Raw genomic sequence first — 57,671 nt, forward strand, 5'->3', positions numbered from 1 at the left:
GATTCCTTATCTGATTCCTTATCTGATTCCTTATCTGATTCCTTATCTGATTCCTTATCTGATTCCTCTGAAGATTTAGGTTCCGGAACGATTGAATCACTATTGAATTCAAAAGGAATTGCCAAATTTTGAAAGCCTTGATTCATAATTGGGATGGTATTTAGCAGTGGATATAAATTATCAAACTCTACTTCTAACTCATAAACTTTCCCATGAATCTTTAAAGTGTCCAAATAGTCAGATAAAAACTGGTATCTATTTACTCGATGTAAAATAAGTAGAGATTCTTGTATAGGTTTTCTTTCTGTATTATTTTTAGCTGATGCTAACTTAGCCACTAAATCATTAGATTCTTTAGTGATTTTAATTTCATCATCCTTCTCTATAGCATTTTTCAGGTGTTCACTATCATGCTCACAAAGTCCAATGTAATAGCATGCATGAATATTCAACCAATTCCATGTGTCAGGAAACCCTCTATAATTTTTGGGTTCCTTTCTTAAAAAGATGGCTAATAATGGGCAACTAACAAATATGCTAAACAAACTAAAATCAGGCGTGTTCCTTAGGTTATTAAGGTTTTCGATGTGTAGTGCATGATCTTCATAATTGAAATACTTTCTATAGTTTTGGAAAAATTCACGTTCCGATGTAGAGATTGATTTATTACTGAGATCTGTCATATCCTTTCGCAAAGCATCTTCGATTAAGACGGCGTGAAAGAGACCTACTATCTGAAAGTGAAGTAAGTTACCTAATGCTCTGTCAGCTTTATTATCTTTAACAAACTGTAGAAAATTATCAGAAACTCTTAAAATCGAAGATGAAGAAATGCTGAGACTGGACCATTTCCCTTTAACTACATTAATCCAATTAAGTAATTTCTTTAAGAAATGATCGCCATAGTCAGAAATGAAGTTTTCATTATTATTATTATCATCATCATCATCATCAGATGATAAATCATCGTCAATTGTTGACCAGTCAGGTGTCATTGTTTTCGGGCTATTTTCTAATTCACCTAAAACTTTTTTTAAATCTTCAATATTTTCGATGTCGCTTTGAAGCAACATAATCAGATTTGAAAATAAAGCAGTGAATGACATGAAGCCAGTCAATTCACTTTTTCTATATCCTTCAACTTTAATGAGTGCTAACTCAACTAATTTACCTAAACTTCCAAAGGAAGAAGATATTGTATTTACACGGTTATATATTAACCCATTATTATACGTGATATTATTTTCATTACAGGCTTCACCAACCTGCTTCCACCATTCCCCTAGGTATTCATTAGATTGTATAGGTGTTGCTGAATCAAGATTGCTTTTAGAATTAACGTTCAGGTTAAACAACTTAGTCAGTTCTTTACGGTATACTGTTTTTTCAGATACCGTATAACTCTCTATTTCTTTTTGGGGTTTTATAAAAGAGCTAATATAAAACTTTGACAAAACAGTTTCTATTTTAAGACTAACCACATCATTAAATGGAACTCTATATAATCCATAAGCTTGAGGAGATGTTTTATTTTGTTTGATGGCAGCTATCATTAACTTATTATTGGTATCGTTAACATCAATAAAATCTTGACCTAAAGCTACAAACTTTAAAATACGTTCGATACTAATTGATGAGTCATTCATATTAATATCAATCGCTATATTTTTAACTTGAGCTATTAGTATCATCCACTCTAATGCGTTACCAATATTGAATTGTATTTGACTCTGAATCAATGGGGTAAAAGTCAAAACTCGATTATTATAATTTTCATCTGGTGAATTTGGCTTCAATCTAGAAAAGTTTTTCCATGAATTCTGTTTAATCCCCCAATTCCAAAATAGATCTGCTAGCTTACTCATCGAAAACTGAGACATTTGTAAATCTGTAGATTTAATGTTCAATTCATTCATGGATGATGTGTATATATCTGAAAATCGGGTGGCAAAGTCATTTAATGCATCTTGTGAGTTAACTGTCACAAACTCATTATTACTGTCAATTTCAACCAGAAACTTAGTCGCTGACATTGCTTGCATCAAAGTACGAGCAGGACTATTAAGAATCGAAGAAATAAAGGTTTTTTGTTCACTTTTACGGCTTATTCCAAAACCTATCTCTAGAACTTTACCCATGTATTCGCTTAAATTATTTTCAGCGGACTCTAAATATTTATTATTTATGACACCTATAGAACTGAATGTTTGATTATTCTTTACTCTCCTTTGTTCCAAAGTATGCATGTGAACTCGGTTTTCTGGCTTTAATACTTTCATTAAATATTGCTCTTCAAGCTCAGAGACTTTTCGCAGAACTGGATCTTCGTTATAGCTAGACATACTGCTTCGCTTATGAAATTGGCTCGAGGCTCTATCATATTCGAGGACATTCTTACCTAAAGAGTCAAATTGAGCAGCTCGAACTAAAGTTGTATATAACTCAATATCGCCTGAAATTAGAATAATCAATTTTTTAGAAGTTAAATTTTTCCTAACAGTTTCAAGAACTGGCCAACCACGGTCAAATTGAGTATCTATATCATCAAACGTGATCAAAAATGCGGTTTTTTTAATAGCTTCAAGTGCTTTATCGATAAAAATATTTAAATTTATTTCTAGATTCCGTCCTTCTCTAGCTTTATTAAGCCCAGTTTCTAAAATATAACTTTTATCTTCCCATTCATCGCCATAATTAGAAGAGCCAATCCCATCAATCTGACATAACCCACCAGCTAAATCTTTTAAGGCTTCTTCATACTCTCTATAAATTACTTCTGATATTGAACTTTTTATCTTATCTACTTTATCGCGAATCTGAGAAATCAAGATGATAAGAACGTGTTCTTTAGAAGAGATAAGAGTGGGGTCAATTACTTTTAGAACAGCTACATCATCAGGAATTTTTAATTTATCTTCAGGAGATAAAAAACTTGCATCACGGCTTGCTTCATCAATACTGCTAAGAATATGTCTAATTAAAGTAGATTTACCACTACCACGGGAACCACAAATTGTTATCGCGTTATGGTGTCGACTATAAAATATATCATCTTCGTTTGGTTTTTGAGATTCCTCTCTACTTTTCGACTTATCGGACCTTAATGAAACGACCTGCTCATAAATTTTGCTGAAAATGCCTTCTCGTGCTTCTTGTTGGAAAATTTGATCTTTCTTTAGATTTAAGACATCTGTAGGATTAGACAGATTTATGATGATCTTTTCATTTTTATGGTTTTGGGTAGTCATAACAACTCGTCCCTGTCATTAATTTTCATTATTAAATCACATCTTTAATCACCGTAAAACAATAACTTATAAAATTTGAATACTTGATCAGGTTTACATTAAAACTTATACCCAAAATACAGCTTTTAACGTTGAATTACACTGAGGTATGTATATAATTACGTACCTTTTTGATGATAACGTGTTAAGTAGTAATTATGAGCCAAGTCGACAGCAACTTTTTTTATTCATTTCCTGCCGTTAGGGGGCAGCAAGCGGATCGTCCTTTTTACATTGCGACCTGCCCACTGCGTATCATCCCGAAGATCTTCATGTTTGATGAAGAGGAAGTCCCCGCTGAATTGCGGGCACAGCGCTCAATTAATAAAGTCCGTATCCCAGAGATTACGCGCTATTTGGTTGATAACCCCAAGGGATATGTTTTTTCAGCATTAACAGCGTCAGTAGAAAAAAATGTCACCTTCATTCCATCTTCACAAGGTAGTGATTTAGGCACTCTGCATGTCCCAATGGAAGCAAGAATTTTAATCAATGATGGCCAACATAGACGTGCTGCAATTGAAGAAGCGATAAAAGAAAAACCAGAGCTAGGCCAAGATAATATTGCAGTGTTATTTTTTGTCGATGAGGGCCTTAAACGCAGCCAACAAATGTTCGCCGATTTAAATAAGCATGCCGTAAGACCCAGCCCTTCACTTAGTTCATTATATGATTTTAGAGATTCCTCTGCGGCTGTTGCCCGACATCTTGCTCTGAATGTTGCACCCTTTGTAGGTTATACAGAAATGGAAAAGTCATCGGTTGCACTGAAAAGTAATAAATTATTTACTTTAAGTAGTATTAAACAAGCAACTCAAATATTACTAAATAAAGGATCAAAAGCCTCATTCTCAGATCAAGACCTTGATCTCGCTAGTGAGTTTTGGACACTTGTTAATGTGCATATTGCTGAATGGCAGATGGTTCAAGCAAAAGAAATATCACCAAGTCAGTTAAGGCAAGAATTCATCAATGCCCACGGAGTTGGTTTGCAAGCACTTGGTATGCTTGGACATTCTCTTATTCAACAATGCCCTAAAGATTGGCAACAAAGAATAGTAAAAATACATGATATTGATTGGCGTAAAGCTAATCCTATATGGGACAATAGAGCTATGCATCATGGGCGTTTATCCAAAACCACTACGAGTATAAAGCTAACCGCGAATTTACTTCGAAAGGCCCTTTCTATCACATTGACCACCCAAGAGCAGCAACTTGAAGATGACTTTAAACAATAATATGCACCCGTTATATCAATATGAAGATCTATACGCCTATCTGGATTTTATTAATGACCAAACATATGCAGGTCGTAAACTTAGCGAGCAGATAGCTGAATTACAATATTTATATTTAGAAGAGAGCCAACCATGGGTTGTTGCATTTAGTGGTGGTAAAGACTCTACTGCTATTTTGACACTCATGTTTTTTGCATTATTAGGTTTATCGCCAGAGCAACGTAAATACAAAGTGTATGTGGTGTTTTGCGATACGCTTGCTGAAGTGCCCATTTATTTGAAGAAAACACTCAGAACAATTAAAGCAGTTCAAAGAACAGCTAACTTACTTGGGCTACCAATTGAAACTAAAATTATCACGCCTAAGACACAAGATACATTTTGGTCGCGTTTATTAGGTCGTGGTTATCCTGCCCCTAATTTACGTTTGAATCGATGGTGTACAGAAAAAATTAAGTTAAATCCATTCAAGCATTTTGCTGAGACCCAGTTTACAGACAATGAAAGCCCCATTGTTATGATAGGTTCCCGTTCAGCTGAAAGCGCAAACCGCCAAGCTATATTAGATAAATATCACTCTGGTGAAAGTTACTTTGACGATACCGACCCAACTTATCGCCGTTATGCGCCCATTAAAGATTGGAGTGTGAATGAAGTGTGGCATATTTTGGGGCAGCGGATCGCACCTGGCCAATACGAAGATATGGAACCATGGGAAAGCCCTTGGGGCACAAGTAACATCGGTTTAGTTGAGCTGTATGACAGTACTAATTCAACAAGTGGTGAATGCCCGTTAGTTGAGACAGCAAGCTCACCAGGCTGTGGTAAATCTCGTTTTGGTTGTTGGACATGTACTGTCGTTACTAAAGATAAAGCGATAGATGGGTTGATTGCTAATGGTGAAACTTGGTTAGAACCATTGGCAAAGTTCCGTAACTTCTTACACTCAACAACAGAGCCGAGTGTAAAAAAACTATACCGTCAAGATAGACGTAGAGACGGAAAAGTAAGTGTTAAGCACGGCTTACAAGAAGAGAAAAATGTCGAATTTATTCAAGGTCCCTACTTTCTTCATTTAAGAAAAGAGTGGCTAGCACATCTACTAAATATGGAAAAAGATCTTAATTTAGCTGGCCATGAAGTAAGCCTTATAACAGAAGATGAACTTCATGAAATACGTTATCAGTGGCGAAATGACCCCTTAACTCCAGACTGGGCCGACGAACTCCCTACTATTTATGCATCTGTTTATGGCGAAAATAAGATCACGTTCCCTAAAGACGATGTTAGTAATTTTGGTGAACTTGAAGCAAACATTATCAATCGTCTTGCTGAGCAACATGATACTTCACCAGATTTAGTGAGAAAGTTAATAGAACTAGAAGTGAGTTTGAGTGGTTTAGGTAAACGCCAAGGCTTATATCAACGGATCGATAAAATCCTTGCTCAAGACTGGGGCTCAGTAGAAAAAGCCAAGAGTAAGAGAGAGAGTGAGAAAGCAATTCATTTTGCGCTTACTCAAGATCTTATCGACATCGGCGCAGAGCTCGATGGTATAACAGCAATGCTAAATAAAGAATTTTAATACCATGATAATTAAAAACCTAATTTTAGAAAATTTTCGAGTCTTTTCTGGTCACCATGAGGTTAATTTAAAAACAACGATAGGTTCGCCTATTGTTATTTTTGGTGGCCTTAATGGTGCTGGGAAAACGTCCATTTTAACGGCTATTCGTTATGTCCTTTTAGGACGTATGGCATTTGATCATGTTACAAGCCACAAAACCTATATTGAACACCTTTCAAGCTTAATTCACCAGTCTTCGTTGGTTAGCGATACCTTAAAAGCAAAAGTAGAAATTACGTTTGATTATGTACGTGAAGGCAAAGCGGTAGAATATAGCGTATCGAGAACTTGGAATTCAGGTGAGGCTGATGCGCTAATTGTTAGAGAGAATGGACTCATTCGGGATGAGCTTAACTATGAACAAGCTCAGGCATTTTTATTCGAACTTGTTCCCCCAGGTGTTGCCAATTTTGTTTTTTTCGATGGGGAAAAAATTGCTGATTTGGCAGAAGACAATAATGGCTTTGCATTAAAAGATGCCGTTAACAAATTACTCGGTCTTAATACAGTTCAACGCTTGCAGGAAGACTTAAGAATATATCTTAAAAAAGTTGGGATCTCATCAGCGACAACTCAGCTACAGGCGGAATTCGAAAGATTAGAGTTTGAAAAATACGAATATTTACAACAAGCAAGAAAGTTGCGTAATAATGCTGATAATCACTATAACGTGATAATCGAACTTAGCCATTCAGTTAAAATAGCTGAACAGAAATTATTAACTGGTGGTGGTGCTTGGGCAAACGATCGAGAAGAAACAAAGAAAGAAGTCGATACCCTTATTAGCACAAAGCATGATGCTGAAGCCTTAGTACTAAAGGAACTCGATGGCTGTTATCCATTGAGTCTTGCACCTAACACGCTTAGCTTGCTCACTGAATATTTAAAGAAAGAGTCTGATTATCGCCTAAGACAGAACTTTTCCACTCAATTTGATCAATTCTTGCCACAATTAGAAGCCGCTTTGTGCAAGTCACATTTACAAAGCAGCGATACAATCTGTTTACTTCAAACTGAGATTACTGCATTCATGGGTAATATGGCCTTACCTGAGGTTGAATTTGGTTTGTCTGTTCAGCAAAGTGGTTTGCTACACGCTCAAATCGAAGAGACTTGCAAGCACTCATATCAAAGGGTCACAAAGCAAAAGTTAATTATTTCATCACTTGAAAATGCAATTGATAACGCAGCCGTAAATATTGAAAGAGCACCTGAAAAAGAGCAGCTTAAGATTGCTTTTGATGAACTACGTGAATTTGAAAAAACAAAAAAAGAAGCGGTTAAGAATTACACCGATACTCTTATCGATGCAAAAGATAAATTCAGTAAAGCGCAACAAGTAGCCCAACGTTTGTTGAAATTGCATACTGATATGAAACGTGCGTTTGGTGATAATGATTCAGCATCTCGCGCACTCTCAGTAATCGAGTTATTAGAACAATTACGTGAACAATTGAGTCAAACTCGTCTATCGCAACTAGAATCTGAGTTTAATACTTCATACCATAAGCTAGCCAGAAAGAATGATTTAGATATTCATGCAAAAATAGACCGTAATAGTTTTGATGTTTCTTTATATGACAGCAATAAACGACTTGTTGATAGGAAAGCTATATCTGCGGGCGAAAAGCAAATTTATGCGATAGCGATGCTAGATGCATTAGGAAAAGTCGCAGGTAAAAAACTACCGGTTGTTATAGATACACCTCTTGGTCGTTTAGATTCAAAACATAGAAATAAATTAATTAGCCATTATTTTCCAGAGGCTTCAGAACAGGTCATAATTCTTTCAACAGATACAGAAGTGGATGCTGGATTTTTTGATGCTCTTGAAAGCAGTATCCATCATAGCTACCAAATTATTTTTAATACTGTAACTCAATCTTCGTCAATCGAGAATGGATATTTCTGGAAAGATACTAATTTTAAGGAAGTTATTTAATGTTACCAACTCGCGGCCTAAAATTGACAAAAGAAACTGAAGAGCTATTACGTCGTCTTAAACTTAAAGCGAAAGTAACTCCGAATGTTGCATCTAGATTGGCTTTTTTCAAATCTGTTGAAAGTGGCTACCGCTACCATGATCCATCGATCAAGTTAGATGGTTCACTTGTTTTAGATAAAGTCACATGGTTAGGCGATTTGACACTCGCCATTGATTGTACTTTAAAGATGCTCTATCCGTCATTAGACAGTAAAGAGCTTGAAAAGGCTTGGGCCACTCATGTTCAACATGGGGTTAAAACGTTACGTTCAGCCAAATCTATAGTGGATATTATTTAAAGAATGATTTGAAATTTGAAACTAAAAAAGATGTCAATAAATTATTTTTTATGCCTTAGTTTTAATTTATCAAAGGCATTTCATTTAGCGGTTAGAATCATGTCATAAATTTATATCGACCTTTTACCTTAAGGTGAAGCATCTTTTGATAGTAATGACATATCTTTAAGCCCTGTGGAGATTAAAGATATGTCATTCAATTAATTTTATTTCACTCTTAGAATTGCTTGCAATCATTTCAAAATAGGTATTGACGGTGATAGTGATACCCTGAGGCTATATTCGACCTTTAGTAAACTCACTAATGGTCAGTATTAACTTAATGCCCATAATCCAGCGTACTTACCAATACTAGTAAATGACTCAATGCAGACCTTTGCGAGATTAAAGCAGGTTCTGGATAAGTCTGATTTGGTGTAAATAATCGATTTTTAGTAATAAATCACTCTTTATCAAGCCACTCTCGAGTGGCTTTTTTATGGGTTATATCTCAGCATTAACACTCGCTTCATTATGCTAAAACCGCTCACCCGATAACTATCAGCTAATACAAATTGATACATAAAATAACTACGATTAAATTTAACAAGTGGTTAATATAATTTAGCCCTCATCATTGATTTTTTGCACCGCTAACCTCAGTTCTGCCACTTATTGGTTCAATTAATAATGAAATGCATAACAATAACAACACAGGATTTTAAAAATAACTATGCCTTTAAAAAACAATAAGATTAATGCAATTTCATTCGCCCTTAGCCTAATTTTAGGTACCACTTTTATCACTCCAGCGTTTGCCCAAGACACCTTGATTTTGGCCGATGCCTATATCGATGTAGCTAAAGGAAAAAGCGTTGATAATGCAGCGATAATTATCTCTAACAATCACATCGTTAAGGTTACCACCGCGGCAAACATTACGAATAAAGCCGATTACACCTTGATTGATCTTAAAGGTAAAACGCTGGTGCCAGGAGTGATGGATATGCATGTGCATTTATCTGGCGATGCTGAAGATAATTTTTTAGAGTCGATGAATTATTCAGTACCAAGGCAAACTGTTAAAGCGGTTAAAAATGCTCAGAAAACCTTGCTCGCAGGCTTTACCACAGTACGAGACTTAGGTGCATCTGGCTATTCAGTCATTGCCACCCGAGATGGAATAGATGCTGGCGATATTCCGGGTCCACGTATTTGGGCCGTAGGCCACGCGATTGGTATCACCGGCGGACATTGCGATGATAACTTTCCTGCTCCAGAAGCCCATGCTAAAGCTCAAGGTGTTGCCGACGGTCCTTTAGAAGTGCGCACCAAAGTACGTGAAAACATAAAATACGGTGCCAATGCGATTAAAGTCTGTGCCACTGGCGGAGTTTTTTCTAAAGGTACTCAAGTAGGTGCGCAACAAATGACTTACGAAGAACTTAAATCTGCCGCAGATGAAGCGCATATGCGCGGCCTTGTTATCGCCGCCCATGCACATGGCACTAGTGGCATTAAAGATGCGATACGCGCGGGTATCGATAGTATTGAGCATTGTAGTTTTATGGATGATGAAGCCATTAATATGGCAATAAAAGCAGGCACTTACTTGTCTTGCGATATTTATAACACCGAATACACCCTCGCCTATGGTGCTGCTAACGGCGTACCAGAAGCCAATATCAATAAAGAAAAGCAAGTGTCGCAAGCCCAGCGTGACAGCTTTAGAAAAGCCGTTAAGGCAGGCGCTAAGATGGTGTTTGGTTCAGATGCGGCGATTTATCCCCATGGAGACAATGGTAAGCAATTCTCACGCATGGTGACCTTTGGTATGACGCCAGTTCAAGCGCTTCAGGCTGCAACCATAAATAGTGCCGCCTTGATAAAACAAGACAACTTAGGTCAAATTAAAGCCGGATTCTTGGCTGACATTATTGCTGTTGATGGCAATCCGCTAGATAACATTAGCTTGATGGAAAACGTCACTTTTGTTATGAAAGATGGAGTTGTGTACAAAAAGCGTTAAGGCATTAGCTAACCGCTATTGGTTATGCCACAGCCCGATTGGCTTGGATAGCTTTAGCAATCAAATACCAAGGCCTACCTTAAACGCTAGGTCTTTTTTATATCTAACAGATAGACCGTCAGATCTCAAAAGCATGTTGATTCGTTCAATCATTATGGTTCAAGTCTTTTTATCTATCGCAGGCTATACATTAAGCGCTGGCTGACTGTCCCGATTGTGTTTATCAAACGCTATCCCTAAGGGTTCGAAATAGGCCAATAGTGCTTGATAGATTTCACGGCGGTGTTGGGTATCTGGGTAAGCACCATGTTTGGCCAATGGTGAGTTAATCGTGCTGTTAACGAGATATGGATTAGATATTTCGGCATTAGCCTGTGAGTACATTTCAATACTGGCTTCGAATGCGCGCGCCATCATTTCGGTTGGTTTAGCAAAGTAATGACAAGCTTGCAGTTTATCTAACGCGATTGACCGTCTCACATACTCGTGTGGCTCTTGGCCATTGCTGTTTAAAAAAGTGATTTCAAATAGCTTAGATAATTGTTGGTTCAGTGGATGAGCAACTAATGGTTTGTCTGCAAGCCAGTGGTCGGTAGCACATGCATACCGGTTAGCCGGACTCATGTACCCATCTTGGCTCAGTAGAGTGTCATCAACAAACATTTTGTCGGCTATATAATGATCGAACGCATGCCAAAACTCATGAGCTAACGACCCTGCGCCGGCATTTTTGGCTAATGCCAGTTCTCGATATGCTGGTGAATAGTGTGCCTGCACGCCCTTTTGGCCGCCATGGCCAAAGGCAAACCGTAAACTGCCGCGCAGGCCAATTAGCTCTGGTGGTACGCAGAGTATATTGGCCAGATCGGCTAATGAATCAAATATCAAGTTAGCCGCTAATGCCGACTCCTCGCGATTAACCCATTTGCCCACTCTTATGTGCTGTAAACCAAAAGTATGCTTGATATCTAAAAAGCTCACCGAATCACCATTGCGATAATCGGGACCAATGCGCTCAAAATGACGCTGATGATTTAATAATGAATGATGTGAAGCCAAACAAACCTCTATTACACGAAAGCGATTATAAACACGTTTACAAAAAACGAATGCTGAACTCAGTGGATAATTATGCCATGTTTAACGCCATCAACCGTGCAATAAAAAGGCTAATGGTGGTAAAAGTCTCCTTGGCGCAACCTCATCCACCAGTATGTTAAAAGCATTTTTATTCAGCTTTATGCAAAAATAAAAGTATTACCCTCGGTAAATTTTTAACCTTTATTCATTTAAATGCTTATTTAATCAAAATAAGGCTAAACAGATTAAATTAAATGCGCTCCATAATCACCGAGTTTATTTTACTCTTCTATTATGTGGCCCATTAAGAACCGATTAAGTGGCTTAGTACGGCCACCAGCACTTAATGGATCGTATACGTTACGACTGTTTATGACGATATGCGCCTGAAGAGTAAGCCGGTGTATTTGGGGGCCCTTTTAAGTATCGCTCATTGAATGTCTATTTAACCCTGTTCACAGTACAGTGGTTTAAGCGCAATTGTTTATGGAGGATTTATGATTTATACCACAACAGAAACCATTCCTGGTCGGGATATTATCGAGATTGTCGGCATTGTAACGGGTAATGTTGTTCAATCTAAACATATTGGCCGAGATATTATGGCTGGTTTAAAAAGCATTGTCGGCGGCGAAATCCGCGGTTACACCGAAATGTTAAGTGATGCCAGAGATGTCGCCATTGAGCGCTTAGTTGCCAGTGCAGCTGAAAAAGATGCCGATGCGATTGTGGGTATCCGCTTTACAACAAGCGCCATTATGGATGGGTCGTCGGAAATAATGGCTTTTGGTACCGCAGTAAAATTAGCGCCGCGCTGATAAATAGCTCGGTTACTTAACCTAAACTTAGCTCATATTAATATCGCTCGCGAAGAACAAAGGCTGAGATAAGTACTTCTCACCATGTTGTTAACCTGTTTGTTTGTCCGAGTTTAGGCCGCCATATCGCGAGTGTTCAACATAACTAATAGGTAACTTTATGATTAAAAATATTTCCTTAGCCCTTGTCACCTTGATAGCCTCAACTCATGCCCTGGCGCTAGAAAGCCTTATTACTGTTGAAAGCCATTACTCGGCCAAAGAAACCGCTGATAGGTTTGAGTCGATCATAAAAGATAAAGGGTTTACGGTTTTTGCCAGAATAGATCATCAGAAAAATGCGGCGGGGGTTAATTTAACGCTAAGACCAACTGAAGTGATTGTGTTTGGCAACCCGAACATTGGCACTCAATTAATCCAGTGTAACCAACTGGCGGCAATTGACTTGCCCCAGAAGGCATTGATCAGTGAAGACGCTGATAATAAGGTTTGGCTGTCGTATAACAATCCGCAGTACCTTAAGCAGCGTCATAACATTACAGGCTGCGATAAGGTTATGAATAAAATAGCCGCCGCGCTCAATACATTAAGCATTGCTGCAACGTCCAAACCGCTATAATGTAGAATGATATTAATCAATAACTTATATAGCATATTTATCAGCAGTGCTGCGTATAAGGATATATTTTGAGGTGTTAAATGAATAACCAAGTGGTATTAATTACAGGTGCAAATAGAGGCATTGGTTTGGCCTTAACTGAGCAATACCTTATTAACGGCTGTCGGGTTATTGCGACCTGTCGCGATGATGCCACAACGACTGAGCTAATGTCGTTACAGGCGCAGTTTGCTGATAAATTATTGATTGAATCAATGGATATCACATGCCCAGATACCATTCACCGTTTAGCCAATAATCTTTGCCAGCAAAATATTAGTATTGATTTAATCATTAATAATGCGGGCTATTTGGATCGCGATAATCACAGTATTCATGCTATCGATTATGCTGATGCTGAAATGTGCTTTAAAGTGAATGCGCTCGGGCCATTATTTTTAATCCATTGCTTATTATCTCTATTGAATAAAACACGTTTATGTAAAATCGCTATTATCTCATCGTCCAAAGGATCATTAACAGAACCACAAGGTGTCGATTGGTATGGTTACCGAATGTCTAAAGCCGCTGCCAATATGCTCGCGGTGAATTTATCTCAAGAACTTGTTGATGATAATGTTGCTGTGGTATCGGTTCATCCTGGCTGGGTTCAAACTGACATGGGCGGTAGCGCTGCACGGGTTAAAGTTATCGATTCTGCATTGGGGATTATAAAGGTGATTAACCAGTTATCGATTGCTAACACGGGTGAGTTTTACAATTTTAACGGTGAGCAACTGCCGTTCTAATATGTGGCAGCTTGAATGTGTGACTACTCAGCGTACTTTTTGCCTAATGTTTGCTTATTATTGAACGCGTGTTATCAAGGGTATTGGTTTTGTGGGCGGGTGCGATTAATCAATTTACCGCTTAATATGGTCTAGGATAAGTTTGAGGCTGTTTTTAGGTCGACAATAGTGGGCGAATTATGTTTTTTGACCATGATATTGAGGCTAATTTAACCGGTTACACTTAAATACAAAATAATATCCAGCGATATTTACTGCTGGCTTGCCTTACCGGTTTAAGTTGGTAAGAAGTTGTTTTGATGACTGTATCATTAATATCATTATGATACTTTGGTATTAATAAGCATAGTTAGACAATATTAATTAAGTCGATAGTTACAATATTGACTACGACACAATGAAGATGTGTTTATCTTCTTCTTGCCGCTTAGCGGCTTAATTCAACGAACACTTTAAGTTAATTTGTAACCTGCTGCATTTGTACTTTAATCAGTACGACGTCAAGCAAAACCTAGGTTGCGTTACTGCATAGCTTAAGCGGGCGTTATATTTAGTGAGGTTGCGATAATGGAAACAAAGCCGATAATTTATGACAGATTTTCTTGTAATAAATGTTTTGATAAAAGCAGCCTTGATTTTGATTTCACCATGGCTTTTCAGCCAATTATTAACTGTAAAACCAATACTATATTTGGCTATGAAGCATTAGTTCGCGGTTTACAAAATGAATCTGCTTTTTCCGTTATCGATCAAGTCAATGATGATAATCGTTATTTATTTGACCAGCTTTGCCGAGTGAAAGCCATCGCACTGGCTGCTAAGCTCAAACTAGACTCCATGCTTAGTATCAACTTTCTTCCCAATGCCATTTATAAACCTGAGCGCTGTATTCGAACCACCTTAGAAGCCGCGAAAGAGTATGGTTTTCCAACCAATAGAATCATGTTTGAATTTACTGAAAATGAGAACATCAGCGATACAGAATTTGTTAAGGGTATTGTTGAGTATTATAAGAAATCAGGATTTATCACCGCACTAGACGATTTTGGTTCTGGCTATGCCGGTTTGGGATTATTGGCTGATTTTCAAACCAACATCATCAAATTTGATATGAAGCTTATTCGTAATATCGACCAGGATAGTACCCGACAAGCTATTATTAAAAATTGTGTCAACTTGTTTGCTGAGCTTAACATTACCTCGTTAGCTGAAGGCGTAGAAACCATCGAAGAAATGCTCTGGTTGCGCGATTCTGGCATTGACCTGATGCAGGGCTATTTGTTTGCAAAACCTGGCTTTGAGTGCCTACCGCAAGTTGATTTTGATGAAATATCCCGCTATGAAAGTAAAGCTAAACATTCCCACAAGCAAAGTTTACATGATGGTGCAGGTATTTAAACCTCAGCTTAAGGGGTTAAGATCATTATCCTTAGGCCGATTTTTTTTAGCGATTACTGACTCGAGATAGTCATCGAGATAGTCACTAAGATACTACACCGCTAAGCGGGCTAACTTAAGGTTTTGACTGACGTTTATAAGCGTTTTATGCCCATTTCAACCAATACATTTACCTATGTCTTTGCGTAATCCTGTATCATTGAGCGGTGCCAAACTCTTGGCCCCTTTCCCTCCCCTATGCTGGAAATATCATCGATGAAAACAGACGCTTTACGCGGCAAACTATTCTTATTACTGGCCACTATGCTTGCTGGTGTAGGCTGGATAGCCTCTAAACTTGTTATTTTACACATGCCTGGTGAGGTGTTTATTGCAGCTCGCTTTTTAATCGCCAGTCTGATTTTATTGCCATTTTGCTATCAGCAGATTTTGGCTCTGCGAGGCAAACAAATTGCCGCGCTGTGTGGCGTTGGCCTTGTATTAGCGGCATCGATTGAAGTATGGGTACATGCGATTACCATTTCAGATACCCTGTCTGAAGGCGCGTTTATCATGAGTTTAGCAATGATTATTGCGCCATTTATTTCTTGGCTATTATTCAAAGTTAGACCCGACCGCATGTTTTGGATAACGCTGCCTATAGCCTGCATTGGTATTATGTTATTAACCATCACAACGGGCTGGGAGGTGGATAACAGTCAATGGTTTTTCTTATTGTCGTCGGCCTTACTGTCATTACATTTTGTACTTAACAAGCGAGTTCTGACCAATATAAAGCCATTAACATCCATCTGCATTCAATTATTCATGGTGGGGGTTGCTGGTAGTGTGATTATGGCGCTGGTGTCACCTGAGCATTTTGAACTCAATGGCCAGCTGTTCTTTTGGTTTGCAGTGTCCACTGTGATTGCCACCAGCGTGCGCTACTTATTACAAACCCTTGGCCAGTTTAACGTTAAATTAGAAACGGCCTCATTGATCATGATTTTAGAACCCATTTGGACATTAATCTTGTCTATTAGCTTTCTTAATGAAGTGGTTGAGGTACAAAAGCTTATCGGTGGCGGAGTGATTCTGCTGTCACTGTTTATTTATATCAAATTTTCTAAAAAGTAGTTTTGACTAAACGTTATGGCGCGCTCGGTTTATGTTAATCGGGCTGCGCTTTGCCTCACCTGTTATCAGCAAAGATTCGACTACCAACAACAGATACATTTACCAGTCTAGCCACTTAAACACCTTGCCGCTTTTAGTTCATTGGCGATGAGACTATAATGATGGGTAATCGCAAACCAATGAGTCATTAATGAACAGTAACATAGAGATAGTCGATCTTCTCCGCGAGCGTATTCCTTCATTTAAATGTGTGCCGGGTTGTCACGATTGCTGTGGCCCAGTAACGACCTCGTCTGAAGAAATGTCGCGTCTGCCAGTCAAAACGGCCGCAGAACATGAAGCCGCGCTAAATGAGTGGAACTGCGTATATTTAGGCCCTAATGGCTGTGAAGTGTATGAGGAACGCCCTTTGATATGCCGAGTATTTGGCACGACACCGCGTATGCCTTGCCCTGAAGGTCGTGGTCCTGAAAAGATGATTGACTCAAAAGTAGAAGCTCAGATCCATCACTATATTGCCAATACCCGCCAAGTATTAGTGTAAGCGCATAGCAACATCTAACCGATAATGGTCTGTAACAGCAGACGAAAACCCGGATTGACGCGTAATATTAATGTGGTCGTGAATAACACAGCTTACATAAGAGTTAGCCGCATTAAAGCTTAATGAAGTAGCATGACTCGCCTCAGTATGACACTGAGACTCGTCATGCTCTGCGGTGTGAATCATTACCGCCAGAGAGCGTTAACTGGATTAGCCAAAGTGTTCTTGAAAAGCAATCATAAAGTCTTCTCTTATGAGCTGCTCTAAATGTATCGCGCGTTCAGTGGGGCAAAAAATCATGATATGTACATTCTGCTCACCATTTATGCCGCTGGTAATATGAATGTGTGGTTCACTGCCCGGTAAATCGACACCTGCGTGTTTTTCTATCACGCTATTGTAGCGCTTGGCCACTTCAATAAAATCTTCACAGTGCTGTTCTATTTGACGAGTTAGCCCAGGAAACAGCGGATACAGGTTAACAAACTGCACCAGAGTAATAGTAATATTATGATAAACGTAACGTTTCATAAAATTAAGGTTTTTAACCGCATAGGTAAAAAACATACTATTTGGCAGCGTGGCGGTTTTACCTGTGTAATGGTATTGGCCTTGGTCCAGATCAATCTCTTGGATCACTGTGGCCATTAAGTTATGTTCTATTACTTCACCGTATATCTTACCCACTTCAATCCAATCACCAATCACAAATGAGCGTGAACTCGCGCGTTGTATCGAGCCGGTAAAACACAGAATAATCTCTTTTGAGGCGATGACTAAAGCAATTGCGATGGCTGTTACTGACAATGCAAATTTGCTGACTTCGGTCTGCCAAAGTACAAATAACACCACCAATATTAAGATAAATGTGCCATTTTTAGTACGCGACATCCATTTGCGTTGCACATCAGAAAGAAATGCGACATCGCCACGTATACTTGAAATGATAAAGCGTTTAATCACTGAGATGAGTATTATTATCAACACTGTTAACAATAATTTGTGCTCGAGAAGAAAATCGACTGCTAATGCTATTTTATCTACCAAACCTACAACCTATATCAATTTTGTATTCATCATGCTGAACCAATATTATTCAGCCCAGTACTTTATGGGGAATACCAACATAAAACAAGGTAATTAACCTATACATTGGATAACAAACACCTCTCAAACAGTGCTTTTTGTTGCGAATAGCGTTGAATTAACTGTCATAGACCCGCTATTAATGCGTCCATTCGCCTTATGAGTAACACCAATCATGAGTTTGTTTTTGGTTAACGTCTAAGGTGATGATCTTTATCATCATATCCTCATCTATCATCCCGATTTCAGGTTAGTGAGCAGATAACTCAGCATTGAGAATAGGATTAGACAGCTTTGATTGTTGATGTCACTTGAAAGTATTCAGCCTTCAGAAAATCATCCGTGAAAAAATATCTCTACTGTGTTGAGTCGCAAACGTCACATTTACAAAATAGTTATCAACGCATTAATGACATCGCTAATGATCACAAGCTTGGGCATTAATCTAATATCTTTCTACTCTAGGCATTTTTGTCAGTTGGCGTATATATAGGGTGCTTGTTTAGCGACAAGGAGTTAAATTAGTATTAAGCTCAATCAATGATATTTTACATAAAGTTACATTGTTGTTAAATTAGCTAATTATATGCTTTTATTATGTCAGACACGGATGCATCTTATGGAAGCTGGCTCTCGTAGAATACTACTTTTTTCTGTTCCCCTAACCTTGCTCATCATGGCAATCGTTTATTACTCCTTCAACTCCGGTCGTGATATCGCGTTTCGTTACTCCCCGCTGATCGATGCCGCTATCAAAATTAAGCTTGAGGCGACAACAGGACACTTGTGGTTTGAAGAGGCGATTAGTGGTGATAGCAGCATCGATATTGACACTGTATGGGCGCATTTTGATAAATCACTATGGTATGCACATGTCATGCTTGAGGGCGGTAAGAATGGCGATACCGTCATCATGCCTCTTGATAATCCTGATTTACGCCAGCAAATTGACCAAACCATAGTCGACCTGCAAAAATTTCGCCACATGGCCCAACAACGTTGGGATGCACAATCCACATCCGCTATTGGTTCTGATATTGACCAACAATTTGACCAAGCTTTTATCGCGTTTAACCTTGCGGTTGATCATGTGGAAACCGCCCTGCAACAAGTTATCAATGACGATCTACACACCTTTAAACTCATGCAACTATTGCTTGCGGCTCTTATCTTGATGGTAGGGATTGTTATTGTGAGTTTGTTGTTGCGTTACAACACAAGAATAAACAAACACCTGCTGACGTTATTTAAACAAGAAGAAAGACTGCGGATTACCTTAAGCTCTATCGGTGATGCAGTAATAGTTACCGATACCCATGGCACGGTGACCTATATAAACCCTGTAGCAATTCAACTTACCGGCTGGACATCTCTTCAGGCATTAGGACAACCGCTTACAAAAGTGTTTAATATTGTTGATGCTTACACACTTGAATCGGTCAATAACCCGGTAAAAAGAGTCCTCGATACTGGCTCAATCGTCGGCCTAGATAATCACACTAAGCTTATCGCTAAAGATGGATCTGAATATCACATTGCCGACTCAGCTGCGCCAATGCGCAATCCTGCTGGTGATATCAGTGGTGTGGTACTTGTGTTCAGGGATATTACCGAAGAGCGGACATTATTTTCTGAGCTTGAATCGAGTCAGGCAATGATAAAAGCTTTATTAAACACTGTGCCTGATATGATTTGGTTGAAAGATACCCAAGGAAGTTATTTAGCCTGTAACACCAAATTTGAAGAAATGTATGGCGCCAAGGAACATGAAATCATCGGTAAGACCGACTTTGATTTTGTCAGCCATGAGCTTGCTACTTTTTTTCGCCACAATGATGCCAAAGCACTCCACGCCGGTGAATCCACCGTCAATGAAGAATCGCTGACATTTGCCAGTGACGGTCACGTTGAACAGGTCGAAACCATAAAAACACCGATGAAAGACAATCATGGTCACTTAGTCGGTATTTTAGGTGTAGCCAGAGATGTCACTAACTATAAGAAATCATTGGAACAACTTAAGCAAAGTGAAACCAGACTAAAAGAAGCGCAAGTTTATGCCAAAATTGGCTATTGGGAATTACTGCCCGACCAGAAAACCGCCGTTTGGTCTGATCAAATGTGTGCGTTATTTGGACTGGTTGAAAACGCCAAAGCAGATCCGCAAACCCTTTGTAACGTGATGAATAAAAGTGACATGGACACTTTTATGGCATCAGTTAAAGAATGCTTCTTGACAGGCCGAGAACACCATGTTGAATATCGGATCATTAGACCCAAGGATGGTGAAGAGCGCTGGATAGAATGTCGAGGACAATTGATCACAAATAGCGTAGGTGAAGTGCAAAAGATAGCCGGTTTTATCCAAGATATTACTGAGCGCAAAAAAGCTGAAGATACCTTACGCAAAAGTGAAGCAACTATCCAAAACAAGCTCAAAGCAATATTAGAACCCGATGCAGACATTGGTGCCTTATCGCTATCGGATATCATTGATGCTGAAGCGCTGCAATCTCTGATGGATGATTTTTATGATTTGACCGGCATGTTAGGCGCAGTACTTGATATCGAAGGAAATATTCTCGTCAGCGTAGGTTGGCAAGATATCTGTACCCAATTTCATCGCTGCCATCCTCAAACACGAAAAAATTGTATTGAGAGTGATGCAGTGCTCACACACAATGTGGAGCACAATACATTTAAGGAATACAACTGCAAAAACAATATGTACGAAATGGTTGCCCCTATTGTTATTGGTGGCAAGCATCTCGGCAATGTGTTTATTGGTCAGTTCTTTTATCAGGATAAAATCCCTGATGTTGAGATATTTCGCCAACAAGCACACCAATATGGCTTTGATGAACAGGCGTACCTTGCCGCTCTCGATAAAGTGCCGCGCTTTACCCGTGATGAGGTCGCCCATGGAATGCGATTTTATACCAAACTCACCGATATCATTTCTGCGTCAAGTTTCAGTGCCATCAAACAATCAAGGTTACTTGCGGAGCGAGAAAAAGCGCAAGAAAGACTGCAATTATTCTCTAGAGTGTTTAGTGATACCCATGAAGGCATCATGATTACCGACGCCAAACAACAGATACTTGATATTAACCCAGCATTCACCCAAATAACCGGTTATAGCCGAGGAGATATTATTGGTAATACACCAAACATATTGAGTTCGGGTAAACAAAGTCCGCAATTTTATGCACTGATGTGGCACACAGTTTCAGAAAATGGATACTGGCAAGGCGAAGTTTGGAACAGGACAAAGCAAGGGCAACTCTATGCAGAGTTACTCACGATTTCATCATTGACCAATAGCCAAAATGAAGTGACTCATTATGTTGGGATGTTTTCTGATATCACCAACAGTAAGCTACAACAAGACCAACTGAATTTAATGGCTCACTATGATGTTCTGACGAAACTGCCTAATCGCGCGTTATTTGTAGACCGTTTTCAACAATCCATTGCTCATAGTATGCGCACAGGACATCAACTTGCGGTGTGTTTCCTAGATTTAGATGATTTTAAACCCGTAAATGATAACTATGGTCATGATGTTGGAGATCGCTTATTAATTGAAGTCGCAAACCGCATTAGTGCCTGTATTAGAGAAGAAGATACCGTATCGCGGCAAGGCGGCGATGAATTTGCCATATTACTCAATGATATTAAGTCTGCTTCACAATATGAAGTAACCATAGACCGTATCCATAAAGCGTTAGCAGAACCTTATATCATTGATGATATACAACATCGTATTACCGTTTCTAGCGGGCTGACCTTATATCCTGCTGATAATGGTGATATCGATACTTTATTGCGTCACGCTGATCACGCTATGTACCAATCGAAATTAACCGGTAAAAATCGTTCTCGATTATACAGTGCCGATTCTGACCAGCTTATTATCCAAAAAAATCATCACCTCGAAGAAATTCAACAGGCATTTGCTAACCATGAATTTCAGCTCTACTATCAGCCGAAAGTGAATATGGTCAGTGGACATGTATTTGGCGTAGAAGCCTTAATACGTTGGAACCACCCACAGAAAGGGCTCACTTCACCGGGAGATTTCTTACCATTTATCGATGGTACCGTATTAGAAATCGACATCGGCGAGTGGGTTATCAATCAGGCTTTACAACAACTTGATGATTGGCAAAAACAAGGTATTAAACTTGAAATTAGCGTTAATATTTCGTCAAATCATCTGCGTACGCCAACGTTTGTTGCTCATCTTGAAGATAGTTTAAGCCAGTATCCCAATAATAATGCTCAATATTTGCAACTAGAGATACTGGAAAGTTCTGCTTTTGGCGACATCAATACCATTAATCATATTATTGAGGAATGCCAAAACCGGCTGGGGGTGAGTTTTGCACTGGATGATTTTGGTACCGGGTATTCATCGTTAACTCATTTAAGAAGTTTACCGGTGAATACGATTAAGATAGATCAGAGTTTTGTGCGAGACATACTCGATGACCCAAGTGACTACTCCATTATTGAGGGAGTCATTGCATTAACGAAATCATTTGACCGCAATGTTATTGCCGAAGGCGTTGAAACAACCAATCATGGTCTACTGCTGTTACTCATGGGCTGTGAGCAAGCTCAAGGCTATGGAATAGCCAAACCTATGCCTGCAAAAGATTTTTTACCATGGCTAAGCAACTATATTCCAAATAAAAGTTGGCGTATTGGTGGTAATCAAAATCACAGTAACAAACAAACTAGCCTAGATATATTTAAACTGATCACTGCACAGTGGAGAGAGAAATTTGCCAAAAAGATTTTATCCTCTGCAGATGAAGGAATTCCTTGGCCCATTCTTGATGATCAGACATGTCAATGCGGCAACTGGATCCGTCGAGAAAAGCAAGGGCAGTTATTTGAATCGCAATATATTCAACTATTTGAACACCATCATAGTAAGATTCATTTTATTGCTGATGGGATAAAGCATCAATATCTACAAGGGCATCTTGATGCCGCCTGTGAGAGTCTGGTTGATTTAGATCTCGCATTCGATGACGTCGATAATACTGTTAGCTTATGCCAATAGCCTTGCTTGATTTTGCTCAAAGCACAGGGCTAACTTAAGTCTAGCGCGGTGAACATAAGTCGATGAGCAGAGCTTGCCTAAACTGATGGGTAATCTTAAATACATCATACTCTGGCAGTATACTCTGGCAGTAGTCAGTTATTTTACACCAGCTTATTGCTATTCAAAATAAGCATCAAGCTTCACCCGTTATCCCCATCTAGCTGATAATGGTCGCAAACGTTTTTCATTCTCACTGATTCATTTTGATCTATAAGCAAAATGAATCAGTCACGCCATACAATCTCAACTGAATCACTGTCGTTCACTGCGCGATCACGTCCTGAGCTAAAATATGATCTGAGACAATTTGTCCAAATTGAGTTTTGTTAACTTGATCAACCTCATAAATTAGAAGCTACAAGCTTATTTTTGATAAGGAAATTTCTTACAAGTTGATTTACATCAAAGAGGATTTTTAGCCGAGTTCTAAAATTGATACCGATAGATTGCAACTCATTATTAGCAACTGAGCTAACTTAAGCAGAAGGTATCAACATGGACACACATGCAGCCCTTTATAAACAGGGTCAAGATCGCCTTGATTATTTACGCCAATTTGCCCAACGTCAGCCTGTCTCATTACAAGAAAAAATGGCTAACCTTGGGATATCTCGTCGAGACTTCATTAAGTGGACCGCATCGGTCTCTGCAATGTTTGCCTTGCCCCTACCCTTTAGTAACTTGGTCGCTGAAGCAGCTGAATTAGCCGACCGAGTCCCACTCATTTGGTTACACCTAGCCGAATGTACTGGTTGCTCCGAGTCATTAATTCGCACTGACTCCCCCAACCTTGACACGTTAATTTTCGATCATATCTCACTTGAATATCATGAGACGCTGATGGCGGCCTCTGGTTGGCAAGCAGAAGAAAACTTAGAAAATGCCCTTGAAACCTACAAAGGTCGCTATTTACTTGCGGTTGAAGGCGCTGTGCCGACGGCTAACAATGGCACCTTTTTAACCGTCGGCTGTAAAGGCCATACGGGTCTGCACATTGTCAAAGAAGTGGCTGAAAATGCTGCGGCAATTGTCTCTGTTGGCACCTGTGCCGCCTTTGGTGGTGTGCAAGCCGCAGCGCCAAATCCGACAGGGGCAAAAGGGGTTTATGAAGTGGTCGATAAGCCGGTGATTAACTTAGGCGGTTGCCCTCCGAGTGAAAAGAACATTGTTGGCACAATAATGTATTTCATTATGTTCGGTAAGTTGCCAGCCCTGGATATGTTTAATCGTCCTAAATGGGCCTATGGCGCACGGGTACATGATAATTGTGAACGTCGTGGTCGCTTTGATGCCGGCGAGTTTGTTGAAGAATTTGGTGATGAAGGCGCAAAAGCTGGTTACTGCCTTTATAAAGTCGGTTGTAAAGGTCCTTACACCTACAACAACTGCCCAACGGAGCGTTTTAACCATCACACGAGTTGGCCTGTGTTAGCCGGTCACGGATGTATGGGGTGCTCTGAGCCTAATTTCTGGGATGACATGGCCGATTTTGAAAAACCACTCGGACGCCAACTGTTACACGGTGTTGATGCTACAGCTGACACCATAGGTGCAGTCATTTTAGGCGCAACCGTTGTCGGTATTGGCGCCCATGCAGTAGCAAGCGTATTTGCTAAGCCTTTGGAGGAATAATCATGAGTAAACGTGTCGTTATCGACCCTATCACCCGCATCGAAGGCCATTTACGTGTCGAAGTTGAAGTGGATGACAATAATGTCATTACTAAAGCTTGGTCTTCGTCGACCTTATGGCGCGGCATTGAGGTGATTTTAAAAGGCCGAACTCCAATGGATGTGGGCTTAATTGTGCAACGTATTTGTGGCGTATGTACTTATTCGCACTATCGTTGCGGTACTGAGGCGGTTGAAAATGCCCTCGGAGTTAAGATCCCTCTTAATGCAAAATACTTACGCAGCTTAATGCAGTCGTCATTATATATGCATGATCATATTGTGCATTTTTATCATCTACACGGATTAGATTGGGTGGATGTGGTATCGGCATTGAGCGCCGATCCGGCACTGGCGGCACAAGTGGCGATGAAATACTCTGATACGCCCATTGCTGCTGGTGAAGGTGAACTTAAAGCCGTACAAGCCCGCGTAAAAGGCTTGGTTGAAACCGGAAAACTCGGGCCATTCGCGAATGCTTATTGGGGTAATAGTACTTATCGCTTTAGCCCTGAACAAAACCTCATTGCGTTATCGCATTATTTAAAAGCCCTTGAAGTGCAACGTGTTGCCGCTGAAATGTTAGCGATATTTGGTGGTAAATCGCCACATCCACAGTCGATTGTTGTGGGCGGCGTAACCTCAGTGCGTGACATGTTAAGCCCTGCCCGTTTACAAGAATGGAAACAAAAACACGCTATCGTACAAGATTTTATTGAGCGAGCTTATCAAGCCGATATTGTGATGGCGGCAGAAGCATTTGGCTCTGAACCCAGTGTACTTGGCGGGGTAAATGTTAGCAGCTTCTTATGCGGTGAAGACTTTATTACCTCCGATGGCGAGTATTTATTCCAACAAGGGGTGATTTTAAACGGTGATTTAGCCAATGTGTCAGATATCGACCCTAGCTTAATTAAGGAAGACGTCACCCATGCTTGGTATCAAGCTGATGGGCCGCAACATCCATATGTAGGTACCACAATTCCTGATTACACTGGCTTTATTGAGCGCGATACTGTCTACGGCAAATTGCCAACCATTAATGGCGACGGTAAATACTCTTGGGTTAAATCACCACGCTATCAAGATGAGCCGTTAGAAGTAGGTCCATTAGCCTGTTTACTGGTTAACTATGCCCGCGGAAATCAGGTTGTTGTCGATGCGGTAAACGGCTTGTTAGCCCGTACCGGCTTACCTCTTGAGGCGCTATTTACCACCTTAGGTAGAACAGCTGCACGTATGCTGCAAACGGTATTAGTCGGTCAAGCGAGTTTACAAACCTTTGATGCCTTACTGGTCAATATGCAGTCAGATGAATCAACTTATGTGAAGCCTGAAATTGATCCAGACCGCGTTTATGAGGGCTTTGCGATGATTGAAGCACCTCGCGGTATGTTAAGTCATTGGATCCGCATTAAAAATGCTAAAGTTGAAAACTACCAAGCAGTGGTCCCCACTACCTGGAATGCTGGCCCTGTGGATGCTAATGGAAAAATGGGCCCTTATGAAGCATCCTTGATTGGTTTGAAACTTGAAGACCCAACTAAGCCTTTAGAAGTCATTCGCATCATTCATTCCTTTGATCCTTGTATGGCGTGTTCAGTTCACGTGATGGATTACAAGAAACAGACTCTAGGTCAATTTAAAATTGATCCAAATGGGTTTTAATCAGAGGTAATGGATTAGGAGGGATAAAAGTATGCAACATATTGCAACCCACGACCGGCAGTTGATATTTACTCCAGCGATTCGAATATTTCACTGGTTACGTGCCTTGTCTATTTTAATATTAGTGATCAGCGGATTTTATATCGCATGGCCATTTTTAGTGGCACCGGCTAGCACAGATGTCTTGGTGCAAGGTTGGATCCGCTTTGCGCATATCATTTTTGGATTTTTGTTAACCAGCATCACCTTAGTGCGTTTTTACTTGTTTTTCTTTAGTCGAAATAGCATCGAACGACGTTCGTTTAAAGATGTGTTGAGTGTAAAAAGCTGGATAACGCAAATAAAATCCTATTTTTGGATGGGCAGTTTAGACAAAGCTGGGGTTTACGGACCATTACAGTTTATGACTTATGTGGCCATTTCGTTTGTTGCCTTGATTATGTGCATCACTGGCTTAGTGCTTTACGCCAATGTGTATCACTTAGGTGTTGGCGGAATGCTAGGTGATGTATCAGCATGGATAACTGGTCTTTGTGGCGGATTAGCACCACTGCGAACTTATCATCATTACCTAACATGGGCCTTCATTATTTTTGTGGTGATCCATGTGTATATGGCGGTGTGGTCTGGTATTCGCTTTAAACATAATTCAGTCGATTCCATTGTATCTGGTTACGACTATCACAAAGTGCGTAAATAGGATGAATCAATAATAGTGAAAAAAATATTGCTGTTAGGTATAGGCAATGTATTGTACGCCGACGAAGGAGTCGGCGTGCATTTTGTCAATTATATCAAAGACAAATATCAAATTAGCCATCTAACTGACAGTATGGATATTGTCGATGGTGGCACCCTCGCCCAAGGGCTAATTCCAATGATCAGTCGTTATGACCATTTAATAGTGGTTGATACGGTTAACAGTGTTGGTGTGAAGCCTGGCGAAGTGTATTTTTTTGATTTTGACCACGCCCCTGCTGAAATTGATTGGCAAGGCAGTGCCCACGAAGTAGAAATGCTGCAAACACTCAACATGATGGACATTGTCGGTGACAGACCGCTCACATTTGTTCTCGGCGTTACCCCAACGGTAATTGAACCAATGACATTAGGATTGACGCCAGATTTACATGCCGCCATTCCTGTGATGGAACACGCACTATTATCCCATTTGGCCAGCTTAGGATTTAGCCTGGAAATTGTGAATAATATAACCATTGATCAGGTGATTCCTGACGCTTATAAGCGAGGTTGCTATGTCGATGCATAACATTCGATTTGACTTTGTATGCCAGAGGCATGTGCCATTATATGAGCACTTGTGTAATCAATATCTGGACCGGACTGAACTTAATATTAGTATTGGTGCAGAATCTGACCCGCAAACAAGTACCACACGTTATTTTATTGAAGCCTTTGCCACACAAGCTCAACTTGAAGCGTTAGCAGACGATATTGCCAGTGATTTTTTACTGTCGGTTTGGTTACTCAGCACTCATATTGAACGTATTGAGCAGCACAGTGGCCAGCGAAAACCTTTGGCGATGTCAGCCAAATCTTCAGGGTTACCTTTGTATTTTTGCCAACATTGCCAACCACTTTTTGGCGATAATCAACAGCCCTCTTTTGGTAATATAAACCTGCACTGTGAACACTGCATGGGGCATGAGAAGCTAAGTCGCGATGAAAAATCGTTAACTCAGGCCGATATTGTGTTAATGGCCAACCGTTTAATTAGCCATAAATCACTGCCCTTACCTATTCTCGGGTTAACCTTGTGGTTAACGCCACCCAGCCCATTAACAGATGAGCAAGCCAAAACGCCAACGCAGACTGAAACACGCCAAGCGAATCAATACCAAAGACCACACATATTAATTTGTAACCCCAATTCACTTAATAGCCATTTTATCGTCAATGACAGCCAAGTGTTGGCTTTATCGAGTATTGAAAAACCGTTAATTTGCGTTCGAGCAAGTAGCGATCATCCCAGCTTATTGGCGCCCTTGTATGAGATCCAATTCGCTGAAAACCGTTTGTTGGTGATCCTCACCGAAGTGCTGCGCCAAAAAGGCATTCATTGGTTATACGTGAGCAAGAATAGCGATCAACAAACCAGCCACGATGGCGTACTGAAAGCGCCATTGCGTTTAGCGATGATTAATCATCAGTGGTTGCCCATTACCAGCCTGAGTAATGGCACTATGCCCTTGCCCTCTACTATCACTTGTTTACATGATGAAAATAACTATCAATATGGTCATTTTGCGTTTCGTGCTCACACCACAAACACCAGCATAGACTGGCAAGTCAGCCCTGCTGAGCCACCAGCAACAATGTTAGAGAATGTCATAACTGACGATTCAAGTGATGTCAGCACCTCAATAACGACCAGTTTATGTGCATTAAATGCCGCACTATTACGTTGTGACCTGACCAAAAAAATTCGTAAAGCGCAATTTGTAAAACATGCTGCGGTACTATATTTCAGCCAACATAATGCCAGCCAAATCGTCACCCTAGATAGCCAAAATCAGCCTGAGTTGTTTTTTGAAATCCCCAAACTGCCTTTATCTGGTTATGAGATTTGTCATCGCTTATCTGAGTCGCCACAAAAAAGTCTGTTGGATAAGTTTAAGCAGTTATTTCCTGCAGAGTATAACCAACTGTTGGATCTGCACATTCAAGCAGATGATGGCGCATTGTCACAATTAATGGCGGTTGCAACGCTTATTATTGGCGGCTATTCGGTTGAGACCGCTCAGCGAGTCACTGTCACTGAACTTGCCGATAAATTTATCGCCCTGGCAATGGCGCATCAGGGTAACAACGCTCCACGAATTGACTTTCCGCTCACCAAGGGAGCCGCGCATCGAGGTCTCAATTGGTGTAAAACGTTAGGCACATTAATGAGTTTCAAGCTAGCGGGTGAAACTAACTTAGCCAAATTAGCCTTTGCATTTCATGATTCGTTTGCAGATTATTTAAGTCATTGGATAGAGCATTTAGATCAAAATATTGGCATAAAACAATTAGTGATTGCTGGCAGTGACTTTGCCAATCCGGTGTTAACTGAACGAGTGCAAATACGCATTGGTAAAAACTTTCCCCTAGTGGTTAATCCGTTATTGGATTTTGATGGCGTTAATATCGCAATAGGTGGTCTATATCTCAAACAACGCCGCGGATAAAGGGTATCTTTAGGTATTTCAGTTTTTGCTTATCCTCGTTTGAGATTGAGTTTTTATGAAGCCATTACGACAAGTTACCGTTATTGTTAAAGGTATTGTACAAGGAGTTGGATTTCGTCCCTTTGTGTTTCGGCTGGCACACCAATTGAATTTAGTGGGCAGTGTGCTCAATAATCATCTTGGGGTGACAATTATTTTGCAAGGCAGTAACCAACTGATTGAGCAGTTTATGGATAGTTTGACTCAATCACCTCCGCCATTAGCGCGAATTGATGCCATTGAAGTCATAAATCACCGCCAATTAAGTCAATTTGACGGATTTAGTATTATCGATAGCCACATTCTAGACGGCGAACATGCCAACGTCGCTATTTCAGCCGACATGAGTATTTGCCTAGATTGTCTCGATGACATTAACGATCCTCATAACCGTCACTATCAGTACCCGTTTACCAATTGCACAAATTGCGGCCCGCGTTATAGCATTATTGATTCACTCCCCTATGACAGATGCAACACTGCGATGGCGGATTTTGTGATGTGCGATCGCTGCCGCGCGGCTTATACCGATCCACTCAATCGACGCTATCATGCTCAGCCAGTGAGTTGTCCCCACTGTGGCCCACAATTAACCTTTAGTACCATCAATGCTAACGCCGAATTTCTCTATGACTCGTCGATGCTAATCGCATTAGAGCAAGCCGTTGAAATGATTAACCGTGGCGGCATTGTGGCCATTAAAGGCTTAGGCGGATTCCATTTAGTCTGCGATGCCACTAATAATGACGCTGTGGCAGCACTGCGCCAGCGTAAACAGCGCCCAGCAAAGCCTTTGGCGATTATGGTAACCAACTTAGCTCAAGCTCAACGGTGCGTTAGTGGTACGCCAGCAGAATGGCAAGCATTAACCAGTCCTGAGAAACCCATCACCTTGATGAATAAACGTCATACTCGTGCAAAGAGTGATAACAATGATGCTGCAAGTAAACATAATAACGCTATCGCACTTAGCTCATTGCTAGCACCAGGTATTGATCGCCTTGGGATCTTTTTGCCCTACACCCCATTACACCATTTATTAATGCAGCGTTTAAACAAGCCCATTGTGGCAACCAGTGCCAATCGCAGCGGCGAGCCGATTATCACGAATAAGACTGATATCGAAAAACATCTAGCCCATGTTATTGATGGGATACTTTACCATAACAGGCCGATTATTAATGCCTGTGATGACAGTGTGGTGCAAGTGATCGACGAGCAGGTGCAAGTGATTCGATTGGCCCGTGGCTATGCGCCACTGACCGTCAACCTTCACTCTCCCATGCTATCTAATAGTCAACACAGCGTATTAGCAGTTGGTGGGCAACAGAAAAACACCGTTGCATTTGGCTTTGACGATAATCTGATTGTTTCACCGCACATTGGTGATTTATTCAATCTAGAAGCACAGCAATATTTCAACCAAAGTTTAGCAACGTTCAGTCGCCTATATGATTTTAGCCCAAGCCATATTGTGCATGATAATCATCCACAATATGCACCGACTCAATGGGCGTTGAATTATCAATGTGAGCATCAACTGCCGCCATCTCATTGTATTGGCGTACAACATCATTTCGCCCATGTACTGTCGGTGATGGCAATGCATCAACATACTGATCAAGTTGTAGGATTTAGCTTTGACGGAACCGGCTTAGGCGATGACAGCGTACTATGGGGCAGCGAAGTGATGCTGGCTGATATACACGGTTTTACCACTTTGGCACACTTTAGTTCCTTTAAGCTTATTGGCGGTGAACAAGCGATTAAGCAGCCAGTGAGAATTTTACTGGCATTATTATTTGAGCAGATGTCACTGCAACATGTGCTCACACTTCCCATTGCTGCGATACAAAATTTAGGCCGACATAAGGTAATGAATTTGTATCAGTTATGGCGTAACAATAGCCATTGTATTGAATGTCGCTCTGTTGGACGCTTATTTGATGCACTGGCGGTGGCATTAGACTTTATTGGCAGCTCACAATATGAAGGCCAAGCCGGTATGATGATTGAAGCCGCTGCAAATGACTATCTTAACAATGTCGGTATTGAGGGCTTACCGGCACTCTTACCGGTAACACTCAACAGGTTAAGCTGCACGGGTAATCAGACGGATAAAGCAATTGAGCCAGTGCAATGGCACAGCAGTGACTTTATCGCTCAGTTAATCAATCATTTGCTCACTCACTCACAAAGCACTTCAATTAAACAGCAAATATGTTGGCATTTTATTCATGCCATTAGCCAGCAAGTTAACCAAGTCGCTCAACAGTATCCGCAGCTACCACAGGTATTTTGTGGTGGTGTATTTCAAAATAAACTCTTACTTAGTCAATGTCTTGATGATTGTCATCAAGGTGGCAGGCGCTTTTTACCCAGTGGTCATATTCCTATCAATGACGGTGGTATTGCATTGGGACAATTGTGGTACGCCATTCATCACATGGCTTAGTATTAAATGCTAGAGGTTTTTTACCCTGCCTCTGCAATCGACTTACCGTGAATTAGATAATGCTTAATTGCTAATTGACGGTGGTATTGCATTGGGACAATTGTGGTTTGCCATTCATCACATGGCTTAGTATTAAATGCTAGAAATTTTTTACCCTGCCTCTGCAATCGACTTACCATGAATTAGATAATGCTTAACTGCTAATTGACGGTGGTATTGCATTGGGACAATTGTGGTATGCCATTCATCACATGGCGTAGTATTAAATGCTAGAGGTTTTTTACCCTGCCGCTGCAATCTAATTACCATGAGTTAGATAATGCTTAACTGCCAATAATTGCGCTATTGATCACATAATTTACTCAATAGCACTTTTGTTCACAGTCTTTATTACAAAATCTGATGTGCATCAAAGAATGCAGCAACCAATTAACCGACACTTATTGATAATCATAACAATAAGGTTAGGGAACATCATATGTGTAAAGATTGCGGTTGCTCAATGACTCATGACCATACTCTTCATAGTAATCCTCAGCTTAACGACAAAAAGACGTTAGCGGTTATCCATAAGATATTGGATAAAAATGACGTAGAAGCACAACATAATCGTGATCATTTTGCCGCTCATCAGGTAAGCGCATTTAACTTAATGAGCAGTCCCGGTAGCGGTAAAACCAGTCTGTTAGAGTGTTTACATGAATATCTCGATGCTCGTTATGCGGTAATTGAAGGCGACCTTGAAACCTCACGCGATGCCGACCGCTTAATAGCCAAAGGCATCAATGCCTATCAAATTCAAACCGGCTCAGCCTGTCATCTCGACGCTTTTATGGTTCACGGCGCACTGCATCACATTAATTTAGATGATGTAGAGATTTGTTTCGTTGAGAACGTCGGCAATCTAGTGTGCCCAGCCAGTTATGATGTCGGCACCCATAAAAATATTGTGTTGTTATCAGTGCCTGAAGGTGACGATAAAATTGAGAAGTATCCAGTGATGTTTCGCCGTGCCGATTTGGTCGTTATTACTAAATCTGATCTGCTGCCTCACTTTGATTTTAGTATTGATGAGGCTAAAGCACAGTTAAGTAAATTAAATCCCAACGTTGAATTATTAGTTGTATCAGTGAAAAATTCTGATTCAATGAAAGCATTGGCGAGCTGGTTTGATAAGCATCAGGAATATTAATTATGTGTTTATCAATCCCATCAAAAGTTGTTGAAATTCATAGTGATGAAACAGTAACAGTTGATACGCTTGGCGTAAAACGTCGCGTGAGTTGTCATTTAATCAGTGATCCGCTCGCCATTGGTGACTTTGTCTTGATTCACATTGGTTTTGTGATGAATAAAATTGACCATAAAGATGCTCAAGAAAGCCTCGATTTGTATCGTCAAATAGTCACCGCGATGCAATTGGAGTCAGAGCAATGATGACCCTCAATGACTTTTATCAAGGATTTCGAGATCCACTGACGATTCGTCATTTGGCGCAATTAATTGCGCAACAAGCAGCTAAAACCAACGAGCAAATAAACATCATGGAAGTGTGCGGTGGTCATACACACACCATTATGAAATACGGCTTATTACAATTATTACCCGCCAACATTCACTTTATTCATGGTCCTGGTTGTCCGGTCTGCGTTATGCCCAAAGAACGCATTGACCATGCTGCCGCCCTTGCCTCCCAGGCCGATACCATATTAGTCACCTTAGGCGATATGATCAGAGTTCCCGGTTCTGTGGGCAGTTTGGCGCTATTTCGCTCAAAAGGCTGTGATATTCGGCCAATATACGATCCACTAGATACCCTAGCGATTGCCCGTGATAATCCTGATAAAACGGTGATTTTTTTCGCCATTGGTTTTGAAACATCAACGCCAATGACAGCGGCATTATTAGCGCAAGCTGAAGCGCTAAAGATCGACAATTTATTGTTTCATATTAACCATGTGCTAGTGCCACCAGCCATTGATGCTGTGATGTCTGATAGCCGCTGTCAAGTCAATGCCTTTATTGGACCAGCACACGTGAGTGTAATTAGCGGCGCCCAAATTTATCAATCTACCGTGGATAAATACAAGACACCGGTTGTGGTGTCTGGCTTTGAACCTGTGGATGTTATGGAATCTATTTTGCGCATTGTGCGTCAAAAAGTAGCAGGCAAAGCGGAACTTGATAACCAATACAGCCGCTCAGTGAGCTACGAGGGCAATATTGCCGCACAGCAACTGGTCGACAAATACTTTATGGTTCGCGACAGCTTCCGTTGGCGTGGACTTGGGCCGATTGCTAACTCTGCGCTGACGCTGCGGCCTGAATATCATCACCGTGATGCTGAACGTATTTATGCCAAGATATTGCCCACAGAGGAAATTGATGATCATAAAGCCTGCATGTGTGGCGATATTTTGCGTGGTTTGGCCAATCCTAAAGACTGTAAAGTGTTTGGCCGAGGTTGTACGCCACAAAGCCCGCTTGGCAGCTGTATGGTGAGCTCTGAAGGAGCCTGTAATGCTTATTATCGCTATGGAGAAGTGAGTCATGTCGACTAAAAAAACCATTCAGCTTAGCCACGGTGGTGGCGGTAAAGAGATGGACCAATTGATCCATGAGCTGTTTTTTAAAGCCTTTGATAATCCCATTTTGACCGCGCAAGAAGATGCGGCCACATTGAACATGTGTGGTCATATTGCCTTTACTACCGATTCATTCACAGTTTCACCGTTGTTTTTTGCTGGTGGCGATATCGGCAAGTTGGCGATTGCTGGCACAGTAAATGATTTAGCTATGATGGCCGCGCAACCTGAATATTTGAGCTGCAGTTTTATTATTGAAGAGGGATTTCCTCTTGATGACTTAAAAACCATTGTTAACAGCATGGCGACTGAGTTACGTAAATCTGGCGCTCGAATTGTCTGCGGTGATACTAAAGTGGTGCCTAAAGGCTGTGCAGATGGCTTGTTTATAAACACGTCTGGCGTAGGGCGTATTTTACGTCCTGATATTTCAGCGCGTAACTTACAAGTCGGAGATGCGATTATTGTCTCTCGGGATATTGGCTGCCACGGCGCGGCCATTTTAATGGCTCGCGATGGCTTAACGCTTGAGTCTGAATTGCACAGTGATTGCGATACTTTATGGCCTATTATTGAGCAGTTACTTGTGGCCAACATTAACATTCATGCTATGCGCGACGCCACTCGGGGCGGCTTATCCGCTGTATTAAACGAATGGGCTAAAGCGTCGCAAATTGGCATTAACGTTGACGAAGCCAGTATTCCTATTTGTGATGAAGTCAAAGGCTTATGTGAATTATTTGGCTTTGAACCTTTTGATTTAGCCAATGAAGGCACCTTTATTATGGCCTTACCAATGGATGTAGCCGAAGGCGCAATTGAAGTCATGCAGCGTTATGGTCATTGTGAGCATGCGGCGATAATTGGCCAGGTGACTGACGGGCATCCCGGTAAAGTGGTGCTGCAAACCCCTTGGGGCAGCACTCGCTACTTAGATTTACCACAAGGTGAATTGCTGCCAAGGATTTGCTAATGCATGAATACTCGATTGTGATGGCGTTAATGGAGCAGTGCGAAGCCTTAGCTTTGGAGCATCAAGCCACAGGCATAGAGCAAGTGGTGCTTAAGATTGGTATTTTAAGTGGCGTCGAACCCGCTTTATTATCCCAAGCATTTGAGACCTTCAAGCTTGAAACGGTATGCCATAACGCTAAATTGATAATGAATATTCAACCGTTAGTGTTGCAATGCCGCGACTGCCAAACGCAATCAGAAGTCAATGAGCGCACTGTGATATGCCCTGAGTGTGGCGGCAATAACACTCTAGTGATCGATGGTGAAGACATGATGCTGATGCAGTTGGTGCTCGATACCTAGCATTGATACAGATAACAATTAACAGATTATTGAACGACGCGTTAACTCAATCAAAACGATGATAACAAAAGTAAACCCAACAGAAGGACTCCACCATGAAATATTTATCTCTTGCCTTTATTCTTGCCACCATTCCATCTATTGCCATGGCACATGAGGGACATGGAGGGGTAGGACTTTTTCATCATTTCACTCAACTCACTCCAGCCATCGTACTTGTGGCTATTGTGGCCTTTATCTATTGGAAGCGAAGTAAGTAATCAAGCGACTCGTGGTTAAGCGATAGGTAACGCCAGTTTAGGCTCTGTATTGCTAAGCAAGAACAAACTGATTGCCTTCACGAGTTAACCTGAACTCAAGTTAGTGAGTGTATAGCTGCAATAAAAAAGCCTTCCAGTGGAAGGCTTATTGTGTGGCTGCAATTTATCAGCAGCGCATAATGGACTCAGTTATCGACTCAGTTCAGCGGTAACTAGGCTTAGAACATGTCAGCTGGCATAGCCATAATCGATTTATCACCTTGATTAACTTGTGATAAATGATACTGAGATTTTGATAGTAGCTTATCCATGTAGAAATCTGCCACAAATTGCTTTTGCGCCGCAAAGCTTTGATCTTCGTGGCTTGATGCTTTATCGGCCATTAATAACCAGAAGTAACCGTATACTGCGTAACCAAAGGCATCTAAAAAGTCGACCGCACAAGAGTTTACTAATGCTGGTTGAGTTTTCTTGTTAGCATTAATGTAGTTAGCGGTTGTTAGCAACTCATCAAATACTTGGCTTACCATCGCTTTATGATCGCCATTTACCTGAGTTAACTCAATAAGACTCGCATTCACTTCAGCGACAAATTCAGTCAAGGTGGCAACGTCATCACCGGTAATTTTACGGCCTAAAAAGTCGATAGCCTGAATACCGTTGGTGCCTTCGTATATTTGTGCAATACGGGTATCACGCACAAACTGCTCAATACCTGTTTCACGGATATAACCATGACCACCAAAGACTTGCTGGCCCATGATGGTGGCATCTAAACCGCGGTCAGTTAAAAAGGCTTTTGATACTGGGGTCAGTAAACCTACATATCTGGCCGCCTTTACTTGTACATCTCCACTAGCATATTTTGCTAAATCTAGCTGCTTACCGGTATATACCGACAATGCTCTACCCGCTTCGGTCATTGCGCGAATCGTTAATAGCATACGACGCACGTCGCCATGAACAATAATCGGATCAGATGTTGCACCCGTGGCAGAACCCGCTGCAGCGATACCTTGTAAACGATCTTTAGCATATTCACTGGCCATTTGATAAGCCGCTTGCGCGTTACCTAAACCTTGTAAGCCAATGGCTAAACGCTCATAGTTCATCATGGTAAACATACACACTAAACCACGATCCGGCTCACCGATTAAAAAGCCTTTAGCATTATCGTAGTTCATCACACACGTCGCGGATGCTTTCAGCCCCATCTTGTGTTCAATAGAACCTACCGTTACACCATTAGGTTCGCCTAAGCTACCGTCGCTGTTAACGCGAATTTTAGGCACTAAAAATAATGAAATACCTTTTGAACCGGGTAGTTTAGCTAACACTAAGTGGATAACGTTTTCAGTTAAATCTTGATCGCCGCCAGTAATAAAAATCTTGTTACCCGTAATGGCGTAGCTGCCGTCATCAAGTGGTTCTGCTTTAGTGCGAATACCACGTAGATCAGAACCAGCATGAGGCTCGGTCATGTCCATGGCACCAGCCCATTGGCCAGTATACAAATTAGGTAAATAGGTTTGTTTTAACTCGTCGTTGGCATGAGCATTAATACACAAGGCAGCACCTGCGGTCAGTGAACTGTAAAGCGTAAATGAGTTACATGCGCTATAGCCCATTTCATCTACCAGTACACCGAGCATTTTGGGCATACCCATGCCACCAAAATCCGCCTCGCCGCATAATCCCACCCAACCGCCATCAGAAAACTGCTGATACACTTCTTTAAAACCATCAGGGGTAATAATGTCGTTACCTTTATGAACCACACCTTGCTCGTCACCGTTGCGATTTAAAGGGTGAAGCAGATCACGGCTGATCTTATTGGCTTCCTCTAGAATGGCGAATGCAGTATCAAGGTCAACAACATCTGCCATCGCAGGAAGCTGTTCCCATGTTGCTTTTGCATCAAATACCTGTGCCAACAAGAATTGCATGTCCTTTAACGGTGCTTGGTATGGGTTCATAAGAGTCTCTTAAACGAATAATTAAAACAGTTGTTTTAATTTATACTAAAGCGTCACAAAAGGAAAAGCTTTTTAGCAATTATCTAACCATATTTTGACGAATGTTGGCTTCTCACTTGCCTTTATGTTGATTGTTTAGGTTTCTCAACCCAATAGGGTTTCAATGAGTTACAATTGGTCGAACGCTGATTGGGTGAGCAACTTATTTGATTAACAACTATGGTGTGTTTAAAGCACATTGTTCACCACAATAAACAGACCTTAGCATTAGATAATAGCAAGTGACACTTTATGCATACTCGCAATGACTCGCAGGCCTCATCACCGATTTTATCTGAATACTTTCAGCAAGTAACAGTTATTGGTAATGCAAGTGGTGATTGGCAACCCGCTCAAATTGGACATACTTTCATCTTTAATGGCACTCAACATGAAGCCGATAAAGTGATTAATATTTGTAATGGGCCTTATGCTGGCTCACATTATGCTTTTGTGGTCAGTAATAGCCCGGATAACGATCAATTAGTGTCACTGCTTACCGAAGTAGGCGAAACTCTCGAGGTGCAGTTAACCTGTTGGCCATCATCAGGACTGGTGACTATTTTATTAATGTCCCTAATGGCACAACAGGTCAATGTACAGCGGATGTCTTTATTACCCTCTTTAGCCAGACCTGATGACATGCCGGCGAATGAGTATTTACCCTGCATGGTGCATAATTGGTTAGGCGAACGTCGTATCGCCTTAGGATTACAGCTCACCAGCTATAATATTCAGTGGCCAGCGTTATTTCTCGATGATGCATCTCCCCTATTGCCGCAGGATAACGAACCCGTTGATATTAATCCATTTGAAGTATTACTGAGTGATGCGGTCCGTCGCCGGCAAAATAAGCTATTAAGTCCAGACAATACCGACCCACAATTTAAGGTGGCGCAACGCTTAGCCCTGCAAGTCAGCTCGGATACACCAGATAATCTTGAGGTGCAATATGCGTTACTCGCCGCATTAAGTAACTTACCTAGTGTGCAATGGTTAACCTACGCCAATCAAAGCGACTTAATCTTGGCTGAGTCGTTGTTTTATAATCAATACCCAGACAGCCAAGCCAGTTATTGGTACCTAATTGATTATCAAGCATCACAATACTTAGACACTATCCGCCATCACCTTGCTTATTGTCAGCAAGTCATAGCGTTAACGGCCAAGCAGGCTAATGCAGAATAGTAAACACCACACAAAAAACGCCTCTATTTAGAGGCGTTTTTTGTTAATGATTAATAATTACCACATTAAATCGTCTGGAATTGCGTAGTCGGCATATGGATCATCAGCGCCGCTTACCTGCGCCACAGAATCTTTAGCCGCTTTATCCCACAAATAACCACACCACTGCGGCACAAGTAACTTCACTCGTTCAGCAAGCTTATGCGGCACTATGTAGCTTTTATCTTCATGACGGATGATACCTAAGGTGCCATTTAATAAATCAGCTTGAATTTTGTCGGTGATGTAAACCGAATAAATTTTGTTTTCTAGGGTGTAGTTGAATTTCAGCTCTGCATCTCTAGAAACGGTAATGGCAAATTTAGCAAACTCGCTGATTAAGCCACGGACTTGTCCTTTTTCAGTTGCTGCGGCAAAGCGCTGCTCATTTAAGGCTTTATCTTTTTTGGCTTGCGCTAATTTTTGCTCAGCAATCTGTTGCTTGAGCGCTGAACTGCCGTCATCTACCTTTGATTTTTTATCACGACGCTTTTGGGTTTTAACGTCGCGCACTTTTTGTTTACTGGCAAGACCTGCTTTAAGCAATTGATCTTGTAATGCATTGGCCATGTTATATACCTTTAATTTATCGATTTTTATAAACCGTGCTTCGCGGCAATGTCACCTAATTCGGTCATTGCAATACTGGCGCCACCTAATGACCAACCGCCATCAACGGGTAATACTACACCGGTAATATATGATGCCATATCTGATGCGAGGAATAAGGCAGCGTTAGCAATGTCCTGACCCTGGCCATTACGTTTCAACGGCACGCTATTTGCCACCCGTTGCTGTAACTCATCAGTGGGGGCTAAACGGTTAAAGCCTTCAGTATCGGCTATAGGTCCTGGCACAATAGAGTTAATTCTAATGCCTTCAACGCCCCACTCTAACGCTAATGTGCGAGTGAGCATATCAATACCGGCTTTAGCGGCGCAAACATGCACTTGCAATGGCATGGCGATATAAGCTTGTGGCGCAGAAATTTGAATAATGCTGCCATTTGGACGAGATAACAATGGATAAGCATGTTTCAATACTTGAAAACTGCCAATTAAATCAATATCAATAACCGATTTAAAACCATTAGGAGACAATTTTGCCGCACTGGCAGGGAAATTACCTGCAGCACCACTGATCAACACATCAATGTGCCCATAAGTGGAAGCAATTTTATCAAACCCAAGGGTTAACGCATCGTTGTCGCGCACATCAAAACTCACCCCTAAATGAATAGCATTTGGATTAGCTTGATTGAGTAATTCAACGGCGGCATTGACCTTATCAACACTGCGACTGGCAACGGTAACATTGGCGCCGGCTTTTGCAAATTGAATCGCAACTTGAAGATTAATGCCAGAGGTACCACCCACCACGACAACATTTTTAGCCGTGTAATCAAACCTTGTATTATCAGACATAGTCATCCTTTATTTCTGTGTGATTGCTTGATGTTGATAAGTGTACTTTGCTGGCATCATTGCTAGAGAATATCTCTGTTTCAATAATGCCTTTACATCAAACATGTAGCGATTGGTAAATAGCCTTGAGCGCCGCTAAGGGATCGGCAGCTTGAGTGATTGGGCGACCGATCACCAAATAATCAGACCCAGCAGCAATGGCTTGTGGAGGCGTCATCACCCGATGTTGATCACCGGCATCACTGCCAGCCGGTCTTATCCCTGGGGTCACTAAGGTAAAGTCTTGGCCAAATGATGATTTTAGTAATTTAGCTTCTTGAGCTGAGCATACCACCCCGTCTAAACCAGCTTGATGAGTCAGCTTAGCTAAGCGCAGTACATGTTCAAATGCTGGCACATTGATACCCAGTAAGGCTAAGTCTTCATCTGACATTGAGGTTAAAACGGTAACCGCAATCAGTAGTGGTGCTTCTTTACCAAATGGTATTAGTGCTTTTTTAGCGGCCTGCATCATAGCAAGTCCACCACTGGCATGCACATTAGTCATCCACACGCCTAAATCCGCTGCAGCGGCAACGGCTTTGGCAACGGTGTTGGGAATATCATGAAATTTCAAATCAAGGAATAAATCAAAGTTTCGGCTGTGAATATCATTAACCAACTCAGGCCCAAATAAGGTAAACATTTCTTTGCCAATTTTTAACCGACATATCTCTGGGTCGAGTTTATCAATAAAGGTCAATGCGTCATGTTTATTGTCATAGTCGAGGGCGACTACAATTGATTTCTCAGTCATTGGAACTCCAGCGGTAATATGGTGTTACTGCATTAATTATAGGGTTGGTATTTTACGATGGCCACGTTATTCACCATCTAGGCCTTTTATCCGCTTGATACTGCCCCATTGTTTGCATGATGGACAATGCCAATACAAACCGTGAGAAGGAAAACCACAAGCAGTACAGCGATAACTTGGGCGGAATTTAATTTGTTGTTCAACAAGTTGCTCTAGCATAGATAAACTTTGCTTAGCTTGACCATCTTCAGCTTGTTGAATGTGTAACTTCATTAAATGCTGAAAACCTTTCATGGTTGGATGACGATATAAACTATCCAGCATCATGGTTTCAGCACTTTGATGTTGATCTAGGCTTATTTTGTGCTCAGCTAATGCCACCACTACACTTGCTCCGGCGCCATCGGCAATGGCTTTGGCGAGTAGTTCGTGAAAACCATTAGGATCTTGCGTGTCGCGATAAACTTGTTTTGCTATTGAAACGCCATCAGCAAATAAATCAATATCAGCCACTTTCAGCTCTTGTAACGCGTGCTTACATAAGTCAACTTGGCCAGCATCAAGATAAATCTTGGCGAGAGTTAACCAAGCTCGACCACATTGAGCATCTTGCTTAATGGCTTGTTGCAGCTTTTTGATTTTATCTGTTTCATTATGAGCTTCATCAGCTAGCTGGCAATAAAAATGGGCTGTGGTGCGCTTAAGCACTTGCTGACGTTTACGAGGAAGACGCTTAGTGATATCGATGGCACTTTGCCATTCTTTAGTCACTTGATAGATTAATAACAGCTGAGTTTCGGCTTCTTCACTGTGATCATCTTGGCTGACCAAGTTAATAAAAATTTCTTCGGCGCGGTCATAAAACCCAGCAGCCATATAATCTTTACCTAACTCCATCATCGCTATATCGCGCTGCTCATTGGTTAAGCTCGGTCTGGCAATCAAGTTTTGATGGATACGAATGGAACGATCCACTTCACCTCTTTTACGGAATAACGAACCTAACGATAAATGAGTGTCGATGGTTTCGTCATCGACATCCAGCATGCTGATGAATAAATCAACCGCTTTATCAGACTCGTTAGACAGTAAAAAGTTAAGCCCAGTAAAATAATCTCGGCTTAATTTTTTACTCTGCTGGCTATCGCTATGACGAATACTGCGTCGTCCCATATACCATCCATAACCGGCAGCGATAGGTAATAACAAGAACAAGATTTCTAGCATACTAGACAGCTTGATCCTTAGGCATTACAGCAACACTTGTTGCATCTGCAGCAGTGAGCTTTTTAAGGGCTTTATTGCTTTTACGCAACGCCAGCTTTAGCTTGACGATATGGTAACTTGCAAATATCCAGCTGATAATAAACCCGCTGAAAAATACCACGGCAAGCACAATAGGTAATCGATATTGCCCTTCTGCAATAAAATAACTTAAGGTGACAACTTGCTCATTTTTAGCACCAAATAATAATGCTAAAACAAACAATAGCCCAACTAGTACAACGACAATAAATGATCTCACGCTATTCTCCATGAAGGTGCATCAATATAATGATTATCCAAGAAATTTACTGGGCTGACCAGCATTGACTGCCATTAGATACAAAAAAGCCTCCAAGAGGAGGCTTTTTATTAAAGCGTTAATCAAGGATTAACAGCATCGACACGTTCGCGCAGTTCTTTACCCGGCTTAAAGTGTGGAACATACTTGCCTTCCAAATCAACTGAGGTACCAGTTTTTGGGTTACGGCCAGTACGTGGCGCACGATAGTGAAGTGAAAAACTACCAAATCCACGGATTTCTATACGATCACCGCTTTCTAATGTTGTTGCCATTTGCTCCAACATCTCTTTGATTGCACTTTCCACTTCTTTCGCCGACAGTTGCGACTGCCTAGTGGCGAGTTTTTCGATAAGTTCAGATTTTGTCATCTTAGCTATCCCATATTATCAAGCCAAACACAGTCGCCTAATGGGGACCACGTCCCCATACAACAGACGATTTTCGATTACTTACGAGCTGCTTTGAATGCTTCAGCCATTGCGCTGCTCATTACAACTTCGTCTTGCTTGTTCAAAGTAGCGATCGCTTCTTTCTGTTCAGCTTCATCTTTCGCTTTGATAGATAAGCTGATAGAACGGTTCTTACGATCTACGCCCATGAACTTAGCTTCGATAGCATCACCTACTGAGTATACAGTAGATGCATCTTCGATGCGGTCTGCTGAAATATCAGCTACACGAATGTAACCTTCAACAGTTTCTGCTAGTTCAACTGTAACACCTTTTGCGTCAACAGCAGAAACAGTACCGTGAACTACGGTGCCTTTCTTCTTGTCAGCTAAGTATGCGTTGAATGGATCGTCTTCAGTTTGCTTAACACCTAAACTGATGCGCTCACGCTCTGGGTCTACTGAAAGCACTACAGCGTGGATTTCATCGCCTTTCTTGTATTCAGAAACTGCGTCTTCGCCAGTACCGTTCCAAGAAATGTCAGATAAGTGAACAAGACCATCGATTCCACCGTCAAGACCGATAAAGATACCGAAGTCAGTGATTGACTTGATCTTACCAGATACTTTGTCGCCTTTGTTGTAACGAGTTGCGAAGTCATCCCATGGGTTAACTTTACACTGTTTCAGGCCTAGAGAAATACGACGACGCTCTTCATCGATGTCTAGTACTAACACTTCAACTTCATCACCTAAGTTAACAACTTTAGATGGGTGAATGTTCTTGTTAGTCCAATCCATTTCAGAAACGTGTACTAAACCTTCAACGCCTTCTTCGATTTCGACGAAGCAACCGTAGTCAGTTAAGTTTGTTACGCGACCAGTTAGCTTAGTGCTTTCTGGGTAGCGCTTGCTGATTTCTAACCATGGATCTTCGCCAAGTTGCTTAAGACCTAGTGATACGCGAGTACGCTCACGGTCATACTTAAGTACTTTAACGTTGATTTCGTCACCAACATTAACGATTTCAGATGGGTGCTTAACGCGTTTCCAAGCCATATCAGTGATATGTAAAAGACCGTCAACACCACCTAAGTCTACGAATGCACCGTAGTCAGTAAGGTTTTTAACGATACCTTTAACAGCTTGGCCTTCTTGTAGATTCTCAAGAAGAGTATCACGTTCTGCACTGCTTTCAGATTCGATAACAGCACGACGAGAAACAACAACGTTGTTACGCTTCTGGTCAAGCTTGATAACTTTGAATTCTAATTCTTTGAACTCTAAGTGAGCGGTGTCGCGAACTGGGCGCACGTCAACTAGAGAACCTGGTAAGAAGGCACGGATACCGTTTAATTCAACAGTGAAACCACCTTTAACTTTACCATTGATGATACCGATTACAGTTTCAGCATCTTCGTACGCTTTTTCTAGAACGATCCAAGCTTCATGACGCTTAGCTTTTTCGCGAGACAATTGAGTCTCACCGAAGCCATCTTCAACAGAGTCAAGGGCTACGTCAACTTCATCACCTACTTGGATTTCTAAAACGCCTTGTGCGTTTTTGAATTCGTCAGCATTGATTGGGCTTTCAGACTTAAGGCCTGCGTCAACAAGTACCATACCGTTTTCGATGGCAACAACTGTACCACGAACGATAGAACCTGGACGGAACTCTAGGGTTTGAAGGGATTGTTCAAATAGATCAGCAAAAGATTCAGTCATGTTTTAGGTTACTTTCATTAAATAAACCACCATCCATCCTAGATGTGGAGTCTAGTAATATTATTCGTGTCATCCTTAACACGAATACCTACTGCACAGTAATCGACAATTCGGTTACGCAACAGTAATTTTTTGTCTAACGTACTCAAGCACTTGCTTCAATACATCTTCAATGCCAATGCCGCTTGTATCAATAACAAGTGCATCTTCAGCTGGGACCAGCGGCGAAGCGGCGCGATTGATATCACGGTCGTCTCGTTCAATAATTTCAGCTAAAAGGCGGTCGATTTTAACATCGAAGCCCTTGTCCTGCAACTGATTATAGCGTCTTTGCGCTCGTTCTTCGGCAGACGCTGTTAAAAATATTTTTACCGGGGCTTTTGAAAAAACTACGGTGCCCATGTCACGTCCATCAGCAACCAGACCTGGCGCGGCACTAAAAGCCCGTTGACGACGCAATAATGCCTCACGTACCCGTGGAAGCGCCGCGACTTTAGAGGCTGCATTAGAGCATTCTTGAGTACGAATGGTCGTGGTAACGTCTTCACCTTCAAGAATCACTTTAATGGCATCAATGTCGGTGCCAGTTAAAAATTGTACATCAAGGTGAGCAGCTAATAAGGTAAGTGCTTCTTCGTTTTCTAGCTCAACGTCATGATGAATAGCGGCTAAGGCTAAAACACGATAAATCGCCCCGCTATCTAATAAATGCCATCCTAAATGTTGTGCCAATAATTGGCATATTGTGCCTTTCCCTGCACCGCTAGGGCCATCTACTGTGATCACTGGAGATCGTTCTGACATAGTTTCCTCCGAAAATAATCTATCGTCCCTGAAAAAGATAAAGGGTTCATCAAAATAAGCGCGCGCATTGTATAACAAAAAAATGTTAATTACTGATGAATTTTCGGTTATTAAAACCAAGATCGCTCTTTTATATTGCAAGACAACATAAAAGAGCAAGTGACAATCTGGTTAGGTGGATTATTTTGCTAGACGAGCAAATTGCGCAAAATAATCTGGAAATGTCTTAGATGTGCAGTCTGGATCGTTAATGGTGATACCGCTGTCAGCAAAAGCCATCATTGAAAAGCACATCGCCATCCGATGATCGTTATAGGTATCAATCGCTGCGGTATTTAATATCGCTGGCGGCGTGATAGTAATGTAATCATAACCTTCATCAACAATCGCACCCACTTTACGTAATTCAGTCGCCATCGCCGCTAAACGATCGGTTTCTTTAATGCGCCAGTTATAAATATTAGTCAGTTTTGTGGTGCCTGTGGCAAATAAAGCTGCAGTGGCGATGGTCATGGCGGCATCAGGTATGTGGTTCATGTCCATTTCAATGGCGCTAAGAGTGGATTTTCTGGCAATAATAAAATCATCGCCCCACTCTATATCGGCACCCATTTGGGCTAATGCATCGGCAAACTTAACATCGCCTTGAATACTTAAGCGGCCAACACCAGTGACCTTCACTTCGCCGCCTTGGATAGCGCCAGCAGCGAGGAAGTAAGATGCCGATGAAGCGTCACCTTCTACCAGTACTTTACCTGGTGAGACATATTGCTGACCGGCCTTAATTTCGAAACGTTGATATTGATGATTGAGCACTTCGACACCAAACTGCTTCATTAGCGCAATGGTGATATCAATATAAGGTTTAGAAACAAGCTCGCCCTTAATATTAATGTTGACGCTGTCTTTGGTCAGTGGCGCGACCATGAGTAATGCGGTTAAAAATTGACTTGATAAATCACCGGCAATGTCAACATCACCGCCATTTAAGCCTGTTGCCTTAATCGTTAATGGTGGGAAACCATCATTTTTCAGATAGGTGACATCAGCGCCTAATTGACGCAGCGCATCGACCAAATCGCCAATTGGACGCTCCTCCATACGAGGCTCACCGGTTAAGGTAAATTCGCCATGACCTAATGTCAGTGCGGCACATAGTGGACGCATTGCTGTACCAGCATTACCAAGAAATAAACTCTGTGCATTTACAGATGAAATTGCGCCCCCTAAACCGGTCAGTTCACAAACAGTATTATTGTCAGACAATTGGTAATGCACACCTAACTGCTTTAATGATGCCAACATATAACGAATGTCATCAGAGTCGAGCAAGTTAGTCAGAGTGGTTTTACCCTGTGCTAAAGTTGCCAATAATAACGCGCGGTTAGAAATGCTCTTGGAGCCAGGAATGTTAATTTCGCCATTCATGCGGGTAATGTGGTCTAGACGCAATTGTTTCATTAATACTCTTCTTAGTGTTGCACTCATTAAACGTCGATAGACCGATATATGAGTAAAAGGCTTAGCCGGAGAAATAAACGTGACATTGTTAATGTAATATGGAGCGGTGCACATTTTACAAATACATGTCACTGGCAATGTTTCGGTACAGTTTACTAATAATTTACTAAATAATTCTTCGTAGCCCTACGTTACTGATTGTCAGCAAGGATTCAACCGTTATTTTGTGTTTTAGGTGACTTTTATACTCAAGTTGAATTTATTTACTATTAAGTCGGTATTGAGGAGGTCATTGCGAGCATAATAATGCTTGTTTCAGTTGTCAGCCATTGTTGCCAAAATTCACTAATTACGCTTTTCTAATATCCCATCACAGTATATTTAGCTGTTCTTTATTGATGTAAATCACGTTATGCTAAAGACCATAATATGTATCTTGTTAGCTTATTTCGCCCTAATGCCTGTAAATTTAAAATAAGAAGGTCTATTCATGTTCAATTCATTAACCGCGTTGCCTGCCGATCCCATTTTAGGCCTATTGACTCAATACCGCGAAGACAATCACCCAAATAAAGTCGATTTAGGTGTTGGCGTATATAAAGATCCTCTTGGTCATACACCTATTCTAGATTGTGTAAAAGCGGCTGAAAAAATTCGTTTAGACACAGAAACAACCAAAGTGTACATAGGCCCAACAGGCTCAGCATCATTCAATCAACTTATGGGTGAATTAGCGTTTGGTGCCAGTCACAGCGCATTACTCGCTAACCGCGTTCGAACAGTGTCAACGCCTGGCGGAACCGGTTCTCTGCGCGTTGCAGCAGACTTTATTAAACGTTGTAATCCAAATGCCGTGTTATGGGTAAGCGACCCAACGTGGGCAAATCATACGGGGTTATTTGAAGCGGCTGGCATTACAGTTAAAACCTATCCGTACTATGACTACGACAGCAAAACCCTTAAATTTGATCAAATGCTGGCAACCTTAAATAGCATTGGAAAAGATGACGTGGTGCTTTTACATGCTTGTTGTCATAACCCAAGCGGCATGGATTTAACCACAGAGCAATGGGATGAAGTGGTTAAGGTTACTGTTAAGCAAGGCTTTACGCCATTAATTGATATGGCTTATCAAGGTTTTGGTGACGGCGTAGATGAAGATGCTTACGGCGTACGTCAAATGGCTGCGGCCGTTGAAAGCATGATTTTATGCAGTTCTTGCTCGAAAAACTTTGGTTTGTATCGCGAACGTATTGGCGCTTGCTCCATTGTGGCTAAGAACAGCGCCACTGCAGATATTACCCAATCGGTATTGTTATATGTAGTACGCTGTCTTTATTCTATGCCGCCAGCACATGGTGCGGCGATTGTTGAAACCATTTTAGGCACCCCAGCCCTGAAGCAGCAATGGTTGGACGAACTAAAGGTCATGCGTGATCGCATTAATGGTAATCGTGCTATTTTAGTCGACAAGCTTAAAGCCAATGGCGTTGATCGCGACTTTAGTTTTATCGCTCGTCAAAAAGGCATGTTTTCATTCTTGGGGGTTAATCCTGAGCAGGTAGCCATACTTAAACAGCAATACAGCGTTTACATGGTAGGTTCAAGCCGCATCAGTATTGCCGGTATCAGTGAAACTAATGTGGATTATTTAGCTAAATCTATCGCAGCAGTATTGTAACTAAACGCTATTGTCATCAAGGTGCGTTGAAGCCACATTATCTCATCAAAAAGGTCGCATATTGCGACCTTTTTTAAGCCTGTTAAACCAGCCTAAATATATTTACCCATAAGCATCGACTGGTTTGATAGCATCTGCCCCCATCTTTTATCATTTTCTCCTGCAAGCCATATTACTAGTGTTTATTTTTGAATCTCAACAGTGCCATCCCGCGATACCATCAATGAGTGATGAGTGCTTGCTGCGGCAAGATTAGTAACTGCACTGTTAAATCTATACATGAGGGTTGTAGATAAATTGAAAATGCTTGTGATGTTTGATTTACCATCATCGGGATACAGCTCCCAATTCATGAACCTTATTAACATTTCGACTTGGTAACTATTTAATTCCTCGAAAAAAGATATAGTCTGGCGCTGAATTTAACCTAACATCAACTCGGGAAATGTAAGGCACAATAACAAGAGTCAGCCTATTTCATATTGAACTTGTCATTTGGTTTACTAACACGACACAGTCTTTTATTACTGGCTCAGACAATAGCGGATCTATTGCAAGTCAATGCAGCACAGTTAGCGAAACAAAGGACTGTTCGATATCCGTTTATGACCCCGAGTTAAGATTAATCGACCTTAAAGGTAAGTCAGTTATGCAAAATGAAGCCGTAAGTGCACAAGATATCCCCGAGTCGACCGTTGTTTCAAGTACGGGCTGGTCGCGCCAAGATACGACCTGGATGTTAAGCCTGTTTGGTACAGCCGTCGGGGCAGGTATTTTATTTTTACCAATCAATGCCGGAATGGGCGGATTTTGGCCACTCGTGTTTATGGCAGTAATAATAGGCCCGATGACCTATTTTGCTCATCGTGGTTTATCGCGTTTCCTGTGTTCTTCAGCCATTCCTGGTAGTGACATCACCCAAGTAGTAGAAGAACATTTTGGTATTGGCGCAGGTAAAGCCATAACCTGGCTATATTTTTTAGCCATTTTCCCAATAGTGTTAATCTACGGTGTGGGGATAACCAATACTGTTGATAGTTTTATTATTAATCAATTAGGCATGTTTACCGACGTGCCAAGAGCCATGCTGGATGGAACGCCTATGCTGACTGAAGCAGGCGTGCAAGTTGTTGATAAAATAAGTGGTATTCCGCGCTGGTTACTTTCAGGATCACTAATCTTATGCATGATGTCTGTGATGGTCGCGGGTGAAAAATTTATGCTCTCGGTGACACGACTTTTAGTCTATCCATTAGTTGCGATCCTCGCCTTCATGTCATTGTATCTCATACCAGACTGGAAGTTTGATGCACTGATGGATGTGCCTTCACCCACTAATTTCTTGGGCACTGTTTGGTTAACCATACCAGTATTGGTGTTTGCCTTTAACCATTCACCTGCTATCTCTCAGTTTTCTGTGTCACTAAAAAAACAACACGGTGTCAATGCCTCGAAAAAGGCGGACGCGATCCTGCGCAATACAGCCATTATGCTAGTAGGATTTGTAATGTTATTCGTGTTCTCTTGCGTGCTGTCGTTAACACCGGCGCAGTTGTTAGAAGCAAAGGCTGATAACCTGCCAATCTTATCTTATCTTGCCAACGTGCACGAAAGTGGCTTTATCAGCTATTTTGCTCCTGTGATTGCTTTCATCGCTATTATTTCATCTTTCTTCGGTCACTATATGGGTGCCACTGAAGGTTTGAAAGGCATTATCACTAAGCAACTACCTAATAGCAGCAAGCCAGCCAATAGCAAAACATTAGACAAATGTATTTTAGGATTTATGTTTTTCACTATTTGGGGCGTAGCGATTATCAATCCAAGTATTTTGGGGATGATTGAAGCACTTGGCGGCCCTGTGATTGCAGCAATTCTGTATCTCATGCCAATGTATGCGATACACAAGGTACCAGCATTAAAAGCCTACCGTGGGCGAGTAAGCAACATATTCGTCGTTATTACTGGTTTATTGTCTATGACGGCCATTCTATTTGGCTTACTGAGTTAAATAAGATAATTCGAGCGGGCTCAGCCCCGCTCGAATTAGTCATTGAGGTGAGTGATATCTACAAACTCAGGGCAAATGGCGCGATAGAAAGTCAGCAAGCATTGATAGTAAATACGCTAACACGCTATTCAATGCCAAGTTCTCCACGACCGGCTCAACGCATGCTAATGCAACAGTGAACATAAAGAGGTGATTGCCGGAAATAATAATCCAAAAAACGAGTGTTATCCTTCAGCATATATTGTTATAACTTTATCAAAAAAAACTAGAAGTAGTTCAAACTCTTACTAGCATGATCTGGCTACGATTAAAGTCATATCACCTCCTGCGTCGAGTTAATGCTGTTAATGTCTTTTACCCATCCCCATAAAATGTCTGTATTTGATGCCCAGTTTGAAGCACAAAAAATAGCCTTCGTACCGATAAGCGTTTAAGTAGCCCGTTACTTAAGTCAATTTGGCTTACTCGTAAAAGTTGATGACGCCGGTGGCGAAGGTATTAAGCTAATTCAATTTACTCAAGATTTGAAATTGTCTGAATATGCCATTCATGTATTGCTCAATATGGGATTAAGTATGGGCATTTTTGGGTGTAAGGATGAGCGTTATCGACTCGATAAAACCGGCTATTTTTTACTTTATGATGATGTGGCATTCAAGAACCTACACTTCGTCGATGATGTTTGCTATCAAGGCTTGTTTGATCAGCAATGAAGCGTTGAAATACACATTTATCGATAACATAAAAAAAGCGAATGCTGTTTGGCATTCGCTTTTTCTTTATTAAGCCGAACTTACGGTAAATAAGCGGTTCGAATTAACTGTGCTTTACAGCAAAGTTATTCATAAAATCAACTAACGCTTGCACACCCGCTAACGGCATGGCGTTATAAATACTGGCGCGCATACCTCCAACAATACGGTGCCCTTTTAACGCGACTAAACCGGCCTGCTCTGCTTGGGCTAAAAACTCACTGTCTAAAGCATCGTTCACTAATTGAAAAGTAACGTTCATACGTGAACGATTTTGTGGCGCAACACCATTTTTATAAAATGGATTGTTGTCGATACACTCATACAGTAACTTCGCTTTTTGCTGGTTTATCTCTGCCATGGCACTCACGCCGCCATTAGCCTGCAACCAAGCAAATACTTCAGAAGCTAAATACCAGGCAAACGTTGGAGGGGTGTTAAACATTGAACCGTATTCAACCGCGACACGATAATCCATTATTGAAGACTGCGGTAAACTTGGTAATTTGAGCATATCGTCACGCACAATAACAATCGACAACCCCGATGGGCCGATGTTCTTTTGCGCGCCGGCATAAATAAGTCCGTATTTACTGACATCAATTTCATGCGACATGATAGTGGATGACAAGTCAGCAACTACCGGCCACGGACTAGTAAACTCTTCAAAAATTTCAATACCGTCAACGGTTTCGTTTGAGCAATAATGTACATAACGATAGTCTTTATCGATTGCATGTAAGTCAGGTAATGTCACTTGATTAAGGCCGTTGACCTGCTCAACAATATTAATACTGTCGATACTGTGCTCACCGGCTAGCTTCTGCGCTTCTGTTACCGCAGAAGATGACCATTGACCGCTGACCAAATACAGCGCCCGACCATTATCACCCAAGAAATTATTGACTACGTTAGAAAATTGCGCCCGGCCGCCACCATGCATAAACAACACATGATAGTTTTTAGGTATGTTCATTAACTTACGCAGTGTGACTTCTGCTTGTTCGGTCAGGGCAATAAACTCTTTACTGCGATGACTGATTTCCATCACGGAGACGCCAAGGCCATTCCAATCGATTAATTCCTGTTGTGCTTTTTGCATTACAGCTTGAGGTAACATAGCAGGACCCGCACAGAAATTATAAATCGCGCTCACAGACAACTCCTTGAATCAGTTTTTAATACACACATAAGACTATTAATACTAAGGACTTTAGCGCCAGTTGAATAGACTTTTATCAGCCTATTTTGATGAATTATTTTCCGTAAAATAAAACGAGCGCCATAAGGCGCTCGTTATTGATGTTACAAAGTAAACGTTCAGGTTAGTCCTGTTCGTCGCTCTCGACATCACTTTGTCCGTCACTCTCTACGTCAGACTCAGTAGACTCAGCCGCTTCAAGGTCAATCGCTTCACCTTCGATAATGTCCGCAGGTGGAATAACATTGCCTTCTGCGTCTAACAACTCTTCGGTTTGAATCTCTTCAATACGCTGCAAACCAACGACTTTCTCGTCTTCTGCGGTACGAATGATCGTCACACCTTGAGTGTTACGACCAATAATAGATACACCTTCTGCAGGAGTACGCACTAAGGTGCCTTTATTACTGATCAGCATAATTTCGTCAAAAGTACCTACTTGAACGGCACCAACAACTTCACCATTACGCTCACTGACTTTAATCGATACCACACCTTTAGTGCCACGGCTCTTCGCTGGGTATTCACTCAGCTCAGTACGCTTACCATAACCATTTTCGGTTACGGTTAAGATAGCGCCGTCACCTTTAGGCACAATTAACGACACCACTTTTTGGCCAGCATCAAGCTTAATGCCACGAACACCCGTTGCAGTACGGCCCATAGGGCGCAATGCAATCACTTCTTCGCCAGTTTCAGCATCAATCTTCACTTCACCGGTTTCAGAATCACGCGCTTTCTCATTAAAGCGAACCACTTTACCTTCGTTAGAGAACAACATAATGTCGTCACTACCTTCAGTAATATCAACGCCAATTAATTGGTCGCCGTCTTTTAGGTTCACAGCAATAATGCCGTTTGCACGAGGGTTACTGTACGCCGTTAATGCTGTTTTCTTAACGGTACCGTGTGCTGTAGCCATAATGATAAACTTATCATCAGCATACTCACGTACCGGTAGAATGGCAGTAATGTGCTCACCGTCAGAAAGTGGTAATAAGTTAACAATTGGACGACCACGGGCAGTACGACTGGCCAAAGGTAATTGATACACTTTTAACCAATACATTTTACCAAAGTCAGAGAAACATAAGATGGTGTCATGGGTGTTCGCCACCAATAACTTCTCAACAAAGTCTTCATCTTTTACTTTAGTTGCCGCTTTGCCTTTACCACCACGACGCTGCGCTTGGTAGTCGGACAATACTTGGTATTTTGCATAACCTAAGTGAGACAAGGTTACTACAACGTCTTCTTCATTGATTAAGTCTTCAAGACTCATATCAATTTCGTTAGCGTTGATAATCGTACGACGCTCATCACCGTATTGCTCAAGAATTTCTTCTAGCTCTTCTTTAATCACTTCCATCAAGCGTGATGGATTACGAAGAATGAATAACAGGCCTGCGATAAGTACTAATAGCTCTTCATACTCAGCTAAAATTTTATCGTGCTCAAGACCGGTTAAACGGTGTAAACGTAACTCTAGAATAGCTTGTGCTTGTTGCTCAGTTAAATAGTACTGACCATCGCGAATACCATACTCTGGCTCTAACCATTCTGGACGAGCTGCATCGTCACCCGCTTTTTCAAGCATGCCTTGTACATGGCCTAACTCCCAACCTTGTGCGACTAATTTAGCTTTAGCTTCAGCCGGTGTAGGCGAGGCTTTAATCAGTGCAATGATCGGATCGATGTTAGCCAGTGCAATAGCAAGTGCTTCAAGGATGTGGGCGCGTTCGCGGGCTTTGCGTAATTCAAATACTGTACGACGGGTAACTACTTCACGACGGTGAAGAATAAAACACTCAAGCATTTCTTTAAGGTTAAACAATTTAGGCTGACCATTGGTCAATGCCACCATGTTAATACCAAAAGAACACTGCATTTGTGTTTGAGCATATAAGTTGTTTAATACAACCTCACCCACTTCACCGCGTTTGATTTCAATAACAATACGCATACCGTCTTTATCAGACTCGTCGCGTAGGCCACTGATACCTTCTAATTTTTTATCTTTAACAAGTTCAGCGATTTTTTCAATCAAACGCGCCTTGTTAACTTGATATGGAATTTCATGAACAATAATACGTTCACGACCATTCTCTTCCGTTTCGATTTCCGCTTTAGAACGCATGATCGCGCGACCGCGGCCGGTGTTGTACGCATCAATAATACCTTTGCGGCCATTAATCGATGCTGCCGTTGGAAAATCTGGACCTGGAATGTATTCCATTAACTGTTCAATCGATAAGCTTGGGTCTTCGATTAACGCCAAACAGCCTTTGACCACTTCAGTTAAATTGTGTGGTGGAATATTGGTGGCCATACCAACCGCAATACCCGATGAACCGTTAATTAATAGGTTCGGTACGCGTGTTGGTAACACCGCAGGGATCATCTCAGTGCCATCGTAGTTAGGCACAAAATCCACAGTTTCTTTTTCAAGGTCGGCTAATAATGAATGCGCCAACTTTTGCATGCGGATTTCGGTATAACGCATCGCAGCTGCAGAGTCACCGTCGACAGAACCAAAGTTTCCTTGTCCATCAACTAAGGTGTAACGTAGCGAGAATGGTTGCGCCATACGTACAATAGTATCGTATACAGCTGTGTCACCATGTGGGTGATACTTACCAATTACGTCACCAACGACACGAGCGGATTTTTTATATGGTTTGTTCCAATCGTTTTTTAATTCGCTCATTGCGAACAAAACCCGACGGTGAACAGGTTTTAACCCATCACGAACGTCAGGCAATGCACGACCTACAATTACGCTCATGGCATAATCAAGGTAAGAATTCTTAAGTTCGTCTTCGATGTTAATTGGCGAAATAGATGATGCCAGATCAGTCATAAACTGCGCGTTCCTCTAAAGTGAGCTGACAATAAAACTTCCATATTATTATCTAGCTTAAAAACGTGATTTGGCATTCTAACACAGATAATTAATGTCGCCAGAACAAAGACCTGTCAAATGCTCTATGACTCTTAAAAATGATAAAAAAGCTAATATATTCAGCGAATTTATATTATTGGCACATGAATATAGGCTGATAAATAAGTCATAATCAAAGCCAATTTGCTGATGCTTTAAGCAGTTAAGAGCACAATTTTACAATTAAGCGGGCTTAAGTGGATGTTTTATGAGCAAGTGTGAACAAGCCAAGCCATTGTTGACTACTATTCACAAAGGTTATCGTTATAATAGCCATCATACTTTATTAGACACTTAGGTTAAGTTATGTCACACGCTGAACAATCGACACCCAATGTTGATCCGCAAGAGATCGCAAAATTTGAAGCCATGGCACAAACATGGTGGGATCTCAATGGCGAGTTCAAGCCATTGCACTTACTTAATCCACTGCGTTTAAACTACATTGATCAAACCGCTGGCGGTATTTTCGATAAGAAAGTGCTTGATGTTGGCTGTGGCGGTGGCATTTTGTCAGAAAGTATGGCTCGCCTGGGTGCACACGTTGATGGTATTGACATGGGAACTGAACCACTTGAAGTGGCAAAACTGCATGCATTAGATTCTGGGGTAGCGGTTAACTATCTTAAAACTACCGCCGAAGCACACCGCGATACGCACCGCGAGCAATACGATGTAGTAACCTGTATGGAAATGCTTGAGCATGTACCGGATCCACAATCGGTAATTCAAGCATGTTGTGACATGGTTAAACCCAATGGTTTTGTATTTATCTCGACGATTAACCGCAATATGATGTCATACCTTAAAACCATAATCGGCGCTGAATATCTATTAAAAATGCTTCCAATTGGCACCCACGATCACAGTAAATTTATTCGCCCGTCTGAACTGATGGCATTAGTCGATAACACCGATTTATTGTGCAGAGATGCATTAGGTATTACCTACAATCCTCTATCTGGTGTATTTAAGTACACCAAGAGTGTCGATGTTAACTATATGATAGCCACACAAAAAATAGATTAGCCAGCCTATGTTTTTCACTGTTGCAACAGTGAAAAACATAAATGAAGCCCAATAGCGTTATGTTATACCGATAACGCTATTAAAGGCTGCGTGGATTTACTGCCATTTCTCTGTGAGGAGCTAACTCTTGCATATGCACGACATTAAAGGGGTACTGTTCGATTTAGACGGTACCTTAGCCGACACCGCACCTGATTTAGTCCAAGCATTAAATTTGAGTTTAGACGAAGCCGGTTTTAAGGTTCAAACGCTTGAAACCATGCGCCATGCGGCTTCACATGGCAGTTTATATTTGGTCAAGACCGCCATACCACAGGCAGATGAACACGTTCAACTTGATATTCAACAAGCACTACTGCGCCATTATGCACGCATTAATGGCGATCACAGCCGTTTGTTCGACGATTTACCCGAACTCTTAACCCTATTAGATTCCCAAGCCATTCCCTACGG

At 41.3% G+C, this 57,671-nt stretch carries 44 protein-coding genes and 1 pseudogene (1 of these 45 only partly in view); 30 read left to right on the top strand and 15 right to left on the bottom strand.

Annotation, left to right across the window (positions count from 1 at the left end; translation table 11 throughout):
- Positions 1–3,248, bottom strand: a 3,248-nt coding sequence (locus ACED29_RS00735) for a hypothetical protein (protein ID WP_371696720.1), incomplete at its 3' end; no start/stop codon positions are given.
- A gap of 197 nt (positions 3,249–3,445) precedes the next feature.
- On the opposite strand from ACED29_RS00735, the gene dndB reads away from it, so the two are divergent.
- The 5 genes from dndB (at position 3,446) to ACED29_RS00760 (ending at position 10,446) form a co-directional block, all read left to right on the top strand.
- Positions 3,446–4,528, top strand: coding sequence for a DNA sulfur modification protein DndB (gene dndB / locus ACED29_RS00740; protein ID WP_371696721.1), 1,083 nt, complete (start codon positions 3,446–3,448; stop codon positions 4,526–4,528).
- Entirely contained in the window at positions 4,512–6,113 is a 1,602-nt protein-coding gene (dndC, locus tag ACED29_RS00745) for a DNA phosphorothioation system sulfurtransferase DndC (protein ID WP_371696722.1), read from the top strand. The genes dndB and dndC overlap by 17 nt, the downstream gene beginning before the upstream one ends.
- 4 nt (positions 6,114–6,117) lie before the next feature.
- Positions 6,118–8,097, top strand: coding sequence for a DNA sulfur modification protein DndD (dndD, locus tag ACED29_RS00750; protein ID WP_371696723.1), 1,980 nt, complete (start codon positions 6,118–6,120; stop codon positions 8,095–8,097).
- Positions 8,097–8,438: a DNA sulfur modification protein DndE gene (gene dndE / locus ACED29_RS00755; RefSeq protein WP_371696724.1), complete on the top strand. Its 342-nt coding sequence runs from the start codon at positions 8,097–8,099 to the stop codon at positions 8,436–8,438. The genes dndD and dndE overlap by 1 nt, the downstream gene beginning before the upstream one ends.
- 712 nt (positions 8,439–9,150) lie before the next feature.
- Positions 9,151–10,446 (top strand): amidohydrolase family protein, encoded by a 1,296-nt coding sequence (locus tag ACED29_RS00760; RefSeq protein WP_371696726.1) that lies wholly within the window; start codon positions 9,151–9,153, stop codon positions 10,444–10,446.
- A 183-nt stretch (positions 10,447–10,629) separates the two neighbouring features.
- Here ACED29_RS00760 and ACED29_RS00765 read toward each other — a convergent pair whose 3' ends face one another.
- The gene (locus ACED29_RS00765; RefSeq protein WP_371696728.1) at positions 10,630–11,505 is read right to left on the bottom strand and encodes a CLCA_X family protein; all 876 of its coding nucleotides are present in this window, start codon (positions 11,503–11,505) and stop codon (positions 10,630–10,632) included.
- A gap of 518 nt (positions 11,506–12,023) precedes the next feature.
- Between ACED29_RS00765 and ACED29_RS00770 the strand changes: the two genes are divergently transcribed.
- From ACED29_RS00770 to ACED29_RS00795, 6 genes are all read left to right on the top strand, one after another.
- Complete coding sequence (locus ACED29_RS00770) at positions 12,024–12,344, top strand: heavy metal-binding domain-containing protein (RefSeq protein WP_124014792.1); 321 nt, start codon at positions 12,024–12,026, stop codon at positions 12,342–12,344.
- A gap of 160 nt (positions 12,345–12,504) precedes the next feature.
- Positions 12,505–12,963, top strand: coding sequence for a DUF302 domain-containing protein (locus tag ACED29_RS00775; RefSeq protein WP_182756275.1), 459 nt, complete (start codon positions 12,505–12,507; stop codon positions 12,961–12,963).
- Positions 12,964–13,043: 80 nt separating this feature from the next.
- The gene (locus ACED29_RS00780) at positions 13,044–13,751 is read left to right on the top strand and encodes an SDR family oxidoreductase (protein ID WP_124014791.1); all 708 of its coding nucleotides are present in this window, start codon (positions 13,044–13,046) and stop codon (positions 13,749–13,751) included.
- 567 nt (positions 13,752–14,318) lie between these two features.
- Complete coding sequence (locus ACED29_RS00785; protein WP_124014790.1) at positions 14,319–15,149, top strand: EAL domain-containing protein; 831 nt, start codon at positions 14,319–14,321, stop codon at positions 15,147–15,149.
- 255 nt (positions 15,150–15,404) lie between these two features.
- The gene (locus ACED29_RS00790) at positions 15,405–16,265 is read left to right on the top strand and encodes a DMT family transporter (RefSeq protein ID WP_371696731.1); all 861 of its coding nucleotides are present in this window, start codon (positions 15,405–15,407) and stop codon (positions 16,263–16,265) included.
- A 190-nt stretch (positions 16,266–16,455) separates the two neighbouring features.
- On the top strand, positions 16,456–16,809 hold the full coding sequence (locus tag ACED29_RS00795) for a YkgJ family cysteine cluster protein (RefSeq protein WP_124014788.1): 354 nt from the start codon (positions 16,456–16,458) through the stop codon (positions 16,807–16,809).
- 210 nt (positions 16,810–17,019) lie between these two features.
- Here the strand turns inward: ACED29_RS00795 and ACED29_RS00800 are convergent, their stop codons facing one another.
- Positions 17,020–17,856, bottom strand: coding sequence for a mechanosensitive ion channel family protein (locus ACED29_RS00800; RefSeq protein ID WP_124014786.1), 837 nt, complete (start codon positions 17,854–17,856; stop codon positions 17,020–17,022).
- A 658-nt stretch (positions 17,857–18,514) separates the two neighbouring features.
- On the opposite strand from ACED29_RS00800, the gene ACED29_RS00805 reads away from it, so the two are divergent.
- The 13 genes from ACED29_RS00805 (at position 18,515) to ACED29_RS00865 (ending at position 36,196) form a co-directional block, all read left to right on the top strand.
- Positions 18,515–22,969: a PAS domain S-box protein gene (locus ACED29_RS00805; protein WP_371696732.1), complete on the top strand. Its 4,455-nt coding sequence runs from the start codon at positions 18,515–18,517 to the stop codon at positions 22,967–22,969.
- A gap of 537 nt (positions 22,970–23,506) precedes the next feature.
- Positions 23,507–24,643, top strand: a complete 1,137-nt coding sequence (gene hyaA / locus ACED29_RS00810) for a nickel-dependent hydrogenase small subunit (protein ID WP_371696734.1) — start codon at positions 23,507–23,509, stop codon at positions 24,641–24,643.
- A gap of 2 nt (positions 24,644–24,645) precedes the next feature.
- Positions 24,646–26,349, top strand: coding sequence for a nickel-dependent hydrogenase large subunit (gene hyaB / locus ACED29_RS00815; protein WP_124014783.1), 1,704 nt, complete (start codon positions 24,646–24,648; stop codon positions 26,347–26,349).
- A 31-nt stretch (positions 26,350–26,380) separates the two neighbouring features.
- A complete protein-coding gene (cybH, locus tag ACED29_RS00820; RefSeq protein ID WP_371696736.1) occupies positions 26,381–27,049 on the top strand; it encodes a Ni/Fe-hydrogenase, b-type cytochrome subunit in 669 nt (222 codons plus the stop codon).
- A 15-nt stretch (positions 27,050–27,064) separates the two neighbouring features.
- Entirely contained in the window at positions 27,065–27,619 is a 555-nt protein-coding gene (locus tag ACED29_RS00825) for a HyaD/HybD family hydrogenase maturation endopeptidase (protein WP_182741688.1), read from the top strand.
- Entirely contained in the window at positions 27,612–29,540 is a 1,929-nt protein-coding gene (locus tag ACED29_RS00830) for a NiFe hydrogenase (RefSeq protein WP_371696738.1), read from the top strand. Before ACED29_RS00825 ends, ACED29_RS00830 begins: the two co-directional genes overlap by 8 nt.
- A 55-nt stretch (positions 29,541–29,595) precedes the next feature.
- On the top strand, positions 29,596–32,034 hold the full coding sequence (hypF, locus tag ACED29_RS00835; protein ID WP_371696740.1) for a carbamoyltransferase HypF: 2,439 nt from the start codon (positions 29,596–29,598) through the stop codon (positions 32,032–32,034).
- A gap of 478 nt (positions 32,035–32,512) precedes the next feature.
- A complete protein-coding gene (hypB, locus tag ACED29_RS00840; RefSeq protein ID WP_124014778.1) occupies positions 32,513–33,226 on the top strand; it encodes a hydrogenase nickel incorporation protein HypB in 714 nt (237 codons plus the stop codon).
- Positions 33,227–33,228: 2 nt separating this feature from the next.
- Complete coding sequence (locus tag ACED29_RS00845; protein WP_371696742.1) at positions 33,229–33,471, top strand: HypC/HybG/HupF family hydrogenase formation chaperone; 243 nt, start codon at positions 33,229–33,231, stop codon at positions 33,469–33,471.
- On the top strand, positions 33,468–34,595 hold the full coding sequence (gene hypD, locus ACED29_RS00850) for a hydrogenase formation protein HypD (protein WP_182741684.1): 1,128 nt from the start codon (positions 33,468–33,470) through the stop codon (positions 34,593–34,595). Before ACED29_RS00845 ends, hypD begins: the two co-directional genes overlap by 4 nt.
- Positions 34,585–35,592, top strand: coding sequence for a hydrogenase expression/formation protein HypE (gene hypE / locus ACED29_RS00855; protein ID WP_371696743.1), 1,008 nt, complete (start codon positions 34,585–34,587; stop codon positions 35,590–35,592). The genes hypD and hypE overlap by 11 nt, the downstream gene beginning before the upstream one ends.
- Positions 35,592–35,936, top strand: a complete 345-nt coding sequence (locus ACED29_RS00860; protein ID WP_182722865.1) for a hydrogenase maturation nickel metallochaperone HypA — start codon at positions 35,592–35,594, stop codon at positions 35,934–35,936. The genes hypE and ACED29_RS00860 overlap by 1 nt, the downstream gene beginning before the upstream one ends.
- Positions 35,937–36,031: 95 nt before the next feature.
- The gene (locus tag ACED29_RS00865; protein ID WP_165870019.1) at positions 36,032–36,196 is read left to right on the top strand and encodes a hypothetical protein; all 165 of its coding nucleotides are present in this window, start codon (positions 36,032–36,034) and stop codon (positions 36,194–36,196) included.
- A gap of 218 nt (positions 36,197–36,414) precedes the next feature.
- Here ACED29_RS00865 and ACED29_RS00870 read toward each other — a convergent pair whose 3' ends face one another.
- Positions 36,415–38,172 (bottom strand): acyl-CoA dehydrogenase C-terminal domain-containing protein, encoded by a 1,758-nt coding sequence (locus ACED29_RS00870; protein WP_371696745.1) that lies wholly within the window; start codon positions 38,170–38,172, stop codon positions 36,415–36,417.
- A gap of 291 nt (positions 38,173–38,463) precedes the next feature.
- Between ACED29_RS00870 and ACED29_RS00875 the strand changes: the two genes are divergently transcribed.
- Positions 38,464–39,399, top strand: a complete 936-nt coding sequence (locus ACED29_RS00875) for a hypothetical protein (protein ID WP_371696746.1) — start codon at positions 38,464–38,466, stop codon at positions 39,397–39,399.
- 57 nt (positions 39,400–39,456) lie between these two features.
- Here ACED29_RS00875 and ACED29_RS00880 read toward each other — a convergent pair whose 3' ends face one another.
- From ACED29_RS00880 to aroA, 9 genes are all read right to left on the bottom strand, one after another.
- Positions 39,457–40,008 (bottom strand): DUF2058 domain-containing protein, encoded by a 552-nt coding sequence (locus tag ACED29_RS00880; RefSeq protein ID WP_124014771.1) that lies wholly within the window; start codon positions 40,006–40,008, stop codon positions 39,457–39,459.
- 26 nt (positions 40,009–40,034) lie between these two features.
- Complete coding sequence (locus ACED29_RS00885) at positions 40,035–40,862, bottom strand: SDR family oxidoreductase (RefSeq protein ID WP_371696747.1); 828 nt, start codon at positions 40,860–40,862, stop codon at positions 40,035–40,037.
- A gap of 97 nt (positions 40,863–40,959) precedes the next feature.
- Positions 40,960–41,658: an orotidine-5'-phosphate decarboxylase gene (gene pyrF, locus ACED29_RS00890; RefSeq protein ID WP_124014769.1), complete on the bottom strand. Its 699-nt coding sequence runs from the start codon at positions 41,656–41,658 to the stop codon at positions 40,960–40,962.
- Positions 41,659–41,724: 66 nt separating this feature from the next.
- The gene (lapB, locus tag ACED29_RS00895) at positions 41,725–42,885 is read right to left on the bottom strand and encodes a lipopolysaccharide assembly protein LapB (RefSeq protein WP_371696749.1); all 1,161 of its coding nucleotides are present in this window, start codon (positions 42,883–42,885) and stop codon (positions 41,725–41,727) included.
- A gap of 1 nt (position 42,886) precedes the next feature.
- Entirely contained in the window at positions 42,887–43,183 is a 297-nt protein-coding gene (locus tag ACED29_RS00900) for a LapA family protein (protein ID WP_273058137.1), read from the bottom strand.
- Positions 43,184–43,305: 122 nt separating this feature from the next.
- Positions 43,306–43,593, bottom strand: a complete 288-nt coding sequence (gene ihfB / locus ACED29_RS00905) for an integration host factor subunit beta (protein ID WP_124014766.1) — start codon at positions 43,591–43,593, stop codon at positions 43,306–43,308.
- A gap of 77 nt (positions 43,594–43,670) precedes the next feature.
- Positions 43,671–45,338 carry a 30S ribosomal protein S1 gene (gene rpsA / locus ACED29_RS00910; RefSeq protein ID WP_124014765.1) on the bottom strand — a complete coding sequence of 556 codons (1,668 nt, stop codon included), beginning with the start codon at positions 45,336–45,338 and terminating at the stop codon, positions 43,671–43,673.
- Between the two features lie 114 nt (positions 45,339–45,452).
- Positions 45,453–46,142, bottom strand: coding sequence for a (d)CMP kinase (gene cmk, locus ACED29_RS00915; protein WP_124014764.1), 690 nt, complete (start codon positions 46,140–46,142; stop codon positions 45,453–45,455).
- 180 nt (positions 46,143–46,322) lie between these two features.
- Complete coding sequence (aroA, locus tag ACED29_RS00920) at positions 46,323–47,603, bottom strand: 3-phosphoshikimate 1-carboxyvinyltransferase (protein WP_182697289.1); 1,281 nt, start codon at positions 47,601–47,603, stop codon at positions 46,323–46,325.
- A 490-nt stretch (positions 47,604–48,093) separates the two neighbouring features.
- Between aroA and ACED29_RS00925 the strand changes: the two genes are divergently transcribed.
- From ACED29_RS00925 to ACED29_RS00935, 3 genes and pseudogenes are all read left to right on the top strand, one after another.
- Entirely contained in the window at positions 48,094–49,284 is a 1,191-nt protein-coding gene (locus ACED29_RS00925; RefSeq protein WP_182697288.1) for an amino acid aminotransferase, read from the top strand.
- Positions 49,285–49,933: 649 nt separating this feature from the next.
- Positions 49,934–51,295, top strand: a complete 1,362-nt coding sequence (locus ACED29_RS00930) for an aromatic amino acid transport family protein (RefSeq protein WP_371696751.1) — start codon at positions 49,934–49,936, stop codon at positions 51,293–51,295.
- Between the two features lie 446 nt (positions 51,296–51,741).
- A pseudogene (locus ACED29_RS00935) lies at positions 51,742–52,008 on the top strand (SAM-dependent methyltransferase); the annotation flags it as partial.
- Between the two features lie 103 nt (positions 52,009–52,111).
- Here the strand turns inward: ACED29_RS00935 and serC are convergent.
- Together serC and gyrA are read right to left on the bottom strand one after the other, a co-directional pair.
- Positions 52,112–53,203 carry a 3-phosphoserine/phosphohydroxythreonine transaminase gene (gene serC, locus ACED29_RS00940; RefSeq protein ID WP_124014760.1) on the bottom strand — a complete coding sequence of 364 codons (1,092 nt, stop codon included), beginning with the start codon at positions 53,201–53,203 and terminating at the stop codon, positions 52,112–52,114.
- Between the two features lie 169 nt (positions 53,204–53,372).
- A complete protein-coding gene (gene gyrA, locus ACED29_RS00945) occupies positions 53,373–56,108 on the bottom strand; it encodes a DNA gyrase subunit A (protein WP_124014759.1) in 2,736 nt (911 codons plus the stop codon).
- 387 nt (positions 56,109–56,495) lie between these two features.
- On the opposite strand from gyrA, the gene ubiG reads away from it, so the two are divergent.
- Positions 56,496–57,218, top strand: coding sequence for a bifunctional 2-polyprenyl-6-hydroxyphenol methylase/3-demethylubiquinol 3-O-methyltransferase UbiG (gene ubiG, locus ACED29_RS00950; RefSeq protein ID WP_182697284.1), 723 nt, complete (start codon positions 56,496–56,498; stop codon positions 57,216–57,218).
- A 127-nt stretch (positions 57,219–57,345) separates the two neighbouring features.
- On the top strand, positions 57,346–57,671 hold the beginning of the coding sequence (locus ACED29_RS00955; RefSeq protein ID WP_182756249.1) for an HAD family hydrolase. The gene runs 346 nt beyond the window's last position; only the first 326 of its 672 coding nucleotides appear in the window; its start codon is at positions 57,346–57,348; the stop codon falls past the right edge of the window.

This window comes from Shewanella sp. 5S214 (genome assembly GCF_041439795.1).
In the GTDB taxonomy this organism is placed as follows: domain Bacteria; phylum Pseudomonadota; class Gammaproteobacteria; order Enterobacterales; family Shewanellaceae; genus Shewanella; species Shewanella vesiculosa.

What these genes read in the sequence shown, in the direction of transcription:
- ACED29_RS00790 (WP_371696731.1), top strand. Translation starts at nt 15,405, where the DNA reads ATGAAAACAGACGCTTTACGCGGCAAACTATTCTTATTACTGGCCACT.
- ACED29_RS00805 (WP_371696732.1), top strand. Translation starts at nt 18,515, where the DNA reads ATGGAAGCTGGCTCTCGTAGAATACTACTTTTTTCTGTTCCCCTAACC.
- hyaA (WP_371696734.1), top strand. Translation starts at nt 23,507, where the DNA reads ATGGACACACATGCAGCCCTTTATAAACAGGGTCAAGATCGCCTTGAT.
- ACED29_RS00880 (WP_124014771.1), bottom strand. Translation starts at nt 40,008, where the DNA reads ATGGCCAATGCATTACAAGATCAATTGCTTAAAGCAGGTCTTGCCAGT.
- cmk (WP_124014764.1), bottom strand. Translation starts at nt 46,142, where the DNA reads ATGTCAGAACGATCTCCAGTGATCACAGTAGATGGCCCTAGCGGTGCA.
- rpsA (WP_124014765.1), bottom strand. Translation starts at nt 45,338, where the DNA reads ATGACTGAATCTTTTGCTGATCTATTTGAACAATCCCTTCAAACCCTA.
- hypE (WP_371696743.1), top strand. Translation starts at nt 34,585, where the DNA reads ATGTCGACTAAAAAAACCATTCAGCTTAGCCACGGTGGTGGCGGTAAA.
- ACED29_RS00845 (WP_371696742.1), top strand. Translation starts at nt 33,229, where the DNA reads ATGTGTTTATCAATCCCATCAAAAGTTGTTGAAATTCATAGTGATGAA.
- ACED29_RS00930 (WP_371696751.1), top strand. Translation starts at nt 49,934, where the DNA reads ATGCAAAATGAAGCCGTAAGTGCACAAGATATCCCCGAGTCGACCGTT.
- dndB (WP_371696721.1), top strand. Translation starts at nt 3,446, where the DNA reads ATGAGCCAAGTCGACAGCAACTTTTTTTATTCATTTCCTGCCGTTAGG.
- gyrA (WP_124014759.1), bottom strand. Translation starts at nt 56,108, where the DNA reads ATGACTGATCTGGCATCATCTATTTCGCCAATTAACATCGAAGACGAA.
- lapB (WP_371696749.1), bottom strand. Translation starts at nt 42,885, where the DNA reads ATGCTAGAAATCTTGTTCTTGTTATTACCTATCGCTGCCGGTTATGGA.
- ACED29_RS00830 (WP_371696738.1), top strand. Translation starts at nt 27,612, where the DNA reads ATGCATAACATTCGATTTGACTTTGTATGCCAGAGGCATGTGCCATTA.
- ACED29_RS00780 (WP_124014791.1), top strand. Translation starts at nt 13,044, where the DNA reads ATGAATAACCAAGTGGTATTAATTACAGGTGCAAATAGAGGCATTGGT.
- ACED29_RS00865 (WP_165870019.1), top strand. Translation starts at nt 36,032, where the DNA reads ATGAAATATTTATCTCTTGCCTTTATTCTTGCCACCATTCCATCTATT.
- ACED29_RS00925 (WP_182697288.1), top strand. Translation starts at nt 48,094, where the DNA reads ATGTTCAATTCATTAACCGCGTTGCCTGCCGATCCCATTTTAGGCCTA.
- hypB (WP_124014778.1), top strand. Translation starts at nt 32,513, where the DNA reads ATGTGTAAAGATTGCGGTTGCTCAATGACTCATGACCATACTCTTCAT.
- dndC (WP_371696722.1), top strand. Translation starts at nt 4,512, where the DNA reads ATGACTTTAAACAATAATATGCACCCGTTATATCAATATGAAGATCTA.
- pyrF (WP_124014769.1), bottom strand. Translation starts at nt 41,658, where the DNA reads ATGACTGAGAAATCAATTGTAGTCGCCCTCGACTATGACAATAAACAT.
- cybH (WP_371696736.1), top strand. Translation starts at nt 26,381, where the DNA reads ATGCAACATATTGCAACCCACGACCGGCAGTTGATATTTACTCCAGCG.
- aroA (WP_182697289.1), bottom strand. Translation starts at nt 47,603, where the DNA reads ATGAAACAATTGCGTCTAGACCACATTACCCGCATGAATGGCGAAATT.
- dndE (WP_371696724.1), top strand. Translation starts at nt 8,097, where the DNA reads ATGTTACCAACTCGCGGCCTAAAATTGACAAAAGAAACTGAAGAGCTA.
- ACED29_RS00760 (WP_371696726.1), top strand. Translation starts at nt 9,151, where the DNA reads ATGCCTTTAAAAAACAATAAGATTAATGCAATTTCATTCGCCCTTAGC.
- ACED29_RS00875 (WP_371696746.1), top strand. Translation starts at nt 38,464, where the DNA reads ATGCATACTCGCAATGACTCGCAGGCCTCATCACCGATTTTATCTGAA.
- ACED29_RS00860 (WP_182722865.1), top strand. Translation starts at nt 35,592, where the DNA reads ATGCATGAATACTCGATTGTGATGGCGTTAATGGAGCAGTGCGAAGCC.
- ACED29_RS00775 (WP_182756275.1), top strand. Translation starts at nt 12,505, where the DNA reads ATGATTAAAAATATTTCCTTAGCCCTTGTCACCTTGATAGCCTCAACT.
- ubiG (WP_182697284.1), top strand. Translation starts at nt 56,496, where the DNA reads ATGTCACACGCTGAACAATCGACACCCAATGTTGATCCGCAAGAGATC.
- dndD (WP_371696723.1), top strand. Translation starts at nt 6,118, where the DNA reads ATGATAATTAAAAACCTAATTTTAGAAAATTTTCGAGTCTTTTCTGGT.
- ACED29_RS00885 (WP_371696747.1), bottom strand. Translation starts at nt 40,862, where the DNA reads ATGTCTGATAATACAAGGTTTGATTACACGGCTAAAAATGTTGTCGTG.
- hypD (WP_182741684.1), top strand. Translation starts at nt 33,468, where the DNA reads ATGATGACCCTCAATGACTTTTATCAAGGATTTCGAGATCCACTGACG.
- ACED29_RS00795 (WP_124014788.1), top strand. Translation starts at nt 16,456, where the DNA reads ATGAACAGTAACATAGAGATAGTCGATCTTCTCCGCGAGCGTATTCCT.
- hyaB (WP_124014783.1), top strand. Translation starts at nt 24,646, where the DNA reads ATGAGTAAACGTGTCGTTATCGACCCTATCACCCGCATCGAAGGCCAT.
- hypF (WP_371696740.1), top strand. Translation starts at nt 29,596, where the DNA reads ATGAAGCCATTACGACAAGTTACCGTTATTGTTAAAGGTATTGTACAA.
- ihfB (WP_124014766.1), bottom strand. Translation starts at nt 43,593, where the DNA reads ATGACAAAATCTGAACTTATCGAAAAACTCGCCACTAGGCAGTCGCAA.
- ACED29_RS00870 (WP_371696745.1), bottom strand. Translation starts at nt 38,172, where the DNA reads ATGAACCCATACCAAGCACCGTTAAAGGACATGCAATTCTTGTTGGCA.
- ACED29_RS00785 (WP_124014790.1), top strand. Translation starts at nt 14,319, where the DNA reads ATGGAAACAAAGCCGATAATTTATGACAGATTTTCTTGTAATAAATGT.
- ACED29_RS00770 (WP_124014792.1), top strand. Translation starts at nt 12,024, where the DNA reads ATGATTTATACCACAACAGAAACCATTCCTGGTCGGGATATTATCGAG.